General features: G+C 42.1%; 60 protein-coding genes and 3 riboswitches (1 of these 63 running past the window's edge). Of the genes, 15 read left to right on the top strand and 45 right to left on the bottom strand.

All coding sequences use genetic code 11. The features are described from left to right. The first annotated feature begins 77 nt into the window (after nt 1–77). Nucleotides 78–1,070 (top strand): M23 family metallopeptidase, encoded by a 993-nt coding sequence (locus DFO72_RS19810; protein ID WP_113883631.1) that lies wholly within the window; start codon nt 78–80, stop codon nt 1,068–1,070. Between the two features lie 47 nt (nt 1,071–1,117). Here the strand turns inward: DFO72_RS19810 and DFO72_RS19815 are convergent, their stop codons facing one another. Then, a complete protein-coding gene (locus tag DFO72_RS19815) occupies nt 1,118–1,225 on the bottom strand; it encodes a methionine/alanine import family NSS transporter small subunit (protein ID WP_113883632.1) in 108 nt (35 codons plus the stop codon). Next, nucleotides 1,225–2,736 (bottom strand): sodium-dependent transporter, encoded by a 1,512-nt coding sequence (locus tag DFO72_RS19820; protein WP_113883633.1) that lies wholly within the window; start codon nt 2,734–2,736, stop codon nt 1,225–1,227. Before DFO72_RS19820 ends, DFO72_RS19815 begins: the two co-directional genes overlap by 1 nt. 461 nt (nt 2,737–3,197) lie before the next feature. On the opposite strand from DFO72_RS19820, the gene DFO72_RS19825 reads away from it, so the two are divergent. Next, nucleotides 3,198–4,079 carry a YsnF/AvaK domain-containing protein gene (locus DFO72_RS19825; RefSeq protein ID WP_113883634.1) on the top strand — a complete coding sequence of 294 codons (882 nt, stop codon included), beginning with the start codon at nt 3,198–3,200 and terminating at the stop codon, nt 4,077–4,079. 90 nt (nt 4,080–4,169) lie between these two features. Here the strand turns inward: DFO72_RS19825 and DFO72_RS19830 are convergent, their stop codons facing one another. The 26 genes from DFO72_RS19830 to DFO72_RS19950 all read right to left on the bottom strand — a co-directional run bounded on the left by DFO72_RS19830 (nt 4,170) and on the right by DFO72_RS19950 (nt 31,333). Next, nucleotides 4,170–5,747, bottom strand: coding sequence for a Na+/H+ antiporter NhaC family protein (locus tag DFO72_RS19830; RefSeq protein ID WP_113883635.1), 1,578 nt, complete (start codon nt 5,745–5,747; stop codon nt 4,170–4,172). A gap of 158 nt (nt 5,748–5,905) precedes the next feature. Then, nucleotides 5,906–6,112, bottom strand: a riboswitch (Lysine riboswitch). 65 nt (nt 6,113–6,177) lie between these two features. Beyond that, the gene (gene yunB / locus DFO72_RS19835) at nt 6,178–6,924 is read right to left on the bottom strand and encodes a sporulation protein YunB (RefSeq protein ID WP_113883636.1); all 747 of its coding nucleotides are present in this window, start codon (nt 6,922–6,924) and stop codon (nt 6,178–6,180) included. Nucleotides 6,925–6,995: 71 nt separating this feature from the next. Next, the gene (locus DFO72_RS19840) at nt 6,996–8,090 is read right to left on the bottom strand and encodes an HD-GYP domain-containing protein (protein ID WP_113883637.1); all 1,095 of its coding nucleotides are present in this window, start codon (nt 8,088–8,090) and stop codon (nt 6,996–6,998) included. 318 nt (nt 8,091–8,408) lie between these two features. Further along, on the bottom strand, nt 8,409–8,711 hold the full coding sequence (locus DFO72_RS19845; RefSeq protein ID WP_113883639.1) for a YunC family protein: 303 nt from the start codon (nt 8,709–8,711) through the stop codon (nt 8,409–8,411). A gap of 114 nt (nt 8,712–8,825) precedes the next feature. After that, a complete protein-coding gene (locus DFO72_RS19850; RefSeq protein WP_113883640.1) occupies nt 8,826–9,671 on the bottom strand; it encodes a DUF72 domain-containing protein in 846 nt (281 codons plus the stop codon). Nucleotides 9,672–9,877: 206 nt separating this feature from the next. After that, a complete protein-coding gene (gene sufB, locus DFO72_RS19855; protein WP_113883641.1) occupies nt 9,878–11,275 on the bottom strand; it encodes a Fe-S cluster assembly protein SufB in 1,398 nt (465 codons plus the stop codon). Between the two features lie 108 nt (nt 11,276–11,383). Beyond that, nucleotides 11,384–11,833 carry a Fe-S cluster assembly sulfur transfer protein SufU gene (sufU, locus tag DFO72_RS19860; RefSeq protein ID WP_009331729.1) on the bottom strand — a complete coding sequence of 150 codons (450 nt, stop codon included), beginning with the start codon at nt 11,831–11,833 and terminating at the stop codon, nt 11,384–11,386. Next, nucleotides 11,823–13,052, bottom strand: a complete 1,230-nt coding sequence (locus DFO72_RS19865) for a cysteine desulfurase (RefSeq protein ID WP_113883642.1) — start codon at nt 13,050–13,052, stop codon at nt 11,823–11,825. The genes sufU and DFO72_RS19865 overlap by 11 nt, the downstream gene beginning before the upstream one ends. After that, nucleotides 13,052–14,362, bottom strand: coding sequence for a Fe-S cluster assembly protein SufD (gene sufD / locus DFO72_RS19870; RefSeq protein ID WP_113883643.1), 1,311 nt, complete (start codon nt 14,360–14,362; stop codon nt 13,052–13,054). The genes DFO72_RS19865 and sufD overlap by 1 nt, the downstream gene beginning before the upstream one ends. A 17-nt stretch (nt 14,363–14,379) precedes the next feature. Continuing rightward, nucleotides 14,380–15,165: a Fe-S cluster assembly ATPase SufC gene (gene sufC / locus DFO72_RS19875; RefSeq protein ID WP_113883644.1), complete on the bottom strand. Its 786-nt coding sequence runs from the start codon at nt 15,163–15,165 to the stop codon at nt 14,380–14,382. Nucleotides 15,166–15,501: 336 nt separating this feature from the next. Beyond that, entirely contained in the window at nt 15,502–15,654 is a 153-nt protein-coding gene (locus DFO72_RS29605) for a hypothetical protein (RefSeq protein ID WP_166672523.1), read from the bottom strand. Nucleotides 15,655–15,945: 291 nt separating this feature from the next. Beyond that, nucleotides 15,946–16,317, bottom strand: coding sequence for a carboxymuconolactone decarboxylase family protein (locus DFO72_RS19880; RefSeq protein ID WP_113883645.1), 372 nt, complete (start codon nt 16,315–16,317; stop codon nt 15,946–15,948). A gap of 131 nt (nt 16,318–16,448) precedes the next feature. Then, nucleotides 16,449–17,294, bottom strand: coding sequence for a MetQ/NlpA family ABC transporter substrate-binding protein (locus DFO72_RS19885; RefSeq protein ID WP_113883646.1), 846 nt, complete (start codon nt 17,292–17,294; stop codon nt 16,449–16,451). Nucleotides 17,295–17,306: 12 nt separating this feature from the next. Beyond that, complete coding sequence (locus DFO72_RS19890) at nt 17,307–17,975, bottom strand: methionine ABC transporter permease (RefSeq protein WP_113883647.1); 669 nt, start codon at nt 17,973–17,975, stop codon at nt 17,307–17,309. Further along, nucleotides 17,968–18,993 carry a methionine ABC transporter ATP-binding protein gene (locus DFO72_RS19895; protein WP_113883648.1) on the bottom strand — a complete coding sequence of 342 codons (1,026 nt, stop codon included), beginning with the start codon at nt 18,991–18,993 and terminating at the stop codon, nt 17,968–17,970. The genes DFO72_RS19890 and DFO72_RS19895 overlap by 8 nt, the downstream gene beginning before the upstream one ends. A gap of 153 nt (nt 18,994–19,146) precedes the next feature. Continuing rightward, nucleotides 19,147–19,250, bottom strand: a riboswitch (SAM riboswitch). Between the two features lie 140 nt (nt 19,251–19,390). Then, nucleotides 19,391–20,707: an O-acetylhomoserine aminocarboxypropyltransferase/cysteine synthase family protein gene (locus DFO72_RS19900; RefSeq protein WP_113883649.1), complete on the bottom strand. Its 1,317-nt coding sequence runs from the start codon at nt 20,705–20,707 to the stop codon at nt 19,391–19,393. Between the two features lie 245 nt (nt 20,708–20,952). After that, a riboswitch (SAM riboswitch) is annotated at nt 20,953–21,054 on the bottom strand. 51 nt (nt 21,055–21,105) lie between these two features. Continuing rightward, on the bottom strand, nt 21,106–21,444 hold the full coding sequence (locus DFO72_RS19905; RefSeq protein ID WP_113883650.1) for a hypothetical protein: 339 nt from the start codon (nt 21,442–21,444) through the stop codon (nt 21,106–21,108). 223 nt (nt 21,445–21,667) lie between these two features. Beyond that, nucleotides 21,668–22,939, bottom strand: a complete 1,272-nt coding sequence (locus DFO72_RS19910; protein WP_113883651.1) for an MFS transporter — start codon at nt 22,937–22,939, stop codon at nt 21,668–21,670. 152 nt (nt 22,940–23,091) lie between these two features. Then, the gene (locus DFO72_RS19915; RefSeq protein ID WP_113883652.1) at nt 23,092–23,400 is read right to left on the bottom strand and encodes a thioredoxin family protein; all 309 of its coding nucleotides are present in this window, start codon (nt 23,398–23,400) and stop codon (nt 23,092–23,094) included. 15 nt (nt 23,401–23,415) lie between these two features. Further along, on the bottom strand, nt 23,416–23,769 hold the full coding sequence (locus tag DFO72_RS19920; protein ID WP_034296067.1) for a toprim domain-containing protein: 354 nt from the start codon (nt 23,767–23,769) through the stop codon (nt 23,416–23,418). 395 nt (nt 23,770–24,164) lie between these two features. Beyond that, the gene (locus DFO72_RS19925; protein WP_113883653.1) at nt 24,165–24,404 is read right to left on the bottom strand and encodes a YusG family protein; all 240 of its coding nucleotides are present in this window, start codon (nt 24,402–24,404) and stop codon (nt 24,165–24,167) included. A 166-nt stretch (nt 24,405–24,570) separates the two neighbouring features. Then, the gene (gene gcvH, locus DFO72_RS19930; protein WP_009331744.1) at nt 24,571–24,954 is read right to left on the bottom strand and encodes a glycine cleavage system protein GcvH; all 384 of its coding nucleotides are present in this window, start codon (nt 24,952–24,954) and stop codon (nt 24,571–24,573) included. An 88-nt stretch (nt 24,955–25,042) separates the two neighbouring features. Continuing rightward, nucleotides 25,043–25,402, bottom strand: coding sequence for an arsenate reductase family protein (locus DFO72_RS19935; RefSeq protein WP_113883853.1), 360 nt, complete (start codon nt 25,400–25,402; stop codon nt 25,043–25,045). Nucleotides 25,403–25,884: 482 nt separating this feature from the next. Further along, nucleotides 25,885–27,669 (bottom strand): acyl-CoA dehydrogenase family protein, encoded by a 1,785-nt coding sequence (locus DFO72_RS19940; RefSeq protein ID WP_113883654.1) that lies wholly within the window; start codon nt 27,667–27,669, stop codon nt 25,885–25,887. A gap of 66 nt (nt 27,670–27,735) precedes the next feature. Then, nucleotides 27,736–28,911, bottom strand: a complete 1,176-nt coding sequence (locus DFO72_RS19945; protein WP_113883655.1) for an acetyl-CoA C-acetyltransferase — start codon at nt 28,909–28,911, stop codon at nt 27,736–27,738. 40 nt (nt 28,912–28,951) lie between these two features. Then, the gene (locus DFO72_RS19950) at nt 28,952–31,333 is read right to left on the bottom strand and encodes a 3-hydroxyacyl-CoA dehydrogenase/enoyl-CoA hydratase family protein (protein ID WP_113883854.1); all 2,382 of its coding nucleotides are present in this window, start codon (nt 31,331–31,333) and stop codon (nt 28,952–28,954) included. A 267-nt stretch (nt 31,334–31,600) separates the two neighbouring features. On the opposite strand from DFO72_RS19950, the gene DFO72_RS19955 reads away from it, so the two are divergent. The 3 genes from DFO72_RS19955 to DFO72_RS19965 all read left to right on the top strand — a co-directional run bounded on the left by DFO72_RS19955 (nt 31,601) and on the right by DFO72_RS19965 (nt 32,526). Beyond that, entirely contained in the window at nt 31,601–31,732 is a 132-nt protein-coding gene (locus DFO72_RS19955) for a YuzL family protein (protein ID WP_019383262.1), read from the top strand. A gap of 158 nt (nt 31,733–31,890) precedes the next feature. Beyond that, a complete protein-coding gene (locus tag DFO72_RS19960; RefSeq protein WP_009331749.1) occupies nt 31,891–32,163 on the top strand; it encodes a hypothetical protein in 273 nt (90 codons plus the stop codon). 15 nt (nt 32,164–32,178) lie between these two features. Further along, nucleotides 32,179–32,526: a spore coat protein gene (locus DFO72_RS19965; RefSeq protein ID WP_113883656.1), complete on the top strand. Its 348-nt coding sequence runs from the start codon at nt 32,179–32,181 to the stop codon at nt 32,524–32,526. 374 nt (nt 32,527–32,900) lie between these two features. Here DFO72_RS19965 and DFO72_RS19970 read toward each other — a convergent pair whose 3' ends face one another. From DFO72_RS19970 to DFO72_RS19990, 5 genes are all read right to left on the bottom strand, one after another. Further along, a complete protein-coding gene (locus tag DFO72_RS19970; RefSeq protein WP_113883657.1) occupies nt 32,901–33,146 on the bottom strand; it encodes a YusU family protein in 246 nt (81 codons plus the stop codon). Further along, on the bottom strand, nt 33,139–33,906 hold the full coding sequence (locus DFO72_RS19975; RefSeq protein WP_243856218.1) for an IucA/IucC family C-terminal-domain containing protein: 768 nt from the start codon (nt 33,904–33,906) through the stop codon (nt 33,139–33,141). Before DFO72_RS19975 ends, DFO72_RS19970 begins: the two co-directional genes overlap by 8 nt. Further along, nucleotides 33,903–34,727: an ABC transporter ATP-binding protein gene (locus DFO72_RS19980; RefSeq protein ID WP_113883659.1), complete on the bottom strand. Its 825-nt coding sequence runs from the start codon at nt 34,725–34,727 to the stop codon at nt 33,903–33,905. Before DFO72_RS19980 ends, DFO72_RS19975 begins: the two co-directional genes overlap by 4 nt. Before the next feature lie 83 nt (nt 34,728–34,810). After that, nucleotides 34,811–35,866, bottom strand: a complete 1,056-nt coding sequence (locus DFO72_RS19985; protein WP_113883660.1) for a FecCD family ABC transporter permease — start codon at nt 35,864–35,866, stop codon at nt 34,811–34,813. Further along, the gene (locus tag DFO72_RS19990; protein WP_113883661.1) at nt 35,866–36,867 is read right to left on the bottom strand and encodes a FecCD family ABC transporter permease; all 1,002 of its coding nucleotides are present in this window, start codon (nt 36,865–36,867) and stop codon (nt 35,866–35,868) included. Before DFO72_RS19990 ends, DFO72_RS19985 begins: the two co-directional genes overlap by 1 nt. A 226-nt stretch (nt 36,868–37,093) precedes the next feature. Between DFO72_RS19990 and DFO72_RS19995 the strand changes: the two genes are divergently transcribed. The 4 genes from DFO72_RS19995 to DFO72_RS20010 all read left to right on the top strand — a co-directional run bounded on the left by DFO72_RS19995 (nt 37,094) and on the right by DFO72_RS20010 (nt 42,016). Continuing rightward, nucleotides 37,094–38,062, top strand: coding sequence for an ABC transporter substrate-binding protein (locus DFO72_RS19995; RefSeq protein ID WP_113883662.1), 969 nt, complete (start codon nt 37,094–37,096; stop codon nt 38,060–38,062). Between the two features lie 267 nt (nt 38,063–38,329). Next, entirely contained in the window at nt 38,330–39,823 is a 1,494-nt protein-coding gene (locus DFO72_RS20000) for a spore germination protein (RefSeq protein ID WP_113883663.1), read from the top strand. Between the two features lie 37 nt (nt 39,824–39,860). Next, nucleotides 39,861–40,961, top strand: coding sequence for a GerAB/ArcD/ProY family transporter (locus DFO72_RS20005; protein WP_113883664.1), 1,101 nt, complete (start codon nt 39,861–39,863; stop codon nt 40,959–40,961). Next, on the top strand, nt 40,958–42,016 hold the full coding sequence (locus DFO72_RS20010) for a Ger(x)C family spore germination protein (protein ID WP_113883665.1): 1,059 nt from the start codon (nt 40,958–40,960) through the stop codon (nt 42,014–42,016). The genes DFO72_RS20005 and DFO72_RS20010 overlap by 4 nt, the downstream gene beginning before the upstream one ends. Nucleotides 42,017–42,198: 182 nt before the next feature. On the opposite strand, the gene rodA is transcribed toward DFO72_RS20010, so the two are convergent. The 3 genes from rodA to DFO72_RS20030 all read right to left on the bottom strand — a co-directional run bounded on the left by rodA (nt 42,199) and on the right by DFO72_RS20030 (nt 45,443). Next, nucleotides 42,199–43,371, bottom strand: coding sequence for a rod shape-determining protein RodA (rodA, locus tag DFO72_RS20015; protein WP_113883666.1), 1,173 nt, complete (start codon nt 43,369–43,371; stop codon nt 42,199–42,201). A gap of 252 nt (nt 43,372–43,623) precedes the next feature. Further along, entirely contained in the window at nt 43,624–44,406 is a 783-nt protein-coding gene (locus DFO72_RS20020; RefSeq protein WP_113883667.1) for a DUF4931 domain-containing protein, read from the bottom strand. A gap of 272 nt (nt 44,407–44,678) precedes the next feature. Next, nucleotides 44,679–45,443, bottom strand: a complete 765-nt coding sequence (locus tag DFO72_RS20030; RefSeq protein WP_243856219.1) for a FixH family protein — start codon at nt 45,441–45,443, stop codon at nt 44,679–44,681. 296 nt (nt 45,444–45,739) lie between these two features. Here DFO72_RS20030 and spoIIP point away from each other — a divergent pair, with 296 nt between their 5' ends. From spoIIP to DFO72_RS20045, 3 genes are all read left to right on the top strand, one after another. Then, on the top strand, nt 45,740–46,870 hold the full coding sequence (gene spoIIP, locus DFO72_RS20035; RefSeq protein ID WP_113883668.1) for a stage II sporulation protein P: 1,131 nt from the start codon (nt 45,740–45,742) through the stop codon (nt 46,868–46,870). Then, nucleotides 46,857–47,039 (top strand): hypothetical protein, encoded by a 183-nt coding sequence (locus DFO72_RS20040; RefSeq protein ID WP_113883669.1) that lies wholly within the window; start codon nt 46,857–46,859, stop codon nt 47,037–47,039. The genes spoIIP and DFO72_RS20040 overlap by 14 nt, the downstream gene beginning before the upstream one ends. Nucleotides 47,040–47,106: 67 nt before the next feature. Further along, nucleotides 47,107–47,853 carry a (S)-benzoin forming benzil reductase gene (locus tag DFO72_RS20045; RefSeq protein WP_113883670.1) on the top strand — a complete coding sequence of 249 codons (747 nt, stop codon included), beginning with the start codon at nt 47,107–47,109 and terminating at the stop codon, nt 47,851–47,853. Between the two features lie 31 nt (nt 47,854–47,884). On the opposite strand, the gene DFO72_RS20050 is transcribed toward DFO72_RS20045, so the two are convergent. From DFO72_RS20050 to DFO72_RS20070, 5 genes are all read right to left on the bottom strand, one after another. Further along, complete coding sequence (locus tag DFO72_RS20050; RefSeq protein ID WP_113883671.1) at nt 47,885–48,520, bottom strand: histidine kinase; 636 nt, start codon at nt 48,518–48,520, stop codon at nt 47,885–47,887. Nucleotides 48,521–48,765: 245 nt separating this feature from the next. Next, the gene (locus DFO72_RS20055; protein WP_113883672.1) at nt 48,766–49,500 is read right to left on the bottom strand and encodes an amino acid ABC transporter ATP-binding protein; all 735 of its coding nucleotides are present in this window, start codon (nt 49,498–49,500) and stop codon (nt 48,766–48,768) included. Nucleotides 49,501–49,518: 18 nt separating this feature from the next. Next, a complete protein-coding gene (locus DFO72_RS20060; protein ID WP_113883673.1) occupies nt 49,519–50,220 on the bottom strand; it encodes an amino acid ABC transporter permease in 702 nt (233 codons plus the stop codon). Next, nucleotides 50,207–51,028: an amino acid ABC transporter substrate-binding protein gene (locus DFO72_RS20065; RefSeq protein WP_113883856.1), complete on the bottom strand. Its 822-nt coding sequence runs from the start codon at nt 51,026–51,028 to the stop codon at nt 50,207–50,209. The genes DFO72_RS20060 and DFO72_RS20065 overlap by 14 nt, the downstream gene beginning before the upstream one ends. 107 nt (nt 51,029–51,135) lie before the next feature. Then, nucleotides 51,136–51,963: a DUF2935 domain-containing protein gene (locus tag DFO72_RS20070; RefSeq protein WP_113883674.1), complete on the bottom strand. Its 828-nt coding sequence runs from the start codon at nt 51,961–51,963 to the stop codon at nt 51,136–51,138. Between the two features lie 127 nt (nt 51,964–52,090). On the opposite strand from DFO72_RS20070, the gene DFO72_RS30440 reads away from it, so the two are divergent. Continuing rightward, on the top strand, nt 52,091–52,222 hold the full coding sequence (locus DFO72_RS30440; protein ID WP_019383278.1) for a hypothetical protein: 132 nt from the start codon (nt 52,091–52,093) through the stop codon (nt 52,220–52,222). Nucleotides 52,223–52,260: 38 nt separating this feature from the next. On the opposite strand, the gene def is transcribed toward DFO72_RS30440, so the two are convergent. From def to DFO72_RS20090, 4 genes are all read right to left on the bottom strand, one after another. Further along, nucleotides 52,261–52,839: a peptide deformylase gene (def, locus tag DFO72_RS20075; RefSeq protein ID WP_113883675.1), complete on the bottom strand. Its 579-nt coding sequence runs from the start codon at nt 52,837–52,839 to the stop codon at nt 52,261–52,263. Beyond that, the gene (locus DFO72_RS20080; protein WP_113883676.1) at nt 52,832–53,023 is read right to left on the bottom strand and encodes a helix-turn-helix transcriptional regulator; all 192 of its coding nucleotides are present in this window, start codon (nt 53,021–53,023) and stop codon (nt 52,832–52,834) included. Before DFO72_RS20080 ends, def begins: the two co-directional genes overlap by 8 nt. Before the next feature lie 216 nt (nt 53,024–53,239). Then, nucleotides 53,240–54,730, bottom strand: coding sequence for a potassium/proton antiporter (locus tag DFO72_RS20085; RefSeq protein WP_113883677.1), 1,491 nt, complete (start codon nt 54,728–54,730; stop codon nt 53,240–53,242). Between the two features lie 471 nt (nt 54,731–55,201). Then, nucleotides 55,202–55,744, bottom strand: coding sequence for a GNAT family N-acetyltransferase (locus tag DFO72_RS20090; protein WP_113883678.1), 543 nt, complete (start codon nt 55,742–55,744; stop codon nt 55,202–55,204). A 260-nt stretch (nt 55,745–56,004) separates the two neighbouring features. On the opposite strand from DFO72_RS20090, the gene liaG reads away from it, so the two are divergent. Both liaG and DFO72_RS20100 read left to right on the top strand, forming a co-directional pair. After that, nucleotides 56,005–56,859 (top strand): LiaG family protein, encoded by an 855-nt coding sequence (liaG, locus tag DFO72_RS20095; RefSeq protein ID WP_113883679.1) that lies wholly within the window; start codon nt 56,005–56,007, stop codon nt 56,857–56,859. A gap of 127 nt (nt 56,860–56,986) precedes the next feature. Next, on the top strand, nt 56,987–57,537 hold the 5' portion of the coding sequence (locus DFO72_RS20100; RefSeq protein WP_113883680.1) for a C39 family peptidase. It continues 142 nt past the right edge of the window; only the first 551 of its 693 coding nucleotides appear in the window; it begins with the start codon at nt 56,987–56,989; the stop codon falls past the right edge of the window.

Here is a 57,537-nt window from a genome sequence, read left to right on the forward strand (position 1 = left end):
ACCATTAATTGATATTTATTAAATTATCTATTCCTCACAAACTAAATAAGCAGACCATAAAAGAAGGGAGGATTTCCGTGCGGATCTTATTTACCGCAGCTGCGGCCTTATCGTTTTTTCTGATTTCCTTATGCACAGTCAGCGCCCAGGAAAATCAAGCTGATGTATATAAACAAAGAATGACCTTATATAAAAAAGTTGAAGCTGTTACGAACATTCCCTGGTATTACATAGCGGGGATTGATCAGTATGAACGGAATGTCCGGCAATCCAGAAGGGATATTCCCAAAGCTGAAGGCATTACAGGCATCTATTTCAAAACTGAAGAGTGGGCGGGGATCTTGAATCCAGATCCATCCGATGAGAATCCTGCATCCATTCAATTTTTCAACGGAATAGGAATGGACGGGGACGGGGACGGAAAAGCCAGCTTGAAAAGTGATGAAGATGTTCTTCATTCCTTTGCCAATTTCCTTCTCTCCTATGGTACAGACCATGAAAATTTAAAAATTGGATTGTGGAATTATTATAAGCGTGATAAAGCTGTCGGCATCATTATCGGCAAAGCCCAGATATATAAGCAGTTCGGCCGCCTTGATCTTGATGATCACGCCTTCCCTGTCCCCTTGAGGAGCAATTACAGCTACAGAAATACATGGGGTGACGCAAGAGGATGGGGAGGAAGACGGATTCATGAGGGAACCGATATTTTCGCTGATTACGGGGTTCCCGTCCGGGCTACATCCTATGGAATAGTGGAAATGAAGGGCTGGAATAAATATGGCGGATGGAGAATCGGCATCCGTGATATTAATAACAACTACCATTATTTTGCCCACTTAAGCGGATTTGCAAAGGACCTCAGGGTTGGACAAATTGTTGAACCTGGTATGATGATAGGAGGGGTAGGAAGCTCTGGCTATGGGCCTCCGGGTACATCAGGCAAATTCCCTCCCCATCTCCATTATGGCATCTACAAAGACAATGGCTATACTGAGTGGTCCTATGATCCCTATCCTCATTTAAGATTATGGGAAAGACAGGATCGGATAAAAGCCAGGAAAAAATAAATATGAATAAAGGACTGCCCTTTTAAACGGACAGTCCTTTGTTTATATTATTTAGCTTTTCTAGCTTTAGATACGGCATTTATGATACTTGCTGCAAGACCGCCCCAGATAATGAGCATCCCAACCACCATCATTGTAATTGCACTTCCAGACATTATTGAGATACCTCCTTCTTTTCAGGGATTTCAAGCGTATTTTTCTGCCATTTGATTGACATGAAGACAAAGCCCAGAATGATGGCTCCTATTGCAACACCCCATCCTGAATATAACAGGAAGCTGGTCGGGTAGCCTTCATAATTATCCTTAATGTTTGTAATGATATTTTGAACCATCATGTAGCCTAAAACGATTGGGGTAATGAAGCCTAAGCAAACTCTCCACCAGCCGCCTAAGCGGATATCAGACATGCTATCCGCATGGTTTTGAAGGTTTTTAAGTTCTTTAAGCACCCAAGCTACAATGACAACCTCAACCAGGCCGGCAAGCGCCACACCGAATTGGTTGATGAAATAATCAGCCGCATCAAGGAAGTATAAGCCGCCCTGAGTAGCAAATAAGATGGAGATAACTGCCGATAAACCTCCGCCAAATAGAACAGCTTTTGTACGGGAAGTCTTGAATTTGTCCTGTACTCCAGCAACGAAAGTCTCAACGATAGAGATTAATGAAGATAATCCCGCAAGCACCAGACAGATAAAGAACAGAGAGCCGAATAAGCCATTTAAGGCAGGGAATTCATTAATAATCTGCGGAAATACAACAAACGCCAAACCAACACCTGCCGTAACGACTTCACTGACCGGAACCCCAGCTTGGTTAGCCATAAATCCAAGTGCAGCGAATACTCCGATACCTGCTAGCAGTTCAAATCCTGAGTTAGCAAAACCAGTAATAAAGGCATTATTAGTAATATCCGTCTTTTTAGGAAGGTAACTTGAGTATGTTACCATGATGGCGAAAGCAATGGATAAACTGAAGAAAATTTGCCCATAGGCTGCAACCCATACTTTCGGGCTCGCAATCTGGCTCCAGTCAGGCTTGAAGAAAGCATCAAGTCCCTGTGCAGCGCCTTCTAAAGTTAATGCGCGAACAACAATAATAAAGAATAAAATAACAAGTGCAGGAATAAAGATTTTGTTCGCAATCTCAATACCTTTCTTAACACCTTTGAATAGAACACCCAGTGTGATAACCCACGTAATGACTAATGGAATGAATACGCCTGGAACGATTGACCCAACCTGGCCAGGAGCTTCAGCTAAGTTAAGGTAGCTTCCAAATAAGAAACCTTCCGGATCATCTCCCCATTTTAAGCTGAATGAAAAGCCAGCAAATGACATAGCCCAAGCAATAATTACGGCATAATAAGTTGAGATGACAAATGATACGGCAACCTGCCACCAGCCAAGCCACTCGTACTTTTTACTGAGTCTTGCATAAGAAAGCGGTGCTGACCCCCGGTATTTATGGCCGATCGTAAACTCCATGACCAGCAAAGGAATCCCCGCCGTTAATAATGCAAATAAGTATGGAAAGAAGAACGCTCCTCCTCCATTTTCATAGGCCACTGCCGGGAATCGCCAGATGTTTCCCAAGCCGACAGCCGACCCTACAGCAGCTAAAATAAAGCCTGCCCTTGTACCCCACTGCGGACGATTATCCATAGTATTTCCTACCCCCTGTAAATATTCCCAATTAAAAAGAACAATGGGAACTTTTTATATTTTCAGATAATTAAATCTAACTAAGCCTAGTATAGCTAGTTTTTGATAATCTGTCAAAACATTATTTTAGGCATAATAATATTTTTCAAAATAATATGTTTTAACACACTGCTAGAGTAAAGCAACTAAGAATATTGATATACTCCTATTTTGATTTCATTTGAAATCCACTTACCAAGAGTTATTTCACCAAAGCTGATCAATTCATTATTTGTCCTCACCTCCTTAGTAAAATTTATTCTCAAAAGCTAAAAACTTTCGCGATTTATTCAGAAAATTCTAAATAAAATTGACGTAATGCCAAAATTAACCTTGTTTGGTTTTCCAGGTCCCGGGAATATAACCAGTGTGCTTAACCATTACCAAATTTAGCATAAAGCATTACAGAGGAGGTTTTACAAATGGATGCCAATATTATCGGAGTTTATAATTCACAAAGGGAAGTAGTAAATGCCATTCAAGAACTGCAAAATGACGGATACCCTGTTCAGGATCTATCCATCATTGGGCAGACAGAACACCTGGATACGTCTCTTGAAGATAAAACCGGTGTTCATACAGAGACCTTCGAGACTAAAGATAGAGACAGCGGTGAAAGCGCGGGATTCTTAAATAGTCTGGCATCATGGTTTGATGATGATCGTATGAGCAGCGACTCTGCAGGTGAAAAGTTCAGGGAACTGGGCATGACAGATGATGAAGCACGCAAGTATGAAACTTATGTCAACGAGGGAAAAATCATTTTATACAGCGATCGAATAGATACTGCAACAGGCTTTACCAATGCCGGAACGGCTGAAGCCAATGTGGACAGCACTTACACTGGGGGATATAGCCAGCAGAGAAAACCCGCTGAAGAAGATGAACAATCATTAAAACTTCGGGAAGAACAGCTGGATGTGTCAAAAGAACGTGTTCAAGCCGGAGAGGTTGAAATCCATAAAGACGTTGTGGAAGAACAAAAAGCAATTAATGTACCTGTAGAGCATGAAGAAGTGTATGTAGAAAGAAGAAAAGTGGATGATCAAACTGGTGCAAGCACCTCACCTATATCAGATGAGGAAACAATCAGGATCCCAATTACAGAAGAGCGTGTAGAAGTCTCCAAAAAGCCCGTTGTCACTGAAGAGATTATCGTAGGCAAACGGGAAGTTCAGGAAACGCAGCAGGTTAAAGAAAATCTTAAGAAAGAAGAAGTACATCTTGAAGGCGGCCGTGAATATGTTACTGACGATGAAGACTTAAATCGTTCTCTTAATGGAAGAAATAATGACAACCTATAATTAAAAGGGTCCCTTCCGGGGGACCCCTTTTATAATGATGAATGAACACAAAAAAAGGCCTTCTCAAAGAGAAAGCCTTTTTCTATAGGTTTAACTAGCCCTATTTTCCTGCCAGGCTTCTTTTTTGCCACGGCCAAGGAAAGCAAATGCCGCTACAAGAACAGCCACTGTAAGTAATGCGATAGCAGTGCTGCCAGTAAACCCGACGATTAAATAACCAATAGCTGCGATCCCTGCTGAAATCAAGGCATATGGAAGCTGAGTCATCACATGGTCTATATGGTTACAGCCTGCCCCAGTTGAGGAAAGAATCGTTGTATCGGAAATCGGTGAACAATGATCTCCGAAAACCGCTCCAGCAAGGACAGCTGACATAGCCGGCAATAACAGCGTGATATCCGTTGCTGCAGCAATGTCTCCAGCAATCGGAAGCAGGATGCCGAAAGATCCCCATGAAGTTCCCGTACTAAAAGCCATAATGCCTGCTATGACAAAGAGTAAAAATGGAAGCCAGGAAGTGCTCATATTGGAGCTTTCCACAATACCAGCCAAATATTTTCCAGTTTCCAGACGGCCGATCAAATCAACAATCGCCCAGGCAAACAGTAAGATATAAACAGCTGGAAGCATGGATTTAATGCCTTCCCATACCCCTGCTCCAAAAACATTTGCGTTAACTCCTTTTAAAACATATGCCTGTCGAAGGAATAATGCAATAGAGACAAACAAACCAATTAGGCCACCAAGGATAAGAGACTTTGAAACATCTGTGTTTTCAAAGATTTGCAGTAGCGTCGCATCTCCTTCAACCGCTTGGGATCCCGTCCAAAGCATTGCACCTACTGTACCAATGACAAGGGCAATAATCGGATACACAAGATCCCCAACCGATCCTTTTGAACTTGTTGGAAGGTCGTCTTTGAGTTCACCAGGTGCAGGCTTCTCAGGATCCATTACAAGCCCCTCTTCAACTGCACGCTTCTCATGAACCTTCATTGGCCCAATTTCCATGCCTCTTAATGCTACAATAAACACAATAGCAAGTGTAGTCCATACATAAAGATTCATTGGGATCATTTGAATGAATGCCGAGAAAGCGGAATACTCGGTCACATTATGGGCAGCAAGGATAGTTCCAATCAGCGCAATAATATATGCTCCCCAGCTTGATACTGGAGAAACCACACAAACAGGTGCTGAAGTCGAATCAATCAAATAAGCAAGTTTCGCCCGGGATACACGCTGGCGGTCTGTAATCGGTCGTGAAATCTGGCCGACTGCCAGAGCATTGAAATAGTCGTCAATGAATATGATAATACCTAAAACAGCTCCGACAATCTGTGCGCCTGCACGGGTCTTGACACGCTTCATCGCCCATTCTCCAAATGCGCGGCTTCCGCCTGAAATAGATATAAATGCAGTAATAACTCCTAATACAAGCAAGAATAGAATAATATATACATTCCAGGTGTTCAGCTCTCCGTCTGAAACAAAAATTCCCTTTACAGCATCCCAAATGATGCTGAATGTTTCTGTGATGCTAAATTCAGCCAGCAATAATGCGGCTGTGACGATCCCCACTCCCAATGACAGCAATACGCGCCTGGTCAGGATAACCATGGCGATTGCTACCAAAGGCGGCAGCAGGGAGAAAATCGTGTTTGCCATTACTTGTCCTCCTCTTGTTTTTTTGGATCACTCCATTAAAGGCGTGTCCGTTTTTCAATCAGGGGAACAACAAGGATGATGACAGAGTCAAAATAAAAAAAGAGTAACGATAGAGAAAAATCTATCATTACTCTTTTGAAGTAATTAGTTTCTCCATCACGATCTGTAGCTCCCCATTATGAAGGCTTTGACAAAGTATATTCATACTTTCCCCTCATAATGACAGTGTTACTCCTATTTGAAGTAACCCCAGCAAGATTAGTTCTGACTCACTAATCATGCTTCGGCAACATTCCCTTTCGGCTGCGGTCTTAGTTGTCATCCTCGCACAGCGTACTCTTGAATCTTGCGCCTCTACCCCATCGGATATGATAAGGTTTTTATGAAATTATATTGAAATTTTATCAAAATACTAATCTATTTGCAAGTGTTATTGGCCGGCCGGTATTTCTATTGAAGGTGAGGTGCCCCCTCCGCCATTGTAAAATTGCGGGACCTTTCCCGGGTAAATGCCATAAGCGGCCAGTACATCCTCCTGTACAGTGATAATTTTAGTGGCAAAGGGAATAATGATTTGAACCTGCACATCCAGACGGACCAGTACCTTTACTTCAACATTATTAATGCCGTGATCCTTTGTTTCAGTTATAAAATTGGAGGTAACAGATCCAACTGCATTAAATTTTACCGGTATCCGGGGACCCAAGTTTCCGAGGAGCGCATTATTGGTTGCCTGGCCAAGCGGCACGTAATAAACAATTCCATTTGTATTCTGCATTTGTTCCGTGTTAATTTCCACGTCTGTAAAGGACTCCAATGCATCCAAATCGCCCTTTTCCGCCTTTTTAATATTATCCTGAACCAGTTCGGTTACTTCCGCTTTGACCCTGTTCAGCTTTTCCACATTAATGCTGACAACACCGCTTTCACTTGCTTCAAACATATCTTCCAAATCCATCACATTGGTAATTTTTTTATTAATCGCATTGTTTATCACCAATGATGCGATTTTCCTTGTCTGTGAATCGGCATAGCTCATGAGTGTGGGCTTTAGCCCTTCGTTGATAATCCATAGGCCGGCAGCTGTTGAGATGACGAAAAATATAAAGGTCAATAGAAATACATAACGAAATGGCAGAGGACCTTTCCGGGGCAGCCGGCCGCGAAATTTTGCCAAAACAAATCCCCCCTTTACAAGCTATATGTATGCTGTAAAGGAGGGAACTAGGCTCAAAAATCCAAAATAGTTTATTGTTGTACAAAAGTCGTATCGCATCCTATAATGACAGAATTCAATTCAATCCTCAAATCTGCTTCATATGGCTCGACATTCCTGCCTTTTTCTTCAAGTACGCGTATGACAGGCCTATCACTCAGACCCGCGTTCTGCCGGCAGACAACGCCTTTCCGGCCATCATTCAGCTCGACTGTAACTCCCACAGGATATACAGCGACCGCTTGACGAAAAACTTCAATTATCCTTTTATCAAATAACTTTTCTGCCCCTGCATATAAAATCTCCAGACCTTCATGCGGAAGCATAGCCTGTCTGTAAATACGATTTGATGTTACTGCATCAAATACATCGGCAATCGCAATAATCTTGCCGAAGTCATGTATCTCGTCTCCCTCAAGGCCGCGCGGGTAGCCGGTGCCATTCAAACGCTCATGATGCTGAAAGGCACAATGTGCAACAAGGAGCGGAATCGTCTCTACTCTTCTTAATATATTAAATCCAACTTCAGGGTGCTTCTTTATTGATTCAAATTCTTCCGCTGTCAATTTACCCGGTTTCAAAAGAATATCTGCTGGCACCTTCATTTTCCCTACATCATGGAGAATAGCACCTAGCCCCAGGATTTCAAGTTCCTTTGGCAGGAGCTGAAGTTTCATCCCGATTGCCAGAGAATAAAGGGTTACATTCAGGGAGTGTGTGAAAATATAGTGGTCATATGTATAAACATCTGATAGGATCGTAAGCAGCTCTCTATTTCCCCTTATTTCACCGATGAGCTGACGAACCAGCCCTGATAGCCGTTTAGAGGCTTTCTCAATCACTAAAGAGCCTGATAGATCTTTATTGGCTTCTACACCCTTCAGAACCGATTCTATGGTTTCAATAGCCTTCGTTCGCATTTTGGCAGTCAGAGGGTCCTTATATTGAATATCCTCAGTGCGCCAATCCCTGATATACACATAAGTAATACCCATTTCCTGCAATTTGTATATTAATTTATCAGCCAGCTCCACACCTTCATGCAAGAGGACCTGACCCTTGTCATTATATATAGCCTTGGCCAAAACGCTGCCAGTCTCAATTGTATTGGTTGCTGCTAATCTCATATGTATCTCCCATATCCTTTTTTCAGTGCTACTTTATATTTCGGGTATAATTTGGTTTTATTTACATTATACGACAAAATTCCAGCATTGGCGGAAGTTCTCAAATTTTTTATGAAAATGGATTCTTATGCCGTTTTTAAGGATAACTTTAATGTGCTTTTCTATACTCCGGGGCTTTTTTACTCAATTATGTTTTTTAGGTGCGGATAAAAAAATTTATGTGCGGATAGCCGATTTTTTCCAGATAAAATAGTTTGTGTCCGTAGAAGCTCTTTATATAAATCCAATAAAAAAGACATCCCTATCAAGGGCATGCCTTTAGATCATTTTAAGAAGTGCATCTCTTCCTATCGTCCCTTTAATAATGCCCAGTTCCTCTGCTTCATATGTGACAGATTCAAGGGGGGCATCTAACAGCTGCTCTATGGTTTTTACGCCGACCGCCCTGCCGGCAATTACTTTGCGGTCCTTAAGCTTCTCATTCAGCAGAGCTACATCAAGGGCGCCGCACATGATATACCCTTTATCATTCGTTACCACAAGCAGATTGGTCTTCGGCAATTGCACCGATACACTCAAAAAAGTATGGCCTTCTATATCAATCGGTTTTAAATCAATCATACTTGCCGCCACTCCTTTCCTTTTTCCTTACACAATATGTACGGACAAGGAAAAGGGTGAAAGTGCCTGGCACCTATACCCGTTAGCTGAAGTGGTATAGGTGCCTGGCACCGCTTAAAATAAATCAAGCTGTCTGGGAGCGAGCTGCTGGTATTCGATATCAAGAAGTCGGATCATTTGTTTAGCATTGTCTGCCGCATCACCGCCAGAGTTATTATTGAAGACAACGAATACATTTTTACAATTTTCCTCAAGCTGTCTTAGATGTAACGCCCATTCAGCAAGTTCTTTTTCGTTATACCGGTAAAGATAGCGGACCTCTCGCCAATTGTCTCCATTCTTTTTCTGCCAGCCATGAAAATTTCGGCCATGAAACCGGACAAGCACCTTATCAGGATGGGTTGTTTCCAGGACAGTTGGAACAGAACCCTCACCAGCTTGCGGTTCGTCACAGATGCTGTGAATCCAGCCTTGTTCTCTCATAAATCTTAATGTGCTTTCCTTAAACTCCGGCCGAAACCACGATTGATGCCTGAATTCCAGGGCACATGGGATATCCCCCATCTGCTCTTTGCACCAGCGAAGATAGTCGACATTGGCTTTTTTGCAGTCAAACCATGGCGGAAATTGAAACAGCACCATAGCCAGTTTGCCGGAGTGGATATAAGGCTCCAATGAGCCTATGAAAGCTTCAAACATTTCTTCTTTGCTTTCAAAAGGGATTTCGCCTCTCTGATGACCGGTCATGCCCTGGTAGGCTTTTACTATAAATTGAAAAGACTCAGGCGTGTCCTTTACCCATTTGGAAGAGTTGCGCTTTGGCTGAACCGCATAAAAAGCTGAGTCCACCTCCACAGTCGGAAAATGGCCGGCGTACTCCTTTAATTTATCCCTCGGCGATATATTGCCTGCATAAAGGCTATCATGGTCGCCCCAGCCTGTTACGCCTATGATAATCATTAAAACACCTCCGTTTTTTGCCATAAGTATTTTAAGAATAAATAATTCAAAACCGCATTGGCTTATTATCGCAAAGGGTTATATCTTCACTTTAGCAATTTAATCATTAATTTTCCAAATATAATCAGTTTCTGCCCTTCAGCAGCTTCTTATCATTTAAAAACCCGCTTACCATGGCCGGTAAACGGGTTTTTATAAAATATCTATTAACCGATGGAACCTTCCATCTCAAATTTGATCAGGCGGTTCATCTCTACTGCGTATTCCATTGGAAGTTCTTTCGTAAATGGCTCGATGAAGCCCATTACGATCATTTCTGTTGCTTCTTCCTCTGAAATTCCACGGCTCATAAGATAGAACAACTGTTCTTCTGATACCTTTGAAACCTTCGCTTCATGCTCAAGAGAGATGTTGTCGTTCAGGATTTCATTGTAAGGGATCGTATCTGAAGTTGACTGGTTATCCATGATTAACGTATCACACTCGATGTTGGCACGAGCACCTTCCGCTTTGCGGCCGAAGTGAACAATTCCGCGGTATGTTACTTTACCGCCCTGCTTGGAAATCGATTTCGATACTATCGTCGAAGAAGTGTTTGGTGCAAGGTGAATCATTTTCGCACCTGCATCCTGGTGCTGTCCCTTACCTGCTAGTGCAATGGAAAGGGTCATGCCGCGTGCGCCTTCTCCTTTAAGAATAACTGCCGGATATTTCATTGTCAGTTTTGAACCGATGTTTCCGTCAATCCATTCCATTGTTGCGTTTGATTCACAAACAGCACGCTTCGTAACCAGGTTAAATACGTTGTTCGCCCAGTTCTGGATGGTTGTATAACGGCAGTATGCGTCTTTTTTGATGATGATTTCAACAACCGCACTATGAAGTGAGTTTGTTGTGTAAACAGGTGCTGTACAGCCCTCTACATAGTGTACATGTGCACCTTCATCAACAATGATTAATGTACGCTCAAACTGCCCCATGTTCTCAGAGTTAATGCGGAAATATGCCTGCAGCGGCGTATCAACTTTAACCCCTTTAGGAACATAAATGAACGATCCGCCAGACCAAACCGCTGAGTTTAATGCAGAGAATTTGTTATCTGTTGGAGGGATAACCTTTGCCCAATGCTCACGGAAAATATCTTCATTTTCGCGAAGAGCGGAATCGGTATCTTTGAACACAATTCCTTTCGCTTCAAGATCTTCCTGCATATTATGGTAAACAACCTCTGATTCATACTGGGCAGAAACACCAGCAAGATACTTCTGCTCTGCTTCAGGAATGCCCAATTTATCAAATGTCTGTTTAATTTCGTCAGGAACTTCATCCCAAGAGCGTTCCGTTTTTTCAGAAGGCTTTACATAATACGTAATTTCATCAAAGTTTAATGACGCTAAATCTCCGCCCCATTGCGGCATAGGCATGTTATAGAAATGCTCCAATGATTTTAAACGGAAGTCAAGCATCCATTGTGGCTCTTCCTTCAATTTTGAAATCTCTTCAACAATTTCTTTTGTCAAACCGCGTTTTGATCGGAAAATGGAAACGTCTTTATCGGCAAAACCATACTTGTAATCGCCGATCTCAGGCATTTTTTTTGCCATCGTCGTATTCCTCCATTCGTATGAGAAAGGGTCTTCAAACCCCATCATTTCATTATATTTTAGCACACAAGGCAGATGAAAAAATTTTCAATCAAACGTTTGATTGATTTATTCCTGTTCTTCTTTTTCCGTGCTAACGCCTTTTTCCATTGCTTTCCATGCCAATGTAGCACATTTGATTCTGGCAGGGAATTGGGAAACTCCCTGGAGAGCTTCAATATCGCCAAGATCCAGATCGTCTTCATCATATTCTTTTCCCAGCATCATGTCTGAGAAAACTTTGGAAAGCTTTAATGCTTCTTCAATATTTTTGCCTTTAATGGCTTGAGTCATCATGGAAGCCGAGGACATGGAAATGGAACATCCTTCACCCTCAAACTTCGCATCTGCCACTTTGCCATCTTCAAGCTTCAGCGTCAATTGAATCCGGTCTCCGCAAGTAGGGTTATTCATATTGATCGTCAGGCTGTCATCTTCAAGTACCCCTTTATTACGAGGGTTTTTATAATGATCCATTATAACCTGGCGGTAAAGGGTATCTAAATTTTTAGAAGACATCGCTGAAATACTCCTTTGTTTTGACAAGCCCTGAAACAAGCTTATCAATATCTTCTTCCGTATTGTACAGATAGAAGCTTGCACGTGCAGTTGCCGATACCTTGAGCCACTTCATCAGCGGCTGTGCACAATGGTGCCCGGCGCGGACTGCAATTCCTTCTGCATCCAATACAGTAGCCACATCATGTGGATGAACATCATCTATATTAAAAGTAACCAGGCCAGCACGTTTCGACGCATCTTTCGGCCCATATATGGTCATTCCGTCTATAGCAGACATTTTTTCCATAGCATAAGCGGCCAGTTTGTGCTCGTAAGCCTCAATTTTGTCCAGGCCAATCTGTTCAAGAAAATCAATTGCAGCACCTAATCCAATGGCACCTGCAATAATAGGCGTGCCGCCTTCGAATTTCCACGGAAGTTCCTTCCAAGTTGATTCATACAGGCCGACAAAATCGATCATTTCGCCGCCAAACTCAACTGGCTCCATTTTTTCAAGGTGCTTTTTCTTTCCGTACAGAACACCAATGCCGGTAGGGCCGCACATCTTATGACCGGAAAAAGCAAGAAAATCACAATCCAGGTCTTGAACATCAATCTTCATATGGGGAGCACTTTGTGCACCATCCACAACCATGATTGCTCCATTCTCATGGGCAATTTTTGCAATTTCCTTAATCGGGTTCATAACACCAAGTACATTTGATACCTGCATGATGGATACGATTTTCGTATCAGCTGTTACGGTTTCCCTGACATCCTCAAGAGAAATGGTTCCGTCTTCCTGAAGAGGAAGGTACTTTAAAGTGGCACCCGTTTGTTTTGCCACTTGCTGCCAAGGGATGATATTACTGTGATGCTCCATATAAGAAATAACAATTTCATCGCCTTCGGAAAGGTTAACTCGCCCGTAGCTTGCTGCAACTGTATTGATGGAAGTTGTTGTTCCTCTTGTAAAAATAACTTCCTCAGTCGATTTTGCATTAATAAATTTACGCACCTTTTCCCTGGCACCTTCATAGCCATCCGTTGCTCTAGTGCCTAGTGTGTGGACACCTCTATGAACATTCGAATTATATTCCCGATAGTATTTATCAAGCGCTTCAATTACCGGAACAGGTTTTTGGGAAGTAGCGGAACTGTCCAGATAAACAAGGGGCCTTCCATTGACTTCCTGGTCCAGGATGGGAAACATTTGCCGAATCTCACGGGCATTCATTATTTTACTTTCCTTTCAATAACAGCAGTCAGCTGCTTTTTAACCCCTTCGATAGGTAGAGCATTAACAACTGGCGCTAAGAAGCCGTGAATAACAAGGCGCTCAGCCTCTTTTTGCGAAATTCCGCGGCTCATTAAATAGTAAAGCTGCAATGGATCCACACGGCCCACTGAAGCAGCGTGTCCTGCTGTTACATCATCTTCATCGATTAATAGGATTGGGTTAGCATCCCCGCGCGCTTTTTCGCTTAGCATCAGTACGCGTGATTCCTGCTCAGCATTTGACTTAGAAGCTCCATGCTCAATTTTGCCGATTCCATTAAAGATGGATGAAGCAGAGTCTTTCATTACCCCATGCTTTAAAATGTAGCCTTCGGAGTTTTTTCCGAAATGAACTACTTTCGTTGTAAAGTTTTGAGTCTGTTCTCCGCGTCCTACAACAACTGTTTTGGTATCACCGAAAGAACCGTCTCCAATAAGATTTGTTGTATTCTCTGAAACTGTATTGCCGTCATTCATTAGGCCAAGTGCCCATTCAATGCGGGCATCACGGCCTGCAACACCACGGCGGTTCACATAAGCAGTTGTTCCTTTAGCAAGTGTGTCAACAGCACCATACTGAACTCTTGCATTTGCATTGGCAATTACTTCTGTAACTATATTGAAAATGCCATTTGCTTCCTCAACTGTAGAAACATAGTTTTCTACATATGTCACAGAGCTGTTATCGTCAGCTGCAACCAATACGTGGTTGAATAAGTTGGCTTCTTTATCATCATGAATATATACAGCCTGAATAGGCGCCGTAATTTCCACGTTTTTCGGAATATACAAGAACGCTCCGCCGTTTAAAAGAGCAGCGTGCAAAGCAGTTAAACGGTGTTCATCAGTTTTCACGCCAGCCTTCATGAAATACTTCTGAAGAAGATCGCCATGTTCTCTTGCCGCCGTAAAGATGTCTGTGAAAATAACACCTTTCTCCTGCAATTCTTTAGAAACAGCCAAATGAGTCGGTCTGTTATTGCGCTGAATGTATAGGTTTTGATCGCCGGCTTCTGTGTCGATCAGATTTCTGACATCCTCAGGAAGGTCATTTAATGATGTAAAATCTTCGCTTCCCACAATGTGCTTCTCGAACTGTGTAAAGTTCCATTTATCTATTTTAGTTTTATCAGGTTTTGGCATTGGCAGGTTTTCCGCGTTTGCAAGCGCATTTAGACGGAGTTCTGTCAGCCATGCCGGCTCGCCCATATCTTTTGAAAAGGAACTAACATATTCCTTATCAAATGGTAATTTTATTTCCGTTGTCATAGTGATCCCCCTAACGCTTACGCTTCTTGCCCAACTGTTTCGTCTTCAATGCCCAATTCTTTTTTAATCCAGTCATATCCTTCAGCTTCTAAGCGCTGTGCAAGCTCTGGACCGCCAGATTTTACAACTCGTCCCTGCATCATCACATGAACATGGTCAGGAGTGATGTAGTTTAGAAGGCGCTGGTAGTGTGTAATGATTAAGCAGCCAAATTCTTCGCCGCGCATTTCATTGATTCCTTTAGAAACAACCTTTAGTGCATCGATATCCAAACCGGAATCAATTTCATCAAGAATCGCAATTTTAGGTTCAATCATCATTAATTGAAGAATTTCGTTGCGCTTCTTTTCTCCGCCTGAAAAGCCTTCATTTAAATAACGCTGTGCCATGTCAAGATCCATTTCAAGGAATTCCATCTTGCTGTCCATTTTGCGGATGAATTTCATAAGAGAAATTTCATTGCCTTCCTCAAGGCGGCTGTTAATTGCAGAACGTAAAAAATCGGCATTTGTGACGCCGCTGATTTCACTTGGATATTGCATTGCAAGGAATAAACCTGCACGTGCGCGTTCGTCAACTTCCATTTCAAGAACATTTTCACCATCTAATGTGATGCTTCCCTGTGTTACTTCATACTTAGGATGGCCCATGATTGCAGAGGATAAAGTAGATTTACCCGTTCCGTTCGGTCCCATAATGGCGTGAATTTCTCCGCCTTTGATTTCAAGGTTTACACCTTTTAATATTTCTTTTCCCTCAATAGCAACATGAAGGTCTTTAATTGTAAGTACTGATCCTGCCATAATATATACCTCCGTCAATAAAAGAAGATTTGTAAATCGGCCTGCAGCCGCAAATCTCTATTCTCATTTTATTCTCATTACAATCTTATAACAAATCAAATTTCATAGCAACTCTTTAAGACCATTAACAAACTTTTCAAACAAAAATGTTTAGAAAGCCTGTAAATATAGATTTTATCATATTATTTTAATCGCATCAAAGTGTAAAATAACCGGGAACCTGGTATGTCCCATCTATTTTTTCCCGGGGCTGTCATTTCATGTATGGCAAAAAAGAAAACCAGCGCATAATTGGCACTGGTTTCTATTTTCTTCATTATTATATATACCTATAACCTAGGAATGAATTTTTCTATCAAGATCCGCAACTAAGCGCTGGCTTTGAAGATAGTCTTCTTCGCGTCTTTTTTCAACTTCCATTCGAATATCATGTTTCCGGCTGTACACTTCATATCCAACTCCATGGGCAGCTTGCATAGCTTTTTCCATTTCACTCGTGTAGTTCAGCTGTAACTGACCGATAATGAATCAATCCTTTCGGTTTTTAATGCTTTCGCATTTAGTTTTACATTTAAAATCTTAACACTCATCATATACCCCGCACAAAGCGGAAAAAACCTGATTTTTTTAGCAAAATAAGGAACGAGGACTCATGAGGCGCTTTCATAATGCGCATCCTTAAAATACTGCCCATATCCTCTCGATTAATGGTTGTTTCAATAATTTTCTGAAATTTTCATGATAAAAATAACACTCCTGCTATTGAGCAGGAGCTGAAAATTAATGATTTTGCTGATTTAATTCTGTCATAGCCTCCTGGACAAGCGTAACCGCCTGGCTCATTGCGGCACCGCCGCCAAAAGCTGCAGTAACCCCTACTGCCTCTAGAATTTCTTCTTCAGACGCACCTTGATCGATGCATCCTTTCGTATGGTAAATAATGCAGTATTCATCCTGAGAATATAAACTGATTCCGAGTGCAATCAGCTGCTTCTCCTTTTGGGATAAAACCCCTTCCTTAAAGCAGGCTTCTGTAAAAGCATTATAGTGCTGTGCTAAATCGGGCATTTTTTCAGTGAAAACACCCAATCCAACTTTATAGTCATGAAGGGCTTCTTCTATCGAGTTTGAAGGTTCATGATAATGTTCCATTTGGCTCCACTCCATTCAAAATATTATCAAAGTTAGTATGTTTGATTGCTTTTTAAACTATGCGGGTGCAGAGCCTGGATATAATGGAAAATAAAAAAACAGGCGACTTTGGACGCCTGTTTTTTTCACTCTTACTCAGATACCGGTACAACGGCACCTTTATATTTTTCAAGAATGAAATCCTGAATTTCTTTAGAACGAAGCACTTCTACAAGAGCTTTGATTCCTTCTTTTTCTTCATCGCCTGAGCGGACAGCAATCACATTTACGTATGGTGAATCTTTGTCTTCAATTGCAATTGAATCCTTAAGAGGATTCAATCCGGCATCAATTGCATAATTGGAGTTGATCAGGACTGCATCCCCTTCTCCATTATTATAGATTTGAGGAAGAAGTGATGCTTCATATTCAGTATCAAACTTTAACTTTTTAGGATTGTCTTTAATATCATCCAGAGTTGCTTCGGTTTTTTCCACATCTTCATTTAAAGTAATAAGTCCCTCTGCTTCAAGCATGGAGAGAATACGGCCATGGTCTGCTACTGAGTTGCTCATGATGATTGATGCACCCTCAGGAAGTTCGTCAAGGCTCTTATATTTTTGAGAATATACTCCGATTGGCTCAATATGAATTCCGCCTGCATTTGTAAAATCATATCCATGTTCAGCTTTCTGTGACTCAAGGTAAGGAATATGCTGGAAATAGTTTGCATCCAGCTCTTTAGACTCAAGTGCTTGGTTTGGCAATACATAATCCTGGAATGGCACAACATCAAGTTCAAAGCCTTTTTCTTCAAGCAATGGCTTTGCCTCTTCAAGAATTTCAGCGTGAGGTACGTTGGAAGCCCCTACTGTAATTTTAGTGCTTTCTTTACTTTCTCCGCCTTCACCGGCATTGCCGTCTTCTTCTGAAGTCCCGCAAGCTGCAAGAACAAGTGCTACTGCAAGTGCAAGAGCAAGTGATAACCATTTTTTCATATAAATCTCTCCTTAACGTTTGTCTAATTTTGTTGTTATGATATCTCCAATAAACTGGATGATAAATACAATGACTAGAATAATGACAGTCGCCATAAGCGTCACATCACTGCGGCTCCTCTGGAATCCTTCCAGGTAAGCAAGGTTTCCAAGTCCGCCAGCACCGATGACACCGGCCATGGCTGTGTAGCCTACCAGCGCGATGGCTGTAACCGTAATTCCTGAAACAAGGGCGGGCATTGATTCCGGAAGCAGAACCTTCCAGATAATTGTGCTTGTTTTTGCACCCATAGACTTGGCCGCTTCAATTACACCTTTATCTATTTCCCTCAAGCCTATTTCCACCATACGGGCATAAAACGGGGCGGCACCAATAATTAATGCAGGCAGTGCTGCATCTTCCCCGATCATTGTCCCAAGAAGAAGCTTGGTAAATGGAATCAATAACACGATCAGAATGATAAACGGAATTGAGCGGAATATATTGACGAAAGCTGAAATAATTTTATTAATTGCTGCGTTTTCCCAAATGTTGCCCTTGGAGGTCAGGAAGAGCAGCAGTCCCAGAATTGCACCTAAAATAAAAGTTGCGAGAACAGAAATAGCTGTCATATAAAGAGTTTCCATTGTAGCTTCCCACATGGAGTCCCACTTCACATTTGGAAACCATTCGTTAAGCATTGGAAATCACCTCCACGCCCACCTGCTGAGAATGAATAAATTCAATCGCTTTTGCAACTTCCTCTGCCTCTCCATCAACATGAATGAATAAAGTACCGTAGGAACCGTTCTGCGTCTGGGAAATCTTTCCCTGAAGTATATTTACGGTTACCTGGAAATTACGGATCAGGTTTGTAATCAATGGCTGTTCAGCTGATTCGCCCACAAACCCTAATTGCACTACTTTTCCTTTTGGATACAAATCGACCAGGTGATCAACCGTTTCCTTAGTTTCTTCAGGCTCTGTCACCTGCTGAACAAACCGCTTTGTTATCACAGCTTTTGGATTCCTAAACACATCCAATACTGGCCCGATTTCAACAATTCGACCACCCTCCATGACTGCAACCCGATGGCAGATTTTACGGATAACGTGCATTTCATGAGTAATTAGGACAATCGTTAAGCCCAGACGCTCATTGATGTCAACAAGCAGCTCCAAAATGGAATCTGTAGTCTGCGGATCAAGTGCAGATGTCGCCTCATCACAAAGCAGTACTTTTGGATTGTTGGCAAGGGCTCTGGCAATTCCAACCCTTTGTTTTTGACCGCCGCTGAGCTGGGAAGGATAGGCATCTTCTCTTCCTTCAAGGCCAACGAGTTTAATGAGTTCATCAACCCTTTTCAGCCTTTCCTGCCGGGAAATACCAGCGATTTCAAGCGGAAAAGCGATATTCTCCCTTACCGTTCTCGACCATAATAGATTGAAATGCTGGAAGATCATGCTTATTTCCTGACGCGCTTTTCTTAGTTTGCTTCCCTTTATCTTTGAAACCTCATTGCCTGCAACTGTCACACTGCCATGGGTAGGAAGCTCCAGCCCATTCAGCATGCGGATCAAGGTACTTTTACCTGCACCGCTATATCCGATAACTCCGAAGATTTCTCCTTCTTTTACTTCCAAGTTTACATCGTCAACTGCTTTTACCTGGCCTTTCTTTGAAGAGAAAATCTTCTGTACATCTTTTATATAAATCAACGTGAATTGTCACCTCTTTAATCGAAAGATACAGATTATAATTATTAGACTGCTTTTATTTCCCTATTTTTTACTCCTTATAGGCTTTCATGCGCTAAAAGCAAAAATGCCTTTCTGCACATGAGCAGAAAGGCATTAAAAATTAAGTCCTTTCTCTCATCTGTCAAAGCTATGCTTTGAGTGAATTGGCACCATTTCAATTAATTGACGGTTGCCGGGCTTCATAGGGCACTTCCCTCCACCTCTCTTGATAAGAGCGTAACGATTTATATTCAATTAATACTTTAAATAAATTTAGCAGTTTATTAATTACGTTTGCTATCGTATCACAGCTATCAAAAAGGTGTCAACGAAGAAATTTTAAACTTTCGGAAAAAAATGAATGGTAAATTTTCCTTTATGCCTTCGCAGCAAGTGATGTAATGCCAGCAGCTGCTTCTATCGCCTGTTCCAGATCTTCAATCAAATCTTCCGCATTCTCGATTCCGATAGAAATTCGAATTAGATCCTCCGGCACTCCCGCAGCTTTTAAACCTTCTTCATCCAGCTGTTGGTGAGTGGTACTTGCAGGGTGGATAATCAGGCTCTTAGCATCCCCGACATTTGCCACATGTGCCCAAAGCTGCAGGCTGTTTATTAGCTTGGCCCCAGCTTCTCTTCCGCCAGCAATTCCAAACACAGCCACAGCTCCAGCTCCTTTAGGCAAGTATTTATCCGCCAATTTTTTGTCCGGATGGCTTTCATGCCCAGGATAAAGCACCCAATTAACAGCTGGATGCGCCTCTAGATACTCCACTACTTTTTTCGTATTGGCAACATGCTCTTTCATACGTACATGCAAAGTCTCAAGCCCCAATGTAAATTGAAATGCACTTTGCGCACTCATAGCAGGACCTAAGTCTCTTAACAGCTGAACGCGCGCTTTTATAATATAGGCCGCCTCGCCAATTGCTTCACTATAGACAATATCATGGTAGCTCGGATCAGGTTCTGTAAAGCCCGGAAACTTATGGGAATTCCAGTCAAATTTTCCGCCATCTACTATAATTCCTCCCATTGTGGTTCCATTACCGAGCAGCCATTTAGTCGCAGAGTGTATAACAATGTCAGCACCATGTTCGATAGGCCTGCATAGATAAGGTGTAGCAAAGGTGTTATCGACAATTAGAGGCACACCATTCTCGTGTGCAATTGCTGCAACCTTTTCAATATCCAGGATTTTTAAGCTTGGGTTTCCAATCGTTTCGGCAAAAATGGCCTTTGTTTTATCTGTCATTGCGTTACGGAAATTTTCCGGATCTTTTGGATCTACCAGTTTCACTTTAATTCCATACTTGGGAAGTGTGACTGCAAACAAATTATAAGTACCGCCATATAAATTGGACGCAGCAATAATTTCATCCCCTGCTTCAGCTATGTTTAAAATGGCAAGCGTAATGGCAGACTGTCCGCTTGCAAGAGCCAGGGCCCCAACTCCTCCTTCAAGCAAGGCCACTCTTTCCTCAAATACACTTACAGTCGGATTATGTATCCTGCTATAAATATATCCTGGTTCTTTAAGAGCAAAGAGATCTGCAGCGTGATCTGTATTCTTGAACTGGTAAGCATTATTCTGGTAAATCGGTAACGCCCTTGCGCCAGTTACAGGGTCTGGCTTCAGTCCCCCATGTACTCCAATTGTTTCAAAACGGTAATTTTTTTGTTTATCAGTCATTGCTTTCTCTCCTCTATAAAAATTTTAGTATTTCTTATTGAAGAACTAAGAAAAGCGCAAGGCGCCCGCTTATCGGCGGCAAGCATAAGACGAACCGTCTGAAAGGCTGCTCTTTAACCTTTTGACAGATTAACTTAGACCTAAGAGCCGATGGCGCCTGGAGCTAGACAGTTAACAAATATCAAAGATAAAGATTCTTATAAGTTGAAAAAGCCCTCTTCATAAGAAGAGGGCTTTTTCGTCTCTTCTTATCTTCCAGAGCATCCCGCTCTGCTGGATTTAGCACCGTGTACTTTACCGGTTGCCGGGCTTCACTGGGCCAGTCCCTCCGCCTCTCTTGATAAGAATATTCAGTTAATTAATGTTAAAACGATGTTATCATACTATTTAAAAAATGGTCAAGTATTGTGATATGAAATTTTCCCTAAACAGAAAAAGGTTTCGAGGAGCAATTTTTCTCTGAAGGTGGTTTCCATCTTTATTATATTTTGGGAAAGGGCATCCCTTAACTTTAACTCTCCTAAAATCAGTGACAGCACAGCTTTTTCAGAGCCATAGATCTCCACATCAAAATGGCTGGTGTGACCTGCCTTCCGGATTTCCCCATTTAAAATTTTCAGAGGAATGCTTATATTTCCCGCCTTAATAAGCAAAGAGAAATTTGACTTTCTTAAAAAGTAGCCAAGATGACCTTTAGCCTTTAATTCCCGGATAAATACATCAGGTAAATCCTTCACAGCCTCACCTCTTTTAATGGGTTTATCATCCTTAATATTCAGTAATAAAGGGCTGCAATCCTTTAATTTTCTTTCGACAAAATCAGAAAAGCTCCAGCGCCTTGCCCTCCAGGCGCTGGAGCTAGACAGTTCTCGAAGTTAAAGGTTATTAACTCTGGAAAAACCAGAAAGACAATGCCAGTTTATGAGGCATTGTCTTTCATTTCCCGAGAAATATGTCAGATTATACTGTTTTTACGGAAGGTGCTGCAGTTTTTGTCTTATTATAGTTTCTGAAAACAAAGAAAAAATAGAGAGAGCCTATCAAATATAAAGAAGCTGTAATGGAGAATACGAGTGCATATCCCCAATAATCTCCATATCTCATGACGATTCCTGTTGAAACAGGTCCCATTACAGCCCAGCCCAAATTAAAAACCATCTGATTGACGGAGTTTGCCAGCCCTTTCATCGAATCATTTACCCTGGACATCATAAGCGACATTTGTATTGGGTTTCCAGCATTCATTAATGCCTGCCGGAACAAAAAGCCGATGGCAGCCAGCCAAAGATGCTCTGTATAGGCAGTTAAAAGCAGAAAAGGAAGTGACATGAGCTGCAGGATTACAACTGCTCTGACTTCTCCCACCTTCCTTACCACAACCGGGCCGATAATCATAGCAAAAGCTGTGGCAGCCTGCCCTAATGAAATAATAATGCCAATGGCTGAATTGGAAGCTTCAAAACGGTCTGCGAAGTATAGATTTAGATAAGGGATAACCAGTCCTGCTCCAGTTCCTATTAGCAGCTGCGCAAAAGCAAACATGGCGATAATTTTGACGCCTTCATTTTTAGCCGATAGGTTTTTGAACGAAAAATCTTTTAGGCCTCTTACATCATTTTTTTCTATCGGTGCTTCTGCGAAACGCAGGATGGGAACAAGACCTGCTATGAAGAAAATACTTGCAACCAGAAGTGTAATCCGGATGCTGATGAGCTGATCAACAAATAAAGAAAATACATCCGTTAAGATGCCTCCGCTTAAGTTTCCGATTACATTTGCACCCGTCATAATGGCAAAATGAATGCTGAATAAATGAACCCTTTGGTCAGCCTTTGAATTCTCAGCCAGCCATGGTATGCCGGATACTTGCAGAAATGCTGTAGTCAGCCCTGTAAAAAAGGCAAATAAAATCAGGAGTTCCTGCATTTCAACCATACTTCTGAAAAGCATAGCGACACCTGTGGCAACAGCCCCAAACAGCATCGCTCTTTTTCTGCCAATTCGGTCGCTGGCGATTCCTGCCGGCACAAGAATCAGTGCTGTGGCGAGAGCAGTCATAGATATGATTTGCCCATTAACACTTTCGGAGTAGCCAAGCTCCCTTATGTAAAAATTATAGATTACCATGAATATCCCAAAGCCTATTTGTGTAAGGATATTCGCCATAAAAGCCAATTTTATATTGCGGTTATAGCCTTTAAATTGGCCAGCCCACTCTTTATAAAATGCCATCCGGATCCCTTCCTGCACTGTATGATTATTTCGATTCCCTAAGTATCATACTCTTTCGAAGTGGTTTTGTAAATATATTTAGAATATTGAAAAGGCGGATCTCAATATTTTTTAAACACGCAAAAAACCAGGAAGCTTTGGTCCTGGTTTTTTCAATAGATGCTTCTGATTCTATCCAACAAATAGGGAACTGATCGGAATGCATATAATTTTTCCTGTAAATCTCCTTCTTTAAAGATGAGGAGACAAGGTACGCTTTCCACTCCCCATTGTTCAGCCAATTGCGGCATATAATTTAAGTCCGCTTTCCCAATCTTTTGATCAGGCAGCAATTGTTCCGTAACTGTCAGCATCTTTCCTGCCATCTGACAGGTTCCGCACATAGGCGTATACAAATAGATAAGGGCCGTTTCTTGCCCGTTAACCGCTTCCTCAATCTCCAGCTGCGACCATTCCTGCATACTATCATCCTTACTTTATCTGTCTAAATATTGTGTATAAACGTCAATATTAGCTCCCAGCAGCACTGTAGCCAAATGATGTTCCGGTGCTGTCGCTACTTCTCTGTACATTCTATCGATGTATAGATGCTCTGCCTCTGGAAATTCCCTTTTAAATTGTTTTCTCAGTTTTTCACCTGCTGAATCGGCATCCACCAATATATATACATCCTTATCAAACAGTGTGTCAATTAATTCATCCAGTTTGGTAATGCTTATTGTTCCATTTGTGCAGATAATCTCTACAGGTTCTCTTATTATATTTTTTACCTTCGTTTTATCTGACTTTCCCTCGACAATAATAACTTTTTCCGGAATTCCCTCGTTCATCGTCATCACCTGAAAGGAGTTATTTTAAAACTGTTGCTTTAAAGTTAAGACTGTTTTCTCATAGATTGATGTTAGATTGTAAATGAAGCCCGTTGACAAACTTGGTTTATCGTAAGCATAGCTTACAAAAACAGCCAAAATTCAAAAACCAGTCATGCATTGGTTTCATCTTAATATATTCATTATTCTCGGTTATGGTGTGAATCTCCTGCCCATATTGGAGGTTAGCACTGCGCTGATTTTACATATTAATTCTACAGTTTAATAATAAAGGAAATGTTTTTGAAGAAAAATAATCATTTCAGTACTTTTAAATGGACTATTTCATTGTATGCTCGGTTATATTGCTTTAACCTATTAAATAAACAGCGGAATCCATCCGCTGTTTACAGTAATTAGCACCAGCCGCCTTCGTCACAGTCTGTGTAGCGCTCTTGCGCTTTATCTGGAACGGAGACATTCTGGTATATTTTTTGGTGGTCGGTTTCAAAATGATGGGCCAGGTCAAAGGAAGAGCCTTCAGGAAGGCTGATTTGGCCGATTTTTTCGTTCTCAAGATAAAGATCAATCCCATTATTTTTAAGCCTTCCGACAACCCGTTCTGTAATATCGATTTTCTGCTGATTCAATGTCATGGGTAACCAATCCTTTCATGCATTTGGGTATCTATAGTTTGCCCTTTCTCTGTAAAAGAAAAATAGCAATTAAAGCCAGAAACAAAAAGCAGCAGCACTTGGAACAGATTCGGGTTCACCCATAAACAGCATAAAAGCCGGTTCTTATAGAACCGGCTTTTATACATTAGTCTTCGTTTGTCATTTCTTCATATTGCTCAGCAGTCATCAAGCTCTCTACTTCGCTTAAATCTGAAGGTTCCACCACAACCATCCATGCTTTTTCATATGGGGATTCGTTTACGAATTCAGGGTTGTCGTTAAGGTCTTCATTTACTTCAACCACTTTACCGCTTAAAGGCGCATAAAGTTCAGAAACTGTTTTTACTGATTCTACGCTTCCGAATGGCTCGTTTGCACTTAGCTCATCGCCAACTTCAGGAAGCTCAACGAATACGATGTCACCAAGTTCTGATTGCGCGAAATGCGTAATCCCTATGCGTACTTTCCCATCTTCTGTTTTTACCCACTCATGCTCTTCTGAATAACGTAATTCTTTTGGTGTGCTCATTATGTATCCCTCCATATTAATATTTCAATTTATGATCAGTAAATCGATCTCATGGTTAAATTTGGCTTACAAGGCTAAAATCCAGCGCTTAGGAAAGCCATGTCTTTTCATATTCCTCTTCTTTAAAGCCCACTGTTACCTTTTCTCCATCTGTCAGCAGCGGACGCTTAATCAGCATGCCGTCTGTTGCCAAAATATCCAGCAGTTCTTCTTCCGAAGAGGTCTTCACCTTGTCCTTCAGTCCGAGTTCCCGGTATTTTTGACCACTCGTATTAAAGAACTTCTTTAGTTCTAAACCGCTCTTTTTATAAAGCGTTTCAAGTTCGCTTCGAGAAGGCGGATTGTCTGTTATATGTATTTCTTCATAGGACAGATTATGTTCATCAAGCCATTTCTTGGCCTTTCGGCATGTCCCGCATTTAGGATACCAATAAAAAGTCAACGCCATTTTTTCACCACCCATTTTAGCAAATTCAGGCTTATCCAAAATTGCTGCCTTTTAATTGAATAGTAACATAAATGGATGACAAATCATAACATTGATCACCAATTTAATATTCGACAAATTTCTATATAATCCTTCTGGCAAAAAAAAAATTTTCGCAGGGTTATTTTGCCAAAAACTGTTTTTATAATAATTGTTGTTTGCTAATGTATGTTGCCTGTTGATTTCCGCTCCGCACTTGCTTTCCCCCGGGAGAGATGAGAGCCTCCCCGGCTTCGCCTGCGGGGTTTCTCACTTCCCCCCGGACATTGAATAAGCTTCCTTGATTACCCCGAACGAAGGAAATGCAGCAGTATTTTCGAGAATCAAGCCGCCTCCTCTCCAATCAACTCAGATATTTAAACTTAGTATGCAGCAACAGAATATAAGTAAACAGCTTTGAAAAAAGGAAAGCCCCCTTCATGATGAAGGGGGCCTAAAATCGATTAAACTGTAAAACGTTCCGCGTCGATCAGTTTTTCCGATGCTTCACGCTTCTTTGCAATGACGTTGATTGGGGTGTGGCGGGTGAATTTGCGAAGTGCTGACATCATCATGCGCAGGGCATCGCCGTTTTCTACTGCCACAAGTGTTTCTTTTGCATCCTGCTCGATTTTGTTAAATGCTTCCTGGCAGAAGATTTGGGTGTAAAGAAGTTTTTGCTTGTTCTTTTCAAGTCCTGCTTTTTCAATAGCCTTTTCCGTACGAAGAACAACCGACTCCATTGCATAAGCATTTGATATAATATCCGCAATGTTTACGAGTACTTCCTGCTCTTTTTCAAGAGCTTTTCCGTACTTTTGCGCTGCTAACCCAGCTGCAAGCAAGCCTATTTTCTTCGCGTTTTTCACCAGATATTTTTCCTGTGCAAGTGGCTCGTCACCAGGCTCTTCAGGCATCATCATCATAAGCTCTTCCTGCAGCGCCTGGGCTTTCTGGAATAAAGGAAGCTCTCCTTTTAGTGCTTTGCGGACGTACGTGCCTGGCACCAATAGACGATTGATTTCGTTGGTTCCTTCGAAAATGCGGTTAATGCGTGAATCACGGTAAGCTCTTTCAATCTCATATTCAGCCATGAAACCGTAGCCTCCGTGGATCTGAACGCCTTCATCTACTACGTAGTCAAGGACTTCCGTATTAAAGAATTTATTCATGGAGCATTCTATAGCATATTCAGCGATTGACTTCGCTACTTCTTTTCCATCTTTCACTTCTTCGTCCGAAAGCTTGCTCATCCGGTCCTCAAATAATCCTACAGTCCGGTATACTGCACTTTCAGCGGCATATATCTTAGAAGCCATCGTCCCAAGTTTCTCTTTTGTCAAATTAAACTGTGAGATTGGTGTCTTAAACTGCTGGCGCTGATTGGCATATTGAACGGCAAGTTCGAATGCGCGCTTCGCACCGCCAACTGCTCCAACACCTAACTTATAGCGGCCAATATTTAAGATATTAAATGCAATCACATGTCCCTTGCCAAATTCACCAAGAAGGTTTTCCTTTGGCACCTGGGCATCTTCAAGAATTAACGTACGGGTAGAAGAGCTCTTAATTCCCATTTTCTTTTCTTCTGCTCCTACAGAAACACCTGAGAACTCTCTTTCTACGATGAATGCAGAGAAGTGTTCACCGTCAATTTTTGCGTATACTACGAATACATCTGCGAAGCCTGCATTTGTTATCCATTGCTTTTCTCCGTTTAATACATAGTGCGTACCTTCAGCATTCAGCCTGGCAGTTGTTTTTGCTCCAAGAGCATCAGAACCAGAGCTTGGCTCCGTCAATGCATAGGCAGCAAGTTTTTCGCCAGTAGCCAGTGCAGGAAGGTATTTTTGCTTTTGTTCTTCATTTCCGAAAAGAACAATCGGAAGGGAACCAATTCCAACATGTGCACCGTGCGAGATGGAAAAACCGCCTGCACGCGCCATTTTCTCGGCTATAAGTGCAGAGCTTACTTTATCTAAAGCAAGTCCGCCGTATTCCTCTGGAACATCTGCGCCTAATAGTCCGAGGTCTCCAGCTTGCTTCAATAACTTTACCGAACGGTCAAATTCGTGGTTTTCCAGATGCTCAATTTGCGGAACAACTTCATTTACAACATAATCTTCAGTCGTCTTAGCAATCATAACCTGCTCATCTGTATAGTCCTCAGGCGTAAAAACCCGGTCATAGGACACATCTTCTATTAAAAAGCTTCCGCCTTTGATAAGGTTTTCAGTTTGGTTTGACATTTTCTTATTTCCTCCATTCTGTTTTTGCGGAGAAGCCTATGGCTTCTCTCCAAATTTCAGCTAATTTTATAAAAGTTCAAATACTCCGGCTGCGCCCATTCCGCCACCGATGCACATTGTTACAACCCCGAATTGCTGATTGCGGCGCTTCATTTCATGGATTAGAGATAGAGTTAGCTTGGCACCGGAACAGCCCAGCGGGTGTCCAAGTGCAATGGCCCCTCCATTAACATTTACTTTCTCTTCATCTAAGCCCAGCTCACGGATAATTTGAATGGATTGGGACGCAAAAGCTTCATTCAATTCAAATAAACCGATATCCGAAAGCTCCAGCCCTGCAAGCTTTAACGCTTTAGGTATGGCCACAACTGGACCAACACCCATGATTTCAGGAGGAACACCGCCTACTGCAAAGCTTCTGAATTTAGCCATTGGCTTCAATCCAGAAGACTCCGCCTTTTCCCGGTCCATTACCATTACTGCTGCAGCTCCATCACTTGTCTGTGATGAATTCCCAGCTGTGACACTGCCGGTTACCGAGAATGCCGGACGCAGTTTTCCGAGTGTTTCAACTGTGGAATCTGCACGGACGCCTTCATCCTGGCGGAACTGGATTGTTTTTTCTTTAAGCTTGTTGTCTTTCCCAACGGATCTATACGTTACGTCTACTGGCACAATTTCATCTTCAAATTTGCCTTCCTGGATTGCCTGCGCAGCCCTCTGATGACTTCTGACCGCAAATGCATCCTGGTCTTCTCGTGTAATGCCATACTTCTTTGCAACTTCTTCAGCTGTATGCCCCATACCCATATAGTATTGGGGGGCTGTTTCGGCAAGTTTGGCATTCGGGCGGACTACATGCCCCATCATCGGCACAAGGCTCATAGATTCCGCTCCGCCCGCAATGATTGTATCCGCATGGCCAATCATGATTTTTTCAGCTGCATAAGCAATTGCCTGCAGGCCTGAAGAACAATAGCGATTAATTGTTATCCCCGGCACTTCGTGTGAAAGTCCGGCAAGAGCCCCGATATTCCTTGCCATATTCAGCCCCTGTTCTGCTTCAGGCATAGAACAGCCTATAATTAAATCATCGATGTTTCCTTCATAATTTCCTGCGCGCTTAAGGGTTTCCTTTACTACAAGCGCACCTAAGTCATCCGGCCTGACGTTTGCAAGCGAACCTTTTTTGGCTTTTCCAACCGGTGTCCTGGCACCTGCAACTATTACCGCTTCTCTCATTATTTTCCCTCTCTTTCTCTTAATGTCTCAATCTATTACTTTAATTGCGCAACGGCTTCCCTTTTAAAAGCATGTGCTGCATCCGCTGCTGTGATTTCGGTTCAGCTACAAGGCTTAAGAATGCTTCTCGCTCCAAGTCAAGCAAATATTGTTCATCCACTTCTGTACCGTATGGCACTTTTCCGCCTGCGATTACATAAGCAAGTTTTTTAGCGATTTTTAGATCATGCTCTGAGATATACCCTGAGTAGAGCATTGCCTGCGCTCCAAGCAGAAGTGTTGCATATCCTGTTTCGCCGACAACCGGCACCTTTTTCCTGACAGGAGGCTTATAGCCTTTTTTGTGCAGAGCAAGAACTGCCTGCTTTGCATCATAAAGGAGATGGTCCCCATTCATACTGATGCCATCTGCCAGGTTCAGGAAGTTATTATCCCTGGCTTCCTCGCCTGATGTTGAAACCTTTGCCATTGCAATCGATTCAAACACTTTATTGGCAACCTTTTGAAGGTCAAATTCCACACCATTTGGCATGTTTTCAAGATGCTTAATATAGAGCTCCTTGTTTCCGCTTCCTCCTGGGATCAGGCCTACCCCCACTTCAACAAGTCCCATATATGTTTCGCTCGCTGCCTGAATATGTGCTGCCGGCAGACAAACCTCAGCCCCGCCGCCAAGCGTCATGCCAAATGGAGCAGCAACAACCGGTTTCGCACTGTACTTAATTTTCATCATGGCATTCTGGAACTGACGGACTACCATATCCAGTTCATATATATTGTCATCCTGCGCTTCCATGAGGATCATTCCGAGGTTGGCGCCTACACAGAAATTTTTGCCCTGATTCCCGATAACAAGCCCTTTGTAGTTCTTCTCCACTTCATCCACTGCAAAGTTGATCATTTGGATTATATCCAGTCCAATGGCATTGCTTTGTGAATGGAATTCAAGCAGTGCAACATCATCGCCTAAATCAATCAGGCTTGCACCGGTATTCTTTTTAATAACACCTTTTTGTTTCTTAAGGTGTTTCAAATTGATTGCTTTAGGGTTTTCCTCGATTAATCTGTACTCGCCATTATGATAGAAATATTGCTTGCCTTCCTCTTCTTTATAGAAGGAACTAAAGCCTTTTTCCTGCATATCCTTTACCCATGCCGGAACTTCCTCACCTGCATCTTCCATCTTCTGAACAGATTTCCCTACACCAATGGCATCCCAGGTTTCGAATGGCCCCATTTCCCAGCCAAAGCCCCATTTCATCGCTTTGTCTATTGCTGTTACATCATCAGCTATTTCGCCAAGTAATTGAGCCGAGTAAAGAAGAGCCGGACTCAGGATGTTCCACAATAATTGGCCTGCACGATCGTTAGAATATACAAGCGCTTTCAATTTTGCAGGAGTGCCTTTTTCCTGCTTGCTCAATTCCGTCGAAGCTGTCTTAAGCTTTTTGCGCGGATCGTATTCCAGAGATTCAGGATTCAGCTCAAGAATCTCTTTGCCCTTCTTCAAGAAAAATCCTTGCCCTGACTTGCTTCCAAGCCAGCCTTTTTCCTGCATCACTTTCATAAAGCCCGGAACTTCAAATACTTGCTTTTCTTTCCCCTCCACCTGGTCATAAACATTGTTTGCCACGTGTATAAATGTATCAAGCCCTACTACATCAAGTGTTCTGAATGTAGCACTTTTCGGCCGGCCAATCAGCGGACCAGTTATAGAATCTACTTCACCGATACTGTACCCGCCCTTTAGCATCTCCTGCACTGTAACCAGCAGGCCATAAGTGCCGATTCGGTTGGCGATAAAGTTTGGTGTATCTTTAGCTTCAACTACTCCTTTTCCAAGTACATCTTCTCCAAATTGCTTCATAAATGACAGCACTTCAGAAGAAGTGTTTTTAGTAGGTATGACCTCAAGAAGCTTTAAGTAGCGAGGGGGATTAAAGAAATGTGTTCCAAGAAAGTGTTTTTGGAAATCTTCCGAGCGCCCTTCTGACATTGCTTCTACAGATATTCCAGACGTATTGGAGCTGACGATGCTTCCAGGCTTGCGGGATTGGTCCACCTTTTCAAAAACCTGTTTCTTTATGGCGAGGTTCTCCACAACCACTTCAATAATCCAATCGACATCCTTTAGACGCTCCATGTCATCTTCAAAGTTCCCTGCCTCAACTAACGCAATATTCTTTTTGGCGGTTAATGGAGCCGGTTTTTGCTTTAATAATTTTTGGCGGTTTCCTTCACTGATTCGATTGCGGACTGCTTTATCTTCAAGAGTAAGCCCCTTTGCCTTTTCAGCATCCGTTAATTCGCGAGGCGCGATATCCAATAATAATGTCGGGATTCCGATATTGGCCAGATGGGCTGCGATCCCTGAACCCATGACTCCTGAGCCTAAAACTGCCGCCTTCTTTATTTGTTGGATCAACTTTATTTCCCCCTTTAACTTTTTTGAATGAATACTCATTCATTTTATTCTCAAAAAAAATATGCATCTCTTCTGAATGAGTTCTGTTAGTTATAACTATAAAATATTTGCAAAATTTACGCAATGATTTTAAGCGGAAATTTAAAAATGTTTTGAAATTTTCCGCACCCCTGCTGTAATTTATATTTTTTATGCGCAATGTAAATAAGTGTTTTGGACACTCTAAAAAGGAAACATTTTTTGTTCGTTACGGAGGTGAATGAAATGGGAAAAATGAAAAAAGATCCTTCCAAAGCAGGAGTCAGCGCTGCAAGTGTCCAGGGAGATGCGGGTCCTACCGTTGAAAGGCAAGGGCCTAAAAAAAGGAATAGCCAAAATAATCAATATAAGCGATAACCCGCTGTTTAAAGGGTGGCAGCCGTCAGCCTTTTATAGTTTCCATTATCTAGATAAATAATTCATCTTCTGCAGAATAGCAATTGTTTTTCAGAGGAAAGATATCCTCGAAAAGAATTACAGCTATTATAGCGCTAAAAGAATTGGAGGGACAATTAATGCAACAGCAAAATATGAATATGCAGAACCAGCAGGGCATTATGCAGCAGCCTCCTGCTGTAATTTCCACTAAGGATGCCCTTTACTTAACAGATATGCTTACCTGGAACCTTCTCGCCTGTAAAAAAGCGCATTTTTACGCTCAGCAGTGCCAGGACCAGGAGCTAAAAACACACTTCGAGCAATGCGGCCAAATGCACCAGCGTCACTACGAACAGCTGCTTGCTCATTTAAACCAGCAAAATCAGCAGAACTTTATGGGAATGCAATAGGAAGGAGCCTTGAAAATGAACCAGAACCAGAATCCAAATACGATTCAAAATCCTGAGACACAGATAAATAAAACTCCGCAAATGAATGAGCGGGATTTTACAAATGATATTTTATCTACAGAAAAATATATGACAGATGCCTATTCTGTCGCCCTGAATGAGGCAAGCCATCAGAGCCTTTATCAGGATATTCTTGCGGCTTTTAACGATACACAAAACCAGCAGAGAGAATTTTATAACCTAATGTTTAAAAAAGGCTGGTATAAGGTTGAACCGGCTGATCAGCAGAAGCTTCAGCAATCTTATCAGCAGTTCCAGGGCTATACAAATCAATTGCCATATGGCAATGGTCAGATGCAATAAGAAAAGCGGTAGCGCCTTGCCCGCGAAGGAACGCAGACTAAGAACGCCACGTCCTCCAAAAGCTGCCACTTTCGGCCGTGCGACGTTTATGCTGACGACATTCCTTGTCCTGCGGGCCTCAAGCACAAGTCGAGCCTCACGGAAAGGCGTTCTTTGCCTTTTCGGGAAGCGTACGCAGGGACGGCAGGCATAAGAGGGTCCTGTAAAAAGGCCATCTTCCTTCTGAAAGGAAAATGGCTTATGACCCGAGTCCCAAGAAGCCGGAGCTAGTCAAGCTTGAGACCTCGTGGGAATGATCGAATCTGCACACTTCAATAAAACAAAAACCGCTGCTTTTTTATCTGCAGCGGCTTTTTAGATCCTAAAACCATTATCTATTTTTTGCTTCTCATCTCTTCATTCATAGTTTTAATTTCAGCGATCAGAGCCTTCATTTCTTCTTTAGCATCAGGATATGTATCATTCCAGTGCTTAGCTAAAGGAGGCATGGATTTAGCAATAAAAGAGTACAGCGCCCAGGCTTCAACCTTTTCCTTTAACTCAGGGGCGGTCTCGCCGACAAGTAGTTCGGTATATTTTTCAAGCAGGCCATCCAGCTGTTCCCTTAACTTCTCATTCATCGCGATTCCTCCTATTTATATTGCAGGCCTGAGGACATGTGCCGCATCGTTTACCGCTGCTGGTCAAATAGGAATAGCAGCATGTTTTTCTTGGCCGTACAGTTTTGCCAGTTCTTTCAATCAGTATTTTCTTGCTGTCATATTTCCTTATGGGATTAGAACTTTCACAGCCGAACAAATTGCCTGAAGCCTCTTCCTTGATAAACTTAAAATCTTCAGCCGCCCTCTCCGCATGTGTTTCAAAAGGTAAAATCTTTTCGTAAAGCCAGAAGATATAGATCGCTATATTCTCCCAAAGAATTAGTTTAGAAACATTTGCTTCTTTTGCTATTCTACTTAACAACGGAAAGATATGGCCATTAAAAAGAGATCGCACAGCGTCCTCTCTCCATTTCTCCCTTTCCGTCTCAACGCCTTGGCCTTGAAGGTGAATAAAATGGAAACCGGGAAGCCATAGTCCATCTTTTTCCTGACTGGCAAATGTTATATTTTCATGCCGGATATCCATTTTTAAATTCCAGGACGTCATGCTATACAAGTAAATTACAGGCAGAAAGGCATATCTTTTCATTAAGATAGAAGCTGCCGTTTTATGATCATTCGCTCCTATATGAATTTTCACTTTATCCAGGTATGGACCAGTCAGACTGGTATCCAGGAGATTTTTCACTTCAATTGTTAAAGGAGATCCTTCCCCTGAATCCTGGGCAAGTCTGAATTGCCCGAGAGCTTCTGCCTGTTCTCCTGTTAATTTAATCATCCCTGGAATCCTTGCCCTTTTAAAATACATCTCCCTTTTCCATAAGGAATGCATAGCGGTGTACCGAATAATGGGTCTATCGTCACTTCGCATTCCATGCCAAATACGTTTTTGACTAATCCGCAATTGATGACATGTTCGGGCTTCCCCTGAGCAAAAACCTTCTGCTCTTTTATGGCAACAATATTATGAGCATAGCGGCAGGCCAAATTCAGATCATGCAGCACCATAACGATGGTACGCTTTTCCTTTTCATTTAATTCAAATAATAAATCCAGTATTTCAATTTGATGGGTCATATCTAAATAGGTAGTTGGCTCATCAAGCAGAATCGTATCAGTATCCTGAGCCAAAGTCATGGCAATCCATGCGCGCTGGCGCTGTCCGCCGGATAATGAATCGACTGTCCGGTCTCTCAATTCTTCCATGCCTGTAGCTTTTAATGCATTTCTGACCTTTAATTCATCTTCAGTAGACCATTGCTTCAGCCATGTTTGATAAGGGTACCGCCCCTGTTTGACAAGCTGAAGCACTGTTAGTCCTTCTGGAGCAGAAGGGGATTGGGGCAGAATCGCCATTTTTCTGGCAACATCTTTCGTTGAAAGTCTGGCTATAGCCTCACCTTCTAATAAAACGGCACCTGATTTCGGTTTTAGCAGCCGGGCAATGGACCTAAGCAGTGTCGATTTTCCGCAGCCATTTCCACCGATAAATACCGTGATTTCTCCCTTAGGAATTTCTAAGTCCAGCTCATTAATAATAATGGTGTCTCCGTAAGACAAGGTTAAGTCTTTTGTTGCGATCGCTTGCCCTGCTGTCATTTTCTGCCCTCTCCTTTTCCTTAATATCTATATCTTTAGGCTATCCACTTACTAGTTCGATACGAGTTTCAAGCATTTCCAGCTTATGCATTTCTTGTCTTGAAAAGCAGGTAAATAAAGTAAGGTGCACCAATGCTCGCTGTGAACACCCCCGCTGGGATTTCAAGCGGCGAGAACAAAGTCCTGCCTATCAGGTCTGCAGCCATAACCAGGATTCCTCCAATCAGTGCGGAAGCCGGAAGCAAAGCGCCGAAAGCAGAGCCTACCAGCCTTCGGGCCATATGAGGAGCCATTAATCCCACAAAGCCTATCCCGCCGCCAAAAGCAACAGCTCCGCCAATTAATGCCGTGCTGACCATCAGCAGCAGAAACCGGTATTTCTGCACAGTGCTCCCTACTCCCAAGGCAATATCATCGCCAAGTTCCTGTATATTGACATTTCGTGCTAAAACAAATGCAAGTACCAGAAACACAAGCGTCCACGGGACCAAAATTGCGACATTATCCCAGTTTGAACCGTAAACAGTCCCGGTTATCCAAATATTCGCCTGGCTAGCCTGGTAAATCGGCCCAAATACCATCATCAAAGTTGTCAATGCCTTCATTAGGCTGGCAAGTCCAATCCCAATTAAAACAAGGCGTACTGGCGATACTCCATTCTTATAGGCTAGAAAATAAACAAGGAAAGCCAAAATTGCAGCACCTGCAAAAGCTGCAAGAGGCATCCAATTAATACTTACAGTTAATGCATTGTTTTTATCACTAAAAAAGGCAAGAAAAGCTACAACTGCTACTGATGCCCCTCCTGTAATCCCGATTATGTCAGGAGATGCAAGCGGATTTCTGATAATTCCCTGCAGGATGCCCCCTGCTGCAGCAAGGGCCATTCCCACCATTAAGGCTACGATAATTCTTGGGAGTCTGAATGACTGAATGACCAGCCTATCCATATCTGATCCCCCGCCTAAGAATACCTGCACTACCTTTAGAGGGCTTATTTTCATTTCACCCGTTCCAGTGCTGATGATAAAAACTCCGGCAGCTGCTGCTGCCAATAATAAAAAAGTGATAAGTGCTTTTCGGTTTACTAAAAAAGAGACTCTATCGCCTAGAAGACGAAAGTTATAGTATTTTTTCATTATTGATTGAACCCCCTTCTGGCAATATACACAAAGAAAGGAGTTCCAATTACAGCTGTCATGACGCCAACGGGAACTTCCTGCGGCATGATGATATACCTTGATGCGATGTCCGCTATCAGAAGGAGCATCCCGCCAAATAGACCAGCATAAGGAATTACCCAGCGATGATCAATGCCTACAACAGCCCGGGTTAAATGAGGAATCACAATCCCGAGAAAGCCAATAGGACCCGCAACAGCTACCGCTCCTCCTGAGAGAAGCACAATAACAATTCCGCCGCCCAGTTTAAGAAGCCCTGTTTTCAAGCCCAGGCCCTTCGCTACATCCTCGCCCATCGATAGGACGTTCAGTTTTCCCGCAATGATCAGGGAAAAAATCCAGCCTGCTAATAAATATGGCAATACAGCTGTCAGAGTCTCCAGCTTCCTGCCCGATACCGATCCAGCAAGCCAAAATAACACCTGTTCGAGGGCCGTCTCATTTATAACGAGGAAACCTTGTGTCATGGAAGCAAACATGGCACTCATCGCTGCACCGGCCAGGGTCAATTTCATGGGAGTAAGACCTTCCCTGCCGATAGAGCCTATTATATAGACAAAAATAAATGAAACAGCAGCTCCAAGAAATGAAACCCATGTAAACAGCTGCAGATTACTGATGGAAAATAGCGTTACTGTAATGACTACTGCAAATCCGGCCCCTGCATTTATACCGAATATCTCGGGAGCAGCAAGCGGATTCTTTGTCAGTGTCTGCAGCAGGACACCTGAAATGGCAAGGCTTGCCCCTACTGCCGCTGCAATTAATGCCCTCGGCAGCCGGACAGATTGAATGATAATATGTTCATTTGATCCATCAAATTGTGTAAATGCATCAATTGCCATCTTCCAGGTTGTGTCGGTATATCCGTATACAATACTGAAAGACATTAATACTAATAATAGGAGCATAGCTGCAAATAGCCCAGCCCACCTCATAAAGTTTGTTTTTAATAGCATAATGAGACCCTTCTTGCGTCTATTTAATATAGTTAGTTTTATTTTCAGTCTATTGTACAGAGGATTAGCTGTCAATGAGTTTGAAAATCATTTTCATTGATCATTTGATAAAAATTAAATGAAAATGATTTTCAATTACCTATTGACATTTTTCTTTGTTCACATTACTATAAAAATGTCAAATGAAAATGATTATCATTAACAACGCAAATTGGAGGAGTACATAATGAAATTCAAGTCTTTAGTTGCCATCCTTTCTGTTTTCACAATCTTGTTCCTGGCTGCCTGCGGGAATAACAACGAACAAGATAAGACAGCTGATAAGGAAAAAGAAGGCAACAATACAGAAGATGCCGGTTATACAGTTGAGCATGCAATGGGCACAACTACACTTGATAAAACACCTGAAAAAGTAGTAATTCTGACAAACGAAGGTACTGAAGCATTACTTTCAATGGGTGTTACTCCAGTAGGAGCTGTTCAGTCCTGGACTGGCGACCCTTGGTATGAGCATATTGCAGGCGATATGAAGGATGTTCAGGTTGTGGGAACAGAAAGCGAAGTCAATGTCGAAGCAATCGCAGCGCTGCAGCCGGACCTAATTATCGGCAACAAGATGCGCCAGGAAAAAATCTATGATCAATTAAATGACATTGCCCCTACTGTTTTCGCTGAAACATTGCGCGGAGACTGGAAGGAAAATTTCGAGCTTTACGCAAAAGCACTCAATAAAGAAGAAGAAGGCAAAAAGGTCCTTGCTGATTATGACAGCCGCATCGAAGAAATTAAAACAAGCCTTGGCGATAAATTGAGTCAGGAAGTTTCCATTGTCCGCTTTATGGCTGGAGAGGTCCGAATCTACCATAAAGATACATTCTCTGGTGTAATTCTTGACCAAATCGGTTTTGCACGCCCTGAAAGCCAGAATGTAGATGATTTTGCAGAGAAAAATGCTACAAAAGAACGCATCCCTGCCATGGATGGAGACATTCTTTTCTACTTCACATATGAAACTGGCGACGGTGAAGCAAGCCAACTTGAGAAAGAATGGATTGACGATCCTTTATTCAAAAACCTGAAGGTGGCTCAGGAAGGGAATGTCCACAAGGTTAGTGACACAATCTGGAACACTGCCGGCGGTGTTATTGCGGCAAACCTGCTCCTTGATGATATTGAGAAATATTTTGCTAAGTAAAATAAACTCGTGATTGCGCTCCCATAATACCCCCTCTTTTATGAGAGCTCAAATATATTTAGAAAAGCGGAAGCGCCTTTCCCACCTCCGACACTTCGAGCAGGTTAGGCGCTGGAGCTAGACAGAAAAAGGAACCTTGACCAGGTTCCTTTTTTTTTGCCCGGATTGTTACTGCCATCCATACCTCTTTTTTTATTGCCTTCCATTCATAAGTTTTCCAAAACCGGCAACAATAAGCGTAATGCCGAAAATGATGGTGATTTACCTATGAGACAATGGTTGAAAAACAGAAGGATTAAAGAGGATATCCAGCATAAGGAATGGGAAAAGTCCTTAATTAAATCCAAAGACTTCAAAAAAATCTTTTATTATAACAAAAAAACAAATGTGCGCTTTGGACTTACTTTTATGGCTACTTTAATAGATGAAAATATTATTCAGGATGGCATTCTCCCTAATCTGCTGGAAGAAGAATTCCGAGAAATAGAGGATATTAAACAGCTTGTCCCTGTGGCCGATGTGCAGATTTGTGATGACCCTTCTTTAATCGAACAAAAGCTTTTAAATGGCTATGTCATGCTGACGATTGAAACAGAACTTAAACATTTCGGCTTTATAGCTGCACAGAAAGAAATCGTCAGAGGGCTCAGCCAGCCTGAAGTTGAATTTTCCGTTATCGGTCCTAAAGAAGCCTTTGTCGAGTCAATGGGACAAAATTTAAATTTAATAAGGAAACGGCTGCCGGTAAAAGAACTGATTATTGAAGAATTCACATTGGGAAGCCTGTCAAAAACATCAGTCGCCATGCTTTATATGGAAGATATCACAAATGAGGATAATGTAAATACTGTCAGGCAGCGACTTACAAACGTGAAATTTGATGCCATTACAGACAGTTCCTATATTGTACAGCTGATTAGTGATAACTCCAATTCCCCTTTCCCGCAGCTGCTTGATACAGAGCGGCCTGACAGGGTGGCAGGAATATTGGCTGAGGGAAAAGTCGCCATTGTAGTTGACGGCTCACCCCATGTGTTAATTACACCAACTACACTTGTTGAATTTTTCAGTTCTTTTGAAGATTATTTTTTAAATTGGATTTTATCTTCATTTTTCCGTCTCATCCGTTTGTTCGCGGTTGCGTTCTCCATTCTGATTACACCTATTTATGTAGCAACCCTTTCATATCATTATGAGCTTATACCAAAGGATTTGCTGAGTACGTTAATTACATCGAGACGGGAAATTCCACTTCCTCCCATACTGGAGGCATTGTTTCTGGAACTTACCATTGAATTGCTGCGTGAGGCAGGAGCCCGTCTTCCGACCAAGGTCGGCCAGACAATCGGTATCGTGGGAGGAATCGTAATTGGTACTGCATCTGTAGAAGCAGGCTTGACGAGTAACGTCCTGCTTATTATTGTAGCTCTCGCTGCTCTCGCCTCCTTTACAACACCTGTATACAGGATGGGCAATACTATCCGTTTGCTTCGCTTTCCCTTCCTGTTCTTTGCAGAATTATGGGGCCTGCTCGGTATTGTGTTTTGCTTTTGTCTACTGTTAACTCATTTAATACGGCTGACTTCACTTGGAAGGCCATTCCTTGAACCGCTCTATCCGCCTAGGGTTATGGATATGAAAGATGCCCTCATCAGGCTTCCATTTGAAAAACAATCCAAAAGGCCAATTTTTTTACGGACAAAAAACCCGACCCGCTTTAGTAAGAAAAAGGCCAAAGAGAAAAAAGATATCGACGAATAATCCCAAATCTACCAACTTAAAAAAGGAGGTGAACCAGATGAAGGAACAGCCAGTCCCAGAGAGATTGCAGATATCTCCCTTTTTAGTGTTTTACTTGGTCATGTCGATGCAAATAGGAATCGGTGTATTAGGATATCAGAGGATTATTGCAATGGATGCAGGATACGATGCCTGGATATCCATATTATTTGCCGGCGGATGCATTCATGTAATTGTTTGGATGATTTATAAAATAGGCGAGACCGTTGGCGGGGATATTGTAACTGCACACAAATACATCCTGGGGAACTTTTTCGGCAAGGCACTATGCTCCATCTTTATTGGCTATTTTATCCTGTATTCCTTAACAGTGGTAAGGACATTTGTTGAAGTCATACAGGTTTGGATGTTTCCTGAATTAAGTACATTCTGGTTCTCCTTCGGTTTTATGATTCTTTGTGTTTATATTATTTTTGGAGGATTTAGAACTGTAGTGGGTACTGCCTTTTTCGGGCTTGTTCTGCCGGCTTATCTCCTCCTCACATTCGGCTGGGCGATTAAATTCTCTAACTTTTACAACCTGCTGCCCATCTGGGATCATTCCATTAAAGAGCTGCTTACAGCTTCTTATCATATGTCCCTTACTTTTATTGGGTTTGAAATCATCCTTTTTTTCTACCCATTTATCAAAGAACCAAAAAAGTCGCAGAAATGGGCTCATTTGGCCGTCCTAACAACTACTCTAATTTACACTATTCTAGCCATCATAACTTTTGCCTATTTTGCCGAAGACCAGCTATCTAAACAAATTTGGGCCAGCCTGACGATGTGGAAAATAGTTGAAATGCCCTTTGTTGAACGATTTGAATATATCGGGATCGCCAACTGGAACTTGATCATTCTTCCTAATGTGTGCATTTCCATTTGGATCGCTTCCCGCCTCATCAAAAGGGTCTTCAATATACGCCAGAAAGTGGGAGTCTTTTTTGTTGTAGGCGGTGTCCTATCTGTTATTCATTTTCTGGATTCAAGAGAAAGAATTAATACACTTAATGACTATGTTGGAAAAATGGGATTTACTTTTACCTTTATTTACATTCCTTTGCTTTTCGCTGCAGTCATGTTTGTCAAGAAGCTGAAAAAGGGGAAAAAGAAATGAAAAAGCTTATACTATTCTGTCTTGTATTGCTGCTTTCCGGCTGTGTAGACAAAGAAATACTCGATGATATTAACATTGAAGTAGGAGTTGGCTACGATTTAGCAGAGGATTCAAAAGATAAGTATAGGGGAACTGTATTATTTCAAGAATTCCAGCCTGATAAAACTGTGATAAACCGGACATTTTCAGGAAGTGGAAAGCTGCGCCAGGACCTTCTTCTGGAAGTGACTAAACAATCATCTGAGCCTGTTGTAACAGGCGGGTTAAAATTGGCTGTTTTTGGACCCGAACTTGCCAAGAAAGGAATTTATGATCTTGTAGATTCTTTTCAAAGAGACGCAAGTATTGGAGCACGTGTATTTGTTGCAACTTCGGAAGGAAAGGCATTAGACATGTTAAACGGTGAGTATGGAACACGGGGAAATTCAACCTACATTTACAATCTTATTCGACATAACATTGAGCATCGGGATATTCCCCAAACCAACTTGCACATTTTAGCCAATGATTATTATCAGGATGGTAAGGATCCTTTTCTTCCTCGCCTTAAGAAAACCGCTGAAGATAGAGTAGAAGTAGTCGGAATAAGCCTTTTCAGCAGAGATAAGGAAGTAGGCATTCTTCCCGTAAAAGACATGTTCTTTTTTAAATTGCTGGTAGATAAATATAGTGAAGGAAACTTCGATGTGAAATTAAAAAAAGGCGATTTAGCTGCTGTAAAGAGTTTAAGGTCCAAGCATAAAATTAAGATAACTGATAATCACGCTTCCATAAGCATTAACATTGAAGGCATTATACGTGAGTATACCGGAGATAAGTTAGCATCAGAGGTTGTTGATACCGTTCAAAAGAACCTGGAGAAAAAGGTTGAAAAGGAAAGTTTAAGGTTATTAAGACAATTTCAGGAACTCGGGATTGACCCTGTTGGATTTGGCCAATTGAAAAAAGCCCAGCACCGGAATTTTGATTTTAAAAAATGGAAAGATGATTATAAAACTCTGGGTTTTGATGTTAAATGCAATGTAACAATTGAAGAAACGGGCGTTATTGAGTAAGAGCGGGCTTTGAGCCCGCTCCTTTAAATTTAATCACAAAGTGCCATTTGAACTTCAAAAACTGTCTAGCTCCACAAGGAACGCTTCGACAGCTTTATCAACACACTACCGAAAGCGATAGTTTTTGGGAGGACGCGGCTTTCTTAATCTGCGTTCCTCGAGGGCAAGGCCCTCCGCTTTTCTTAATCACTGGTCGAGAACATATATTTTTTATAATGATAGCGGATCGAGAAAATCAGCCCCATGGCCAGCATATTCCCCATCAGTGAGCTTCCTCCATAGCTGATGAAAGGAAGCGGTATGCCTGTGATTGGCAAAAGGCCGATGGTCATCCCGATATTTTGAAAGACATGGAATGTAACCATGCTGATGACACCTACACAAATATAGGTATAAAAATTGTTTTTGGTTTCCATGCCAATCTTGGTAATATGGTAAATCAGCAGAAAGAAAAGGCTGACGACAATACTTGCGCCTACAAAACCAAATTCTTCCCCTACGATACTGAAAATAAAGTCGGTATGGCTTTCAGGAAGATAGACTTCCCTCGTTCCATATCCTTTCCCGCTTGTTTCCCCTGACCCAATGGCAAGGAGAGAGCGTGTCAGCTGAAATCCTGTTGAACTTTGATAGTTATAAGGATCAATCCAGGAATAAATACGCGCAAACTGATATTCCTTAACCCCTAAATACTTCTCAAGAATATCCGGATGCCATAAAACAAAATACAAAATAGTGCCTGCAAGAGCCGCGCCTGTTCCAAATATTGGCGCCAGAAGCTTCCAGCTGATTCCTGAAATGAATATCATGCCAAGCATGATTGCAAGAAATACAAGGCTTGTCCCTAAATCGGGCTGCTGCATAACCAGCAGCAGGGGCACCATTGTTAAACCAGCCAGTTTAATAAGCAGCCATAAATCAGTCTGCATGGTTTTGTGTGCATTTTTTTGATGATGCTCGTCAATTGTTTTCGCCAATACCAGAATAATAAACACTTTAACAAGCTCCGCAGGCTGCAGTGAACCCATACCCGGAACCTTGTACCATGCCTTCGCCCCATTAATGACAGGGGCAATGCTTGATGGCGCCACAATCAGGAATCCAAGCAGTGCAATGCCCAGGCCATACACATACCAGGATATCTTCTTCAGCTGATCGGAATCCAGTGTGATTACCGCAGCAATGATTCCTGTGCCAACAGCATACCAGACAACCTGCTTCAAAAGGAAGTTTTCTGTATATTGTCCTGTTGTCTGTGCGCTGTAAATGGAAATGGCGCTTACCAGGAATAAAAGCATCAATATTAATACTAAGCCCCAATCCAGCTTAGGAGGTGTATATCGATTTGAGGTCATGATCATTCTCCTTTAAAAAACAAAACCATTTGCCTTGATCTTTTAAGGCATAACGGAGCACAGCGCAAGTAATAAAATATGTACCTCACATTATTCCTCGCTACAATATTTCATTATATTTTTTATAGAGATAAATCACAACTTCTAAAAGCGAATGGTTATTATTTCAAATTTTTACGATTACTGAGAATAGTTATTTACGTCCATATCCAGTATCCGTCGAAGGTACCCATCAATCGGGTATACCAGGCATTAAGGCCTGACTTTAAATTCCCCGCTGAAATATCTCACTTTTATATCATCTCTCATCCACTCAAGATTATTAGGAACCTGAGGGATGCTGTAGCCAATAAAAATTGGCGTGGTAATATAGCGAGGAACAATTTTTGCGTAAATATTCCTGTCCAGCTTGTAGAAAAACAAATTATAACTATTGCTTGGAAAAGGAAAGGCATTCAGAATATAATGAGCAGCTGTCTGGATGCATTTTGCAAAGTGCGGAATATCATCCTGATCGGCAAGCTTAACGTTGAATTCATAGAAACCGATTCTCGGAGAAGTCGATAAAGTGAACACCGTATTGCTTTCCTCATGAATAAGGAGACCTTCAAAGTCCTCTGCTTGAATTTTTTCCTTGTAATCAATATTCCTCAATCCGACAATTTGCATATGGGGATGGGCAATACTCCCTCCGGATAATGGACCGTGGTTTTTAAAGAATAAAACAGATTCATATTCTCCGCTCTTTTCCATCTGAAGCCAATGTCTCAACCCAAATGAAATCAGCCTGACCAAATGCTCCTCTGAATAAATGGACAGCTCTCCGTCACATTGATCCGTTTCAATCAGCACGGTCTGATAGGAACTTTCAAGAACAGGAAACTTATTTTTCAGCAGAATGATTGAATCCTCAACGTCGATGATATCCGTCAGCTCCTCCCTTGCACAAAAAGGGCAGCTTATATCCTTATTCCGAATGCTATTAGGCTTCTGGACCCCAATTCCCGTATTAAAATGCAAATGTGTATCTGACATCTCTTTGACACCTGCTTTTCTGTAATCTCTCCTTTTATATTATCATGAAAATGGCAGCGGGGTACCTGAGGCAGTTTTTTTGGCAGTTTCTTGGGCACTTGCCGGAGAAGCCCCGGGTTCGGGTTCGGACTGACTCTGGCCTTTTCCTTGCTTTCCTGTCCGAACTTGCCCAGCATTATTCCAAACTCCAGCTTAAGTCCATCTGTATAATCAAATAATCCCTGCCTCAACAAAAAATCAGCAGGGCATGAAAGAACCCCGCTGATTAATGTTTATTGCACCGTTAATTCAGTTTCTTCATGCTCGTGAATATCGTCGCCTTTTTCAACATGGGTCGTGATGGTGTATGTGCCCGGTTCGGTAAACTGATGGTCGGCAGTGTATGTGCCCGGTTCTGTTTCAGACATATTCACCCATTGAGGCGTTGCGCCATTAAGTGCAATCTCAAGCTTTACTTTAGCCTCCGCCAGCGGTTCCCCTTCATTATCAACCATGGCAGATAAAGCTGTTTGTTCGTTTGCATGAATTTGTTCAGACGCCTGCAGCTCAATGGATACCTCTCCGCCATGACTGTGAGAATGGCCATCTTCATGTCCCTCATTTTCTTGTTCATGCCCCGTTCCTGAGTCCTCTGGTTTTGCCTCGCCAACCTGTATGGAAACCATTGGCATTGTATGCTGGCTTCTAGCCGTTACATGGGACTGAACATAGTAGAGGCCTTCTTCTGCAAATATATGATCAGCAGTATATTTCCCCTCTGAGTCGTGCTTTGCCTCTGCCATTTCACCGTTTTCTTTTTGTCCTTCCTGCCATATTTCAAATTTTACCTCATCCGCATCGGTTACGGCCTCACCGCCTTGTCTTACAGTGACGGCAAGGGTTGCCTCCTCACCAGGATCAATGGTTTCAGGCACCTGGATGACGGCTTCAATGATTTGCGGCACTTCGTCGTTTTTTGCGGGCTTTTCTTCTTCTGATTGGCTGCAACCGCCAAGAACAAGCAAGCTCGCCATTATGCTGAATAAAATCTTTTTCAATTTAGTGTCCCTCTCTTTATCTATATTGTCTTTTGATATTATCAATATAAAAGCCATTTGTGATAAAACAATGAAATTTTTTCAAAAAATAAAAGACCCATTCAGAACTTTTGAGATTTAGTACAAAGGATTGCTTTCTATTATGTGTTTTATACTAGACGGACGCAAAATCAGTCAGGACCGCTTTTTGTCCCATTCTTTCGAGATCTCTTCTGAAGCTCTCTTTTCAATTAAGGGTATCTCCCTTCTTCTAAATCAGCTTATCCGTCATATATTTAGAGAGTGGAGGGATTTATATGAATTCTAAATTAAGAATCCATTCTATTTTCTTTTATATAAATAGCTGGCTTTTCAGTATTTGTGCAGTGGTGGCGATCGCTGGGATTGTTACGCTTTATCCGGCTGTCTTCTCTTCATCACATATGAATGTGCTGCTTAAAGACATTAAGGCCGACCAGCTCTTCATTCACTTTTTGAAAGCCGAAAACCATTATTTTCACAAGGAGGTTCCTGAAAGCTACTCCCTATCCGGAACCCTATTTAAGCTGGCAACCAACACACAGCCGAAAGATATCAGAACGTTCCTAGGCCGGGAGCTGCCTGGTTTTTCAATCTTTGACACCGGTATTGCCGTTGCCGGAGAGGGTACAGACTTTACCAATCTGCCAATGGAATCTGCCCCTCCTCTTGAAGTCCTTTTAAAAGAAAAAGAACTTGCTATGAATGACGGTCAAAATGAAGAAAGTAAGGCTCCTCCAAATATTCCGGACAAAAAAGGGGTTCTTATTTACCATTCCCACAGCTGGGAATCATTCGCTCCGCTTCTAAAAGATGTAAAGGATACAGATGAGGCCGTTAGTCCAAATGAGCAGGTGAATGTCATTGCTGTCGGGAAAAAGCTTAGTGAAGAGCTGGCGAGAAAAGGCATAGGTGCTGAGCATGATAAAACCAATATTGCCGCAGAACTGAAAAAGAAGGGCTGGAACTGGGAGAATTCCTATGCCATGTCAAGAGAGACTGTACAATCCGCCATGACAGAGAATAAGGATGTTAAATTCTTAATTGATATCCATAGGGATTCGCTGCCCCGAGGGAAAACAACCGCAGTAATTGGCCAGGAACCATACGCGCGACTGTTTTTTGTTGTCGGCAAAGAGCACAAAAACTATGAACAGAACTTAAAAGTGGCTACCGAGCTCCATAAAGCACTGGAAGCAAAATATAAGGGAATCAGCAGGGGAGTATTTGTTAAAGGAAAAAGTGAAGGCAACGGCATTTACAACCAGGATCTTTCCGAGCGGGCACTTTTGCTGGAATTCGGAGGTGTGGAAAACAATCTGGAGGAACTGAATAATTCCATAAAAGCATTTGCTGATGTATTTAGTGATTATTACTGGAAGGCAGAGCCAGTCAATGCGGAAGATTAAAGCTTGCCATTATTGTCTCCTGTTTACTTTTTTCAGCACCTTTATTCTTTACCTTCTGTTTGGCATTAGCACCATTACGGTCGCCTGCCTGTTTTCAGGAATTATCCTCTCAATCATCAATTTAATTGAAGATGAAATGATGGCATTCAGGCAGGACCACAATGGCTGATAAAGGAAAAAATGATCATTTTCTGTTTTAATAGAAGATAATGAAACAGGAAATAGGAGTGATCAAAGTGAAATTAGCTATTATAACAGGTGCATCCAAAGGTTTAGGAGCTTCCATTGCCAAGAGGATGATTACAGAAGGCACTGGCATCATATCTGTATCAAGGACTGAAAACCCCGAGTTGGCAAAACTTGCTGCAGAGAATCAAGTATTCTTTGCCCAATATTTCTGCAATCTGTCCTCACCGGATGAGCTTGAATCTGCTTTCAGCGAACTGACAGCACTATTGAAGGAAAAACAGCCGGAAACCCTATATGTATTTAACAACGCAGGGATTATAGACCCCATCGGAACAGCCGGGAATCTTGATCATGCCGCATTAATTCAAAATGCTCACGTTAATCTGATTGCTCCTATTATGATTTCCAACATCCTCCTGCGTGAGGTTTCAAGTGAAATGACCATTGTCAACATTACTTCAGGTGCTGCTGAAAGGCCCATACAGGGGTGGAGTGCTTATTGCAGCACAAAAGCCGGAATAAATATGTTCACGGAAACAGCTGCATTGGAACTGCGGACAGCAGGCAGCAGCCATAAGGTTATTGCCTTTAGTCCCGGTGTTATGGATACCGCTATGCAGGGAACCATACGTTCTTCAGCGAAGGAAGCATTTCATGATCTTGAGAAATTCCAGGCATACAAGGAGAAAGGAATGCTGCGGGATACGGAAACTGTGGCAAATGCACTAATCGATTTGCTGCTGCAGAAGGAAATTGAGAGCGGAAAAGTTTATTATGTAAATGACTTAATCTAAAGAGTAACAAAAGCCGGCTAAATGAGCCGGCTTATTTATCTCCCAATATATTACTATCTACAACACCATGGTGAATACGGAGCACTTCATGATTATTATCTTTTTGTATAACAAAAAAACCGTTCGAAAAGTCGGAGGATAATTCTTTAAAGAAGATGCCCTTTATTCCATTTTCTTGATCTTCTCCAATGATCAGATGATAATCGGAGCCTTTTTTGACGATCTGGGCCGGCAGCCCTTTATCCCAGTCGTCAGAGGGATCATGAACCTTTCTTGAAACTTCTACGACATGTATATCCACCCCTTCAAGCAGCTGGAATAAATCATTGATCAGCGAATGCTTTACCATCCGCTCCAGCTTGGTTTGAACAGCCTGCCCAAGGATGATCTGGGTAATATTATTCTCCTTTACCACTTCAGCTATCACCCTGGCGATTTTTTTGCCTTCAGCATACTTGGAGAGCATCATTAGCCCGTATTTCTCTGCTAAACTTTCGAACAAGTATTTTGTCTGAAGCTCATTAAAGTCAAGCTCTTCCTGCTTCCGGTTTTCCACAGAGAGAATATAGCCATCCCCCTGAAATGCTTCCTTCAGTTTTTTGCCTCTTTGAACCAGTATCTCCGCATGATTGGGATTGCTTACACATATTAAAATACTTTCCTTCATTTTTACACCACTCCCACCGGATTCTATATTCAGTATAGCACGAATACCATGGAATAACCCCCGCGGCAAAAGGGCTCCATGAGAATGTGTTTAGAACAATTAATAATTTTTAGAAAATATGAATAAAAATTTCTCTGCCCGGGCATACTACTCCTACAAGTGTAAATCCCCCTTTTTTTCCGCTTCCTGTCAAGGAAGCATTTTTTTTGATAAAAATTGACCTCTGCCTTTATGCAGAGGTCTTTTTATTGAATTAAATTCAGGAATTGGCTAGTGCGCATTTCTTTGGGACTGGAAAATATCTGTTCAGGCTTGCCGCGTTCCACTATAATACCGCCGTCCATGAAAATGACTTCATCCGCTGCTTCCCTGGCAAATCTCATCTCATGGGTAACGATCACCATTGTCATTCCCTCAGCGGCCAGGTCTTTCATCACCTTCAGTACTTCTCCGACAAGTTCAGGGTCAAGTGCCGAAGTAGGCTCATCGAAAAGCATAACCTTTGGCTCCATGGCAAGAGCCCGAGCAATCCCTACCCGCTGCTGCTGGCCGCCTGAAAGCTGATAAGGATAAAAGCCGGCTTTATCCGCTAAACCAACTTTTCTTAAAAGCAGTTCCCCCTTTTCCTTTGCTGTTTCCTTAGATTCACCTTTCACTGTAACCGGCCCTTCCATGACATTTTCCAGTGCAGTCATATGCGGAAATAAATTATAGTTCTGAAAAACCATTCCCGTAAGGCGCCTGAAGGGAGGAATTTGCCTTTTCGAGACCTGCTGAGAAAAGTCGAGGACTTTATCGCCAATGGCAAGCAGTCCTGAAGTAGGCTGCTCCAGTACATTTATGCACCTCAGCAAGGTTGTTTTACCGGAGCCCGATGGCCCAATCACTACAACCACTTGCCCTTTCTTCACTTCCAAATTAATTCCCTTCAGTACTTTCAGCTGATCAAATTGCTTATGCAAATCCTTAATATTAATCATCTATAGCACTGCCTCTTTTCATGAAGAAATATATCTGTCCAGACGGCGTTCAAGCCTCCCCTGCAGGATCGAAAGCATAAAGCAAATCACCCAATATATAAAGGCAGCCTGCGTATATAGAAGTAAAAATTCATAATTGGTTGCAGCTATTTCCTGTGCTCTTCGGAACATCTCCGTGACCAAAATCATGGAAGCCAGAGAGGTATCTTTTACAAGACTGATGAATGAATTGGATAGCGGCGGCAGCGATACCCTGGATGCCTGCGGAAGAATAATTCTCTTAAGCGTCTGTGAATAGGACATGCCTATGGAATATCCCGCTTCCCATTGTCCTTTTGGGATCGAAAGGATGGCCGCCCGGATAATTTCGGAGGCGTACGCCCCTACATTCAGCGAAAATCCTATGATCGCTGAAGGGAAAGGATCAATAATGACACCAATCGTCGGGAGCCCGTAAAAAATGATGAAAAGCTGCACAAGAAGCGGCGTGCCCCTTATTGCTGATACATATATTCTTGCTATCGTCTCCAGTGCCTTATTTCCCGAAGTGCGGGCAAGTGCCGTAAATATTGCCAATGCCAGCCCGCATATAAATGAAATCAGTGTTAATGGGATGGTATAAACAATGGCACCCTCAAGCAATGGCTGGAATGAATTCTTTCCAATCTCTAAAAGTCTTTCGACCCTTTCCGGGTTGGCAAAAATACTACTTAAGTACATCTTCGCCAAACCATTTTTCTGAAATTTTCAAGTAAGTGCCATCCTCTATCATTTCGGTCAATGCTTTATTGACTTCATCAACCAATGTATCGCTTCCCTTCCTGAACATTAGGCCGCTTTGGGAAGCATCTTCGGATTCGTCCGCGATTTTGACTGGAGCATCAGGTTTATGTTTTTTAAAGTCCAAAAAAGACAAATTATCGTTGAGTGTAACATCTGCACGCTTTGAGTTAATCAGTTCAATCGCCTGGTTAAATCCGTCTACTCCTACAATTTCTGCTCCATAAGACTTTGCCAGATCAGCATAATTGCTTGTCATGGACTGTGCGGCTTTCAAACCCTTTATGTCTTCAAAGCTTGAAACTGAATCATTGGATTCATGTGTAATCAAAACAGCTGCAGAAGAAATATAAGGATCCGAAAAATCGTATTTCTCCTGGCGGTCAGGGCGAATCCCCACCTGGTTTGCAATCATATCGAATCGTTTTGAATCCAATCCGGCGAACATTGCATCCCATTGTGTTTCCAGAAATTCCGGCTTCACACCAAGCCTTTTGGCCACTTCCTTTGAGATTTCCACATCAAAACCAGTAAGGTTGCCTTTATCATCATGGAAGGTGAATGGCGGATAAGTGCCTTCCGTTCCAATTAGCAGTTTCCCCTCATCCTGCACTTTTGCCCATAAGTCCTGCTTCTGCTCTTCTGACGCCGGCTGATCCTGATTTTCCGGGTTTGCTTTATTCGTCCCGCACCCTGAAATGATTAAAACTAAACAGATTAGAACAGCACTAAAAAAAGTCTTTTTCATGTTTGCCTCCTGTTTAAGAAATGTTTTTATTTTATCTTTTCCTAAAGTGCTTAGTTTATAGGAGGCCAAAGAAAAAAACCCTCTTTCTAAAAGAAGGCTTTAGGATACTAAGAATATGATGGTTTTTTCAAAGAACATTTAGAGGCTTCTTCCGTCAGTTCAGGAGCATAGTAGCTGAGCTTTTTAATTAAATAGCAGGCTTCAGGGAAATGATGTTCGAGAAATCTCAGGGTTGTTTTATTGAGAATCCTTTTGCCGGTGTATTTCTGGACTATCCCCTTAATGTATTCATTCATTTCAATCACAGCCAGCCCTACATCCCTTGCCATTTCCTGCTGGCGCGGGAATCCTGGCTGCGTAAACCGGAGATATCCTTTCATATGTCGGTTCTGCACCAGGAAACCCTGAAAAATCCGGGTATAGATTTCGGCCTGTTCATTTACAAATACCTCAATTGGATCGATTGAATTTCTCAGAAGAATGATGTGCCCCAGCTGATCCTCCAGCCACAAATCCAGCAAATCAAAAAGGGATTGCGGCGGCGGTGTTAGCCCTTTTGCATAATAGGACAGCAAGCGCAGATATTCCTGATTTTCACTTAATGTGCCGTTAAAATAAGTTGGCGAGAGATTAAGATTGATTAAATTATTGATTCTCAGATTCTGGAGCTTTCCTTCAAATTGAAAATAGCCGTTTGCAATTGGCCATATCTCCATGGCCATGGCGATTGCCTCCTGTGAGTTTGCTTCTGCAGATGGAGATAACTGATTAAGCCTATTTCTAAGGTTACGGAAGGCTTGTCTGTATTCATCCGCTCTTTTTACATACTTGCTTTCTGTTGGAGAAAGATTGTCCCTCACAAAAATCGTATGATCTTCAAGAATCTCCAGCCAAAAAGCATGCTCCTCCCACGGTGTCAATCCTATTTCATTCATTTAGATCCCCCCATTATAATCCTTTTAAATGTATATGCCTTTCATAAAGGAAAGATGAAGGGGGGTCGGATAAAAAAGGAGCGCTTTAGAAAAAATAAGGAAGCATTTATAAGAAAGGAGAATCGCTATGACAAAAAAGTTCAATAAAGGCAGCAATAATCAAAATTCACCAAGAGGAAATCAATCAGCCATCAGCGGAGATAACAGCAAGGGCAATAAGAGGAATAAAGATCAAAAGGATAAGACTGATTTGGATTAAGAGAAAACCGGCTTCGGTTTAGAAGCCGGTTTTTCATATTAAAAGCTATCCATAACCGAGTTTTCCGGAATCCTGAACGGGTCATTTTTATCAATTCGATCATAAAACATTATTCCGTTCAGATGGTCGATTTCATGCTGCATAATGATGGCCGGGATACCCTTGAATCGGAGTGTCACTTCTTCGCCTTCAAAATTATGGGCTTTTACCTTAATGCGCTCATAACGGGGTACATACCCTTTTACGTCACGGTCTACAGACAGGCAGCCCTCACCCTCCGGCAGGAAAATGACACCGATAGAGTGGCTGATGATTCTTGGATTAATTACGAAATACTCCTGAGGCTCAGCTTTTTCATTGGTAAAATAGGCGGTAAACATCCGTTTGTTAAGGCCAATTTGGTTGGCAGATAGCCCAATGCCCGGACGCAAGCCATATTTCTTTGCAATGGCAGGGTCCTGGCTGTTCTTCAAATATTGCATCATCGCAATCAGCGTTCCGCGATCTTCTTCAGTCAAAGGCACTGTGACCTCATTTGTTGCCTCACGCAGGATCGGATCCCCTTCCCGCACAATATCTTTCATAGTAATGATTGTATCAGCATTAAATTTACTCATAAATAAACAATTCATCTACCTTTACTTTTAATGTTTTAGAAATTCTAAAAGCTAACTCCAATGTGGGATCATATTTATTATTTTCTATGCAATTGATTGTCTGCCTGGCCACACTGCATTCTTGAGCGAGCCTTTTCTGAGTTATTCCCAGCTTTTTTCTTATTTCCTTTATTTTATTTTTCATCCTATCACCTTTTGGGCTGAAACTGTTTTTATGGTAGCATTTCAGATGGCAGGATGTCCAACACTTTGGACATTGGTTGGTGTGCATGAAATTTCCCCCGTGAAAAATAGAAGGTTTATCCGCAATTTTACTTGCTTTTTAGCGAACAAACACAAAATATCCGCGAAATTGCAAAAAAACCAGTGCAGATCTTTCTCCACACTGGTTCCTAGTTGTCTACGCCTCTGCTTCTACCAGAGTTTCAGCTGGCTTTTTCTTTTTCAGCAGCAGCTTGAGCTCTCTTTTATATTTTCTCTTAGTAAGAATGTAAAGAAAATCTCCCTGCTCAATTTGGGTGTTGCCTGTTGGAGTAATTAACTCATCTTTACGAATGATTGCATTGACGAGTGCGCCTTCAGGAAACGGGATCTCCATCAGATTTTGCCCGATAATGAATGCATCTTCTTCTATTTCGAATTCAATCATTTCAGCATCTGCTTTTCCAAGGGAGACCAATTCCAGGGAATGCATGGGAGTAGCCTTCTCAGGCCCAGCCAGACCGAGCTTTTCGGCTAACCATGTAATCGTTGACCCCTGGATAAGAGCGCTTGTCAGGACAACGAAAAAGACAACATTGAAAATTTCGTGACTTCCTTCCACACCGGATAACAGCGGGAAAGTGGCCAGCACGATTGGCACAGCTCCTTTTAAACCTGCCCAAGATAAGAAGATCAATTCCTTCATTGAGAAGCCCATCTTGATGGTGGTTAAGAACACAGCAGCAGGTCTGGCAACAAACATAAGAAGAGCTGAAAGAGCCAGGCCTTTTAGCAAAATGTCAGATTGGAAAAGTTCATTCGGGAAGACCAGGAGACCCAAAATGACGAACATCGCAATTTGCATCATCCAGGCAAACCCTTCTGTAAAACGGAAAACAGAGTGGCGATAGGCAATGTCTGCATTTCCTATCATAATACCTGCTACATATACAGCAAGAAGGCCGCTGCCTCCCAGATAAGCAGTTATTCCATATGTCAGCATGGCAAATCCAGTTGCAAACACAGGATAAAGCCCGCTTGAATCCAAGTTAATTTTATTCAATGACCATATTGCGAATTTGCCAAACAGGAGACCGGCTATTGCTCCCACTCCCATTTGGATAAAGAAGGAACCAATAAGAGAGAAAATGCCGGAGCCAGGAGTCATAATCAACTCAATCATGGCAACTGTCAGGAACACTGCCATGGGATCATTGGAGCCAGACTCGGCTTCCAATGTTGCGGAAATCCTGGGCTTTATATTTTGCCCTTTTAATACAGCAAAAACGGCAGCTGCATCAGTTGATCCGACAATCGCGCCAAAAAGCACCGCGACAGGCCAATCTGCCCCGAGAATAAACTTTGCCGCCACGGCAACAAGCCCGGTAGTAATTACAACACCTAAGGTTGCCAATGATAAGGAAGGTACAATGACCGTCCGAGCTGTTTTCCAGTTCGTCTGCAGTCCTCCTTCAAACAAAATAATGATAAAGGCCAAAACCCCAATCATCTGCGCTATTCTCGCATTATCAAAATAAATGAATTGCCCCAATCCCATCCCGACCGCGATAAAGAGAACAAGAGCAGGCACACCAAGCCGTGCAGAAAATTTAGTTGTCATAACACCAATAATAAAAAGGATAGCAGCCAATAGGATAAGTGCATCTGTGTGCCAAATAAATTCAGCCAATACGATCACCTTCTTTATTTAGATTTAATCAAAGGATATAGGTAATAAAAAATATTCTATTATTGTTGAGGAATTCGTTTTATTGAATCAGTAAAGCTGTATGAAAGGAGACTATCATGCAAAATTGAGTCTCTTGATCAGACTTAAGTGACTTTTTTACAACGGAGAATTTGCCTTGAATGACTTGTGCCCTGTACGAAAAAGGCAGAATTAAATGTTAGCCAGTGTAATGCCAGGAGAGGTGATGACAGCAGTTCATGACGGATCTTCAGTAGGGTGAAGATCTGCTATTAGAAAAGAAGTGACAGTGAATCGCGAGCTTTGTTTCCAGCATAAGATTATCTTTTGCCGCTTTCACTATCTTTATCGATTTTTTTAATGTAACATAAATACATCATAACATATATTATGTAACATTGCACTTCATATGCATGCTTTTAAAAAAATCGGACTTGCCATTAGGCAAATCCGCTAAATTTCTTTAGATAGATGAATCATCGCATCTTCCAGTTTATACGCCTTATATCCGCAGCGTTTATAGAGGTTTACCGCACTATCCCATGCAATATTTGTTTCGAGGACAACTTTTCTGTAACCGGCTGCTTTGGCGCGATCCTCCAGTTGCCGTACCATCATACTGGCAATGCCCTGACCCCGGAATTCCTTTTTTACAGACATTCGCTGCAGCCTGCATTCCCCATTGCCTTCATTGGTTATTGCACCCGTACACACCAGTTCATTTTCAATCAAACCAGCCAGAAAGAGGGTGCCTTCACCGTTATATGTTTCTGTAAGGCAATTCAAATCAGGATTTAACGAATGGTCAATAAATCCGAAGCGTTCCTGGAATCCATTCAGTATTAATTCTTTTGCAGCAGTCTCGTGATCTTTTAAGATCGGTACAAACTTTATATCCGATTTAATCATTTTCAGCTCAGCAGCAGCCAGCTTTTTATCGCATACCTCAGGCACACCGACATTAATTGTTTTTCCATTGACAGTTGTGATTTCCATAGATTCTCCTGTTTTTTCCTTTTATAATAAGATATTAGCAGTAAAAAGAGAATTCTATTTAGAAAGTTAATATTACCAGAGCTTCTCTCTAGAACTTTTGCTGCTCTGAATATTGCGCATCCCCCTCGGGACAAAAACGTTAAACTATATTCTGTACGCCTCAAGTCTTAGCTAAAATTAAAGCTGGGGCTCAATGTGCATGAAATGGCATTAACATACAATATAATTAAGAAATTTTCGAAGGAAAGCAGGGGTTCATAGTGAAAAGGATTTTCGCCATTTTTATCATTTTAATCTGTTCTTATTTGCTTTTTACCGGTGTAAACAGCTGGCTAAGTTCTGGAGGAAGCAGTACCGAAGCTTCTCTCAGCGAGAGGACAGATAATATCAGCATAGATGTATCAAGTTCAGATACAGTCATTATTCCTGAAAAGAGAAATAATGTTAAAGCTGTGCTTGACGGTAAAGGGAAGGTGACCGTAAACAAGTCAGGAGACGAAGTTCGTGTAGAATACAAAAGAAAGTGGCTCGACGGCTTTCAGTTTTTCAATAATAAAACCAATCTGAAGATTTACATTCCTGAAGATTTCAATAAGTCCATGTCCATTGACATTGGTTCTGGCCGTCTGAATTTTGCCGGTGAATCTGAAAGCAAGCCTTTCGAGCTTGAGAGTCTGAATGTTCATATGAGCTCCGGCAAAGTCAGCCTTGCCAACATTAAGACTGATGAATTTGAGCATGAAGGTTCATCAGGGATGATGGAAGCAGATCATATCATTACCCGTGCAGGAGAAATAGATATGAGTTCCGGCAAAGTAAAGATCCGCAACTACCAGGGCAAACTTGATGCCGGAGTATCTTCGGGACAGCTGGATATAATGGTCGGCAAACTGATTGACTCAATTAAAGTGGAAGCAAGTTCAGGCTTTGTCCGTCTTGATTTGCCTGATGATGCTGACTTCACCTTAAAGGGCAAAGCAAGCAGCGGCCATATCAGCAGCAATATTGAATTAGATGATGAGAAACGTGATAAAAATGATATTTCCGGCAAACATGGATCAGGGGAACATGACATCCGTATCTCTGTATCCAGCGGGAAAGCTGAAATTAATTAACTGCTGCATTGAAGTCCGGGAAATCGGGCTTTTTTTAATGCTGAAAGGGGGTTAACACTCGACACCATGGGGAAATAGTCTTATACCCATTATTTTGACAAACGAAATTTCACAAAGGAGTGGAGTCTTGAAGAAAGCTATTTTACTGGCATCCATTCTGCTGTCAGGCTGCTCTTCACCATCCTGGATTCCCGGCCAGGAAAGTGAAACTGAATCCGAAGAACAGGAGGACGGCAAAGTGTTAATTGATGCCCCTCATTATTTGCAAAAGCCTGAGCTTGAAAGAGGATGTGAAGTAACCAGTCTTGCTATGCTCCTGAATCATGCAGGAGAAGAGACCGATAAAATGGAATTAGCCGAAAAAATAAACCGTGTTCCTTTCGAAAAGGATGGCTATAGGGGAAATATTCATAAAGGCTTTGTTGGCAATATGCAGACATTGGATGAACCTGGACTCGGTGCCTACCATGAACCCGTTGCAGAACTGGCTGAAAGCCATTTGCCAGGAAAAATTGAAGACCTGACAGGCAGCGGGTTCGACAAAGTAATAGAGCAGCTTGATGACGGAAGACCAGTCTGGGTGATCATCACCAGCACTTACGATGTATTGCCTGATTCAGAATGGGAAACCTGGGAAACTAAAGATGGCCCCGTCAAAATAACCTACCGAATGCATGC

The organism is Cytobacillus oceanisediminis (assembly GCF_004366035.1).
Classification (GTDB): domain Bacteria; phylum Bacillota; class Bacilli; order Bacillales; family Cytobacillaceae; genus Cytobacillus; species Cytobacillus oceanisediminis_C.

Bases quoted from the DNA above. Each gene is read 5' to 3' on its own strand.
- DFO72_RS20000 (WP_113883663.1), top strand. From the start codon at position 38,330: ATGAGACAATGGTTGAAAAACAGAAGGATTAAAGAGGATATCCAGCAT.
- DFO72_RS29605 (WP_166672523.1), bottom strand. From the start codon at position 15,654: ATGGAAAAAGCTATGCAAGCTGCCCATGGAGTTGGATATGAAGTGTAC.
- DFO72_RS19865 (WP_113883642.1), bottom strand. From the start codon at position 13,052: ATGAATGCCCGTGAGATTCGGCAAATGTTTCCCATCCTGGACCAGGAA.
- DFO72_RS20040 (WP_113883669.1), top strand. From the start codon at position 46,857: ATGCGGAAGATTAAAGCTTGCCATTATTGTCTCCTGTTTACTTTTTTC.
- DFO72_RS19885 (WP_113883646.1), bottom strand. From the start codon at position 17,294: ATGAAAAAATGGTTATCACTTGCTCTTGCACTTGCAGTAGCACTTGTT.
- DFO72_RS19830 (WP_113883635.1), bottom strand. From the start codon at position 5,747: ATGGCAAACACGATTTTCTCCCTGCTGCCGCCTTTGGTAGCAATCGCC.
- DFO72_RS20060 (WP_113883673.1), bottom strand. From the start codon at position 50,220: ATGTACTTAAGTAGTATTTTTGCCAACCCGGAAAGGGTCGAAAGACTT.
- DFO72_RS19815 (WP_113883632.1), bottom strand. From the start codon at position 1,225: ATGTCTGGAAGTGCAATTACAATGATGGTGGTTGGGATGCTCATTATC.
- rodA (WP_113883666.1), bottom strand. From the start codon at position 43,371: ATGACCTCAAATCGATATACACCTCCTAAGCTGGATTGGGGCTTAGTA.
- DFO72_RS19925 (WP_113883653.1), bottom strand. From the start codon at position 24,404: ATGACATTGAATCAGCAGAAAATCGATATTACAGAACGGGTTGTCGGA.
- DFO72_RS19985 (WP_113883660.1), bottom strand. From the start codon at position 35,866: ATGAAAAAATACTATAACTTTCGTCTTCTAGGCGATAGAGTCTCTTTT.
- sufB (WP_113883641.1), bottom strand. From the start codon at position 11,275: ATGGCAAAAAAAATGCCTGAGATCGGCGATTACAAGTATGGTTTTGCC.
- sufC (WP_113883644.1), bottom strand. From the start codon at position 15,165: ATGGCAGGATCAGTACTTACAATTAAAGACCTTCATGTTGCTATTGAG.
- DFO72_RS19965 (WP_113883656.1), top strand. From the start codon at position 32,179: ATGAACCAGAACCAGAATCCAAATACGATTCAAAATCCTGAGACACAG.
- DFO72_RS19980 (WP_113883659.1), bottom strand. From the start codon at position 34,727: ATGACAGCAGGGCAAGCGATCGCAACAAAAGACTTAACCTTGTCTTAC.
- DFO72_RS20005 (WP_113883664.1), top strand. From the start codon at position 39,861: ATGAAGGAACAGCCAGTCCCAGAGAGATTGCAGATATCTCCCTTTTTA.
- DFO72_RS19935 (WP_113883853.1), bottom strand. From the start codon at position 25,402: ATGGCGTTGACTTTTTATTGGTATCCTAAATGCGGGACATGCCGAAAG.
- sufD (WP_113883643.1), bottom strand. From the start codon at position 14,362: ATGACAACGGAAATAAAATTACCATTTGATAAGGAATATGTTAGTTCC.
- DFO72_RS19945 (WP_113883655.1), bottom strand. From the start codon at position 28,911: ATGAGAGAAGCGGTAATAGTTGCAGGTGCCAGGACACCGGTTGGAAAA.
- DFO72_RS20050 (WP_113883671.1), bottom strand. From the start codon at position 48,520: ATGAAGGAAAGTATTTTAATATGTGTAAGCAATCCCAATCATGCGGAG.
- DFO72_RS19975 (WP_243856218.1), bottom strand. From the start codon at position 33,906: ATGATTAAATTAACAGGAGAACAGGCAGAAGCTCTCGGGCAATTCAGA.
- DFO72_RS20065 (WP_113883856.1), bottom strand. From the start codon at position 51,028: ATGAAAAAGACTTTTTTTAGTGCTGTTCTAATCTGTTTAGTTTTAATC.
- DFO72_RS19995 (WP_113883662.1), top strand. From the start codon at position 37,094: ATGAAATTCAAGTCTTTAGTTGCCATCCTTTCTGTTTTCACAATCTTG.
- DFO72_RS20055 (WP_113883672.1), bottom strand. From the start codon at position 49,500: ATGATTAATATTAAGGATTTGCATAAGCAATTTGATCAGCTGAAAGTA.
- DFO72_RS19990 (WP_113883661.1), bottom strand. From the start codon at position 36,867: ATGCTATTAAAAACAAACTTTATGAGGTGGGCTGGGCTATTTGCAGCT.
- def (WP_113883675.1), bottom strand. From the start codon at position 52,839: ATGAGTAAATTTAATGCTGATACAATCATTACTATGAAAGATATTGTG.
- DFO72_RS19960 (WP_009331749.1), top strand. From the start codon at position 31,891: ATGCAACAGCAAAATATGAATATGCAGAACCAGCAGGGCATTATGCAG.
- sufU (WP_009331729.1), bottom strand. From the start codon at position 11,833: ATGTCTTCTAAAAATTTAGATACCCTTTACCGCCAGGTTATAATGGAT.
- DFO72_RS19900 (WP_113883649.1), bottom strand. From the start codon at position 20,707: ATGACTGATAAACAAAAAAATTACCGTTTTGAAACAATTGGAGTACAT.
- DFO72_RS19910 (WP_113883651.1), bottom strand. From the start codon at position 22,939: ATGGCATTTTATAAAGAGTGGGCTGGCCAATTTAAAGGCTATAACCGC.
- DFO72_RS19820 (WP_113883633.1), bottom strand. From the start codon at position 2,736: ATGGATAATCGTCCGCAGTGGGGTACAAGGGCAGGCTTTATTTTAGCT.
- DFO72_RS19915 (WP_113883652.1), bottom strand. From the start codon at position 23,400: ATGCAGGAATGGTCGCAGCTGGAGATTGAGGAAGCGGTTAACGGGCAA.
- DFO72_RS19920 (WP_034296067.1), bottom strand. From the start codon at position 23,769: ATGAACGAGGGAATTCCGGAAAAAGTTATTATTGTCGAGGGAAAGTCA.
- DFO72_RS19880 (WP_113883645.1), bottom strand. From the start codon at position 16,317: ATGGAACATTATCATGAACCTTCAAACTCGATAGAAGAAGCCCTTCAT.
- DFO72_RS19850 (WP_113883640.1), bottom strand. From the start codon at position 9,671: ATGATTATCATAGGCGTAACAGGCTGGGGCGACCATGATAGCCTTTAT.
- DFO72_RS19955 (WP_019383262.1), top strand. From the start codon at position 31,601: ATGGGAAAAATGAAAAAAGATCCTTCCAAAGCAGGAGTCAGCGCTGCA.
- gcvH (WP_009331744.1), bottom strand. From the start codon at position 24,954: ATGAGCACACCAAAAGAATTACGTTATTCAGAAGAGCATGAGTGGGTA.
- spoIIP (WP_113883668.1), top strand. From the start codon at position 45,740: ATGAATTCTAAATTAAGAATCCATTCTATTTTCTTTTATATAAATAGC.
- DFO72_RS19825 (WP_113883634.1), top strand. From the start codon at position 3,198: ATGGATGCCAATATTATCGGAGTTTATAATTCACAAAGGGAAGTAGTA.
- DFO72_RS20010 (WP_113883665.1), top strand. From the start codon at position 40,958: ATGAAAAAGCTTATACTATTCTGTCTTGTATTGCTGCTTTCCGGCTGT.
- DFO72_RS19940 (WP_113883654.1), bottom strand. From the start codon at position 27,669: ATGTCAAACCAAACTGAAAACCTTATCAAAGGCGGAAGCTTTTTAATA.
- DFO72_RS30440 (WP_019383278.1), top strand. From the start codon at position 52,091: ATGACAAAAAAGTTCAATAAAGGCAGCAATAATCAAAATTCACCAAGA.
- DFO72_RS20020 (WP_113883667.1), bottom strand. From the start codon at position 44,406: ATGTCAGATACACATTTGCATTTTAATACGGGAATTGGGGTCCAGAAG.
- DFO72_RS20080 (WP_113883676.1), bottom strand. From the start codon at position 53,023: ATGAAAAATAAAATAAAGGAAATAAGAAAAAAGCTGGGAATAACTCAG.
- DFO72_RS19890 (WP_113883647.1), bottom strand. From the start codon at position 17,975: ATGCTTAACGAATGGTTTCCAAATGTGAAGTGGGACTCCATGTGGGAA.
- DFO72_RS19970 (WP_113883657.1), bottom strand. From the start codon at position 33,146: ATGAATGAGAAGTTAAGGGAACAGCTGGATGGCCTGCTTGAAAAATAT.
- DFO72_RS20070 (WP_113883674.1), bottom strand. From the start codon at position 51,963: ATGAATGAAATAGGATTGACACCGTGGGAGGAGCATGCTTTTTGGCTG.
- DFO72_RS19840 (WP_113883637.1), bottom strand. From the start codon at position 8,090: ATGAGATTAGCAGCAACCAATACAATTGAGACTGGCAGCGTTTTGGCC.
- DFO72_RS19845 (WP_113883639.1), bottom strand. From the start codon at position 8,711: ATGATTGATTTAAAACCGATTGATATAGAAGGCCATACTTTTTTGAGT.
- DFO72_RS20090 (WP_113883678.1), bottom strand. From the start codon at position 55,744: ATGGAAATCACAACTGTCAATGGAAAAACAATTAATGTCGGTGTGCCT.